The sequence below is a fragment of the Pedobacter immunditicola genome, assembly GCF_037482985.1.
Taxonomy (GTDB): Bacteria; Bacteroidota; Bacteroidia; order Sphingobacteriales; family Sphingobacteriaceae; genus Pedobacter; species Pedobacter immunditicola.
Map to the genome: position 1 here is coordinate 519,043 of NZ_JBBHKC010000001.1, position 57,671 is coordinate 576,713.

Here is a 57,671-nt window from a genome sequence, read left to right on the forward strand (position 1 = left end):
GTTGGTATCAAAAGACATTTGTCTGCGGTTGAAAGCCAAATCCCTGGATCTGTATGCTGAAGATTATGAAACCGGAAAGATCAAAAATGTGGAGGAGCTCTATACGGGTAAAACTACCCTGCGGAAATTGCCTGACGCGCTATTTGAAGAATTAAAAGCATCGGGCAGCGTTGAAGCAGGTAATTTTGATTTGCCTTTTAATGCCGGTAATCATTATTATACCCTCAAAGGGAAAAGAAAGTCAGCCATCACTTATTTTGACTTCCTGGCTAATAAGCTTTTTAAAATTCAGAGCCCTACCTTGTTTAAGATTTCGCCTAAAAATGAGGAACAGGCCATGGCCATGCATGCCTTGCTTAATCCGGATATTAAACTGGTGACCATTCAAGGGATGGCGGGTACAGGGAAAACGCTGATTGCCATTGCCAGCGCACTGGAGCAACGTAAAGCTTACCGGCAAATCTATGTCACCAGGCCTATTATCCCACTGAGTAATAAGGATATTGGTTTTTTACCCGGCGATGCAAAGTCGAAAATTGACCCCTATATGGCGCCCATCTGGGATAGCTTAAGGTATATCAAAGAGCAATATAATGATGATCCTAAGGTGCAAAGTCAGATAGATGCATTTGTAACCACAGAAAAAATTGTGATTACCCCATTGGCATTTATCAGGGGCAGAACGCTCACCAAGATATTCTTTATCATTGACGAGGCACAGAATTTAACCCCGCATGAGGTAAAGACCATCATTTCCCGTGCCGGAGAGGATACCAAAATCATATTTACAGGGGATATTTACCAGATCGATGCACCCTACCTCGATGCAGAGAGTAATGGATTGACTTATTTAATTGAAAGCGCGAAAAAACATCCTTTGTATGCACACATTACTTTGGATAAAGGCGAACGCAGTGCTTTGGCGAATTTAGCAAACGACTTGTTATAGCTAATGGCTTCATTCTTTCTTTGGTGCAAACCTGGGGAACTGTTGCAAAATTGGCTGAAGGCCTGAATTGGGCCCGGTTACACTGAGTACCATTTGCTCCAGGGCATAGTCTGAAATTTGCCAGCCCAATGGCAATACCGGCCATACATTATCGGTTTTAATTTTTAAAACCCGGGGGTTCACTGAATAGTAGTTCCAGTTATTTTCTTCTGCCCGTAAACGGATAATGGTTTCGGCCTTTATCGTGTTTCCATTCGTACTGTTCAAAATACCCAGGGCAGGGGCCAGGGGTTCATATAAATTTTTAACCCTTTCTAAGGAGTCCATCACCGGTACACTGTTTGGCAGGGAAAGAATGTTTATCCTAATCTTCAGGTCCCGGTAAGTGGCATCATGCAGCTGCAGGGAGTCCAAGACATACTTAAATACAGTTAATACCTGTAAGGAAGTCTCTGCACCCGAGTTTTCCAGCGTACCGCCATCTGTAAAATGATGCTGTTCATCAAATTTGGCCGTCGGACTCACATAAGGAAAGCGGGCACTTACAAAAGCTGCGGTGCTGAGGTACAGGTCTTGATTTTCGTCGATCAGCTCCTGGAGCAAAATTGAGCCGGGGAAATCGTCTTCGCTTAAGCGCACCGGTGCCAGTATTCCTTTGAAACCTGTCTTGATGTCATAGGTGTTGGAAAAGAATAAAGGGATATTCTTTTGTGGTGGCTGCCAGCCATTGCCAAGCAGGGTAGCATAGTGGAGCCCATATTTTAGGGTGTGAAATTCCCAATTCTTTTCCTGTAAACGAGCCCGGTCAGGATACCAGTGCTGGCCGATTAGGGCCATGAAAGCATCCCTGCCGAAGAGTGCTGCCAGGTTAGCAGTGAGGTAATCATGATGGTAGATTTGCAGCGAGTTGACAGGGTAAAAGAGGGTATCGATTGTAGGGTAGCTTTCATCTGAAATTCTTGCAGCAGCGAGAAGCGACAGGCCGACAGCCCCGCCGGAAACACCGGAATAAGAAAAAGCATAATGTTGGAAATTGTTTGGCAATGCGGGATGACCCTGATTTTCCTGCAGCAGCTGATCCAACCTGCCGATCACCATGGTTGTCCAGGCTGCAGCTTTAATTCCACCGCCGTAAGCATTGACGAAGAAAACAGGATAAGCAACAGTGTCGTGTGCTTTATTGAAAGCAGCGATTTCAGTCCTGCGGCTTTGTAACCATTGGTGTGTATAACTTTTCAGATCTAATTTTTTATACTGACCTGTTGGTTTGGGTACGAGTTGGACTTTGTGGAAATCATTGTTGCTGGTCGCTGATCTGTAGATCACCAGGAGGAGAAACAGGGTAATGAACTGGATTTTTGTTTTGTAGCCGATAATAAGCAGGAACGAAAAGAATAGCGTATAGGCAATCAATGCTGCAATAACGATGGGCAGCGTGTAAAAACGGTCATACCGGGTTAAATAGAATACAATATTCTCAAAATTAAAGGCCACAAAGACCAGTGCGACCAGGATACCTGCTGTAATGATAAATGGAGCAATAGGGATTTTTCTGACGACAGTGATGCAGGTACGGTAGCTGACGGTGACCACAAAAGCGAAAGATAGCAGGAAAAAACCCAGGGAGAGGTAGGCCAAATAATAGGGTTCACGGGTTTCCTGTGAGGTGCCCCAGTAAATGATGGCGCCAAAAACCAGTACCATGGTGATGATATACCTGCCAGCATTGAAATTTCCTTTTGGTTTATAAATCTGGTCCAGCCAATTGTATCGCAGGGCACTCAGGTATAGTATACAGGTAATGATCAATATGACCAGTGGAGAAATATCAGCAGCAAGGTAGCTGATATGGTACGCCTGCATAGTGATGAGCACACCGACTGCAGGGATAAGAAATGTTAATAAGCCTAAAAACCTGGCGAGATCTAATTTATCACGGTCGTTGTCAGCAAACTTCAGGCTTTTGCGCGGTACGGTGGTGAGGTCAATCTCACTGAGGTTATCATAAATTTTAGGTAGATACCAATTGAGCAGCGCCAAAACAGTAGTGGCCGTAAAAAACCAAAATATACCCCAGTCAGAGGTGTTAATGGTGACCAGCAAATCCTTTCCCTGTTCAGTAAAAGCCATTAAAAGAAACAAGGTCAGCAAGCCGGTGAGTACGATGCGGAATTTCCATCCGTAATAAACAAAGCCCTTTAATAGCAAGGATAATTTTTGTAGCCATACACTGATCAACCGGGTGGCTTTTATTTTAATTAAGAAATAAATCAGCGCCGATAGCAGCAATAGGAATTTCAGTAAAGCAGGTAAAAATATCCATATGGCCTTACCTCCAGTCGCCCCCTTATCTGTGTTATAGCGGTATAATACCTTTAAGATCTGGCCGTTTTCGAATAGGTCCAGGATGCCTGCCACAAATACGATAACAGACAACAAAAGCCAATAGTTACTGCTGACCAGCTGATGTGCTGCAGCCAGGTGTTTTCTGTACTTAAAAAACAATAGGGAGAGGAAAAGGACATAAAACAAAATAAAACTGTAATCAGCCTTAGTTTGTTTAATAGCTGTATCTAATCCAGTCAGCTTTTCTGTAATAACGGTATCACGGCTATATATTTGTTGATTGATATAAACACTGTCCCATTCTTTAAGAATCTTTTGTTGCCGGAGTGTCGAAGTACTTAATTCAAGGGAAACAATACCTAAAGGTGCATGACTGGTTTTGAGGAGGAAATTGTTTTTTGTGGTCATGCTCCCAGTTACGAGCAGCCCTATCAATACCAGGTAAAATATTGGTTTTAAGACATTCATAAGAAGATAAGCTTGAAAAGGAGAAATGACATTATGAATTTACTGAAAAATACACAGGTTTCTTTATACACTTTATAACTTATACCTATAATTTATTGTGGTATACAAAGGGATCTGCCAGATAACTAAGGAGTTGGTTAGATAAGTTTCCGAAATTAAATTGTTAGTGCGATTGCACACAATTAGTTTTTAGATTTATTATATATTTATTCAAGAAAAACTTTCATATAAAAATATAATCATATGATAGAGAGAAACCTTATTTTGAAGCATGTTAATATAGTGTTCCAGGACGTATTTGCTGATGAAGGCATCATTCTTAGTGATGAAACCACTGCGAATGAGGTGGAAGATTGGAATTCTTTAAATCATATTCAGCTGGTGGTGGCTATCGAGAAGTTGTTTAAAATCAGGTTTACGGCTAAAGAGATCCAGGGATGGAAGAATGTAGGAGAAATGGTTACCTGTATCCAGGGTAAAAAATCAAGATCTGCGATTTTTGATTAAACGACTTTTATGAGGATTCTTAGATTTTAACTTTCGCCTTATTTCTATAGTAAACTACTGCTTTGCCTAGGTAATAACCGATAACTAATATGAGATAAGAGAATTTGGAAACCTCCGCCAGGACACCAAAAAAATTGAGTATAACAAAAATCAGGCAACTGATCAAGATGAACAAAGCGTCAATATAATTTGGGTTTTTCATATCCTAAGTTTCCTATCCTAATTTGGTTGCTGTAAGATACTATTCTTATAGTTAATTATCCAAATTATGCTTTACCTTTGCGTCTATGCTTCGAAGACTTACAGCCCTTATGTTGGTATGTACAATCTTATCTGCTAATTTCAGCAGGTTCTTCGTTTATGCAGGATTCGAGTTCAACAGGAATTACATTGCTACAGTGCTTTGTGTAAACCGCGATAAGCCGGTGATGCAATGTGCAGGTAAATGTTATTTATCAAAAAAACTTAAGCAAGAAGCTGAAAAGGAAAAAAAGCAGGAAAGGCTAGCCAAGAAAACACAGCTGCAGGAAGCTTTTCTGACTGAGCGTACGGTGCTCCATTTCCCGCCGGTAATCGTCCAGCAAAAATTGTCCGTTGAACTTCCTTTTGCCCTTCCCAAGCATGCAGCAACCATCTTTCACCCACCCCAGGGATAAATATTCTATTCATGAATTTTATTGATTGATACCCCCTCGTTGTTTCTAATTAAGAATCAACAGACAGGGTAATAAGTTTTAGGGGCAGTTAATTCCTTGAATGGCTGCCTGCATCTACTAATTTCATAATGAGATACAAATACTTCGTATTAACGACAGTCTTTGCTTTGCTTTTTTTTCATGGTAAAGCACAGACTCCGCTCCTTAGGGGCCATATATATGACTCTCAAACCCGACAGCCCCTGGCAGAGGTTTTGATTAAAACGCTGGCTGACCTATTGCTGGCAAAATCTGATGCAAAAGGTTATTTCCAAATCCCCCATCCGCTGGCAGATCAACAAATAAAAGCGTTGATGCCAGGTTTTAAAACGCAGATCGTTACGCTTGATCCGGCGGTAACGGTGCTCAATATTCAGCTGGATGCAGATGGCCTGAGCCTGAATGAGGTTCGGGTAGCAGGATACAACGGCAATAAAACAAATAAGGAAACAGCCGGTGGGATTGCCCTGATTACTTCGAGAGATATTTCCAGAGGCACGGGCATTTCCCTGCAACCCGCATTGAATGCCATTCCGGGGGTAAGAATGGACCAGAGTACGCTTTCTGAAGCGCGGATATCCATTAGGGGTAACGGGGTGCGGGCCTCCTTCGGCATCCGGAACGTAAAGGTGTATGTCAATGAAATTCCGGTAACCGAGGCCGATGGGACCACGCGTATTGAAGCCCTCGATATCAACAGCATCGGTCGCGCGGAGGTGATCAAAGGTCCTGCGTCCAGCATTTATGGTGCAGGAACAGGAGGTGTCATTAATTTCCAGTTACAACGCTCGCCATACCAGGAACAGAGCATGGAAGTAGCCGCATTGGCGGGTGCTTATGGCTTACATCGTTTGGCGGCTACCTACCGCAATGGTGGTGATCAACTGAACAGCTATGTTTCCTATGGATGGCAGGAGTATGCAGGTTACCGGCAGCATAGCAGCGATATGCGCAGGTTTATGACCGGTAACTTTCAACTTTTCCCGAGCAATAAGCGCATCATCACGCTATTATTGAACCGCACCACTCAACATTCACAGATACCTGGATCGCTGACACAGGCCCAGGTAGATGCTGATCCCTTACAAGCCAATGCGACAAATTTGGACAAGGCTGCAGCGAGGTACCAGAACTGGACCCGCATTGGTTTAGGTCAGCAATATTTGTTCAATGACCAGTTTTCTAACCATACCAGTGTTTTCACCTATTTCTACGACCTTGATCATCCGCTGCCTTATGCTTACCTGCGCAATACCTATCAAAGTTATGGTGGAAGGACACGTTTTTCTTTCGACCCCGGCTTTAACGTGTTGCCAACACGTTTTATGGCGGGTGCCGAATTTAACCAAGGGCTAACCAAAGGTACGCAGTATGTGAATAACCAGGGGGTAGAAGGCGCAATCAACGCTAATATCGACTATCAGAATACACAATATTCCTTATTTTATCAATCAGAAACTGCGCTAGGCAAGCATACGTTGCTCACCCTGGGTATCAGTTATAACAATTTAAAATACGACGTTCATGATTACCTGAAACCGAATCAAAGCGGAATCAAAAAGTTCGATCCACAGGCTTCTCCCCGGATTGCCTTAAGTCATACTTTTGGTGAAGCGTTGAGCCTGCATGCCAGTGTGAGTTCGGGTTTTTCACCTCCCTCCAGCTCGGAAATTAAAAATGTAGATGGCTCTATCAATCCTGTTTTGCAGGCTGAAAAGGCATGGAATTATGAAATTAATGCGAAAGGAAACTTGTTTAAATCTCGCCTTGCTTATGATGTGGCGGTGTTTAAAATGGATATGGAAGGAGAATTAATTGCCCAGTCCATCCAGCAAGGGATCACGATCTATAACAACGCGGGTAGAACCAGTCACAATGGCCTTGAAATGGCTTTGTCTTATCACTTCGTCAAGTCCGACGACGGGAAGCCGGTGACATTGCTGCGTCCTTTTGCCACCTTGACTTATTCAGATTTCTCTTTTAAGGATTATAAGGTGATGAATGCCCAAAACGAGGTGACTGCCAATTATGATGGTCATGCGCTCACTGGAATAGCGCCATGGGTCTGGACAGCAGGAATTGATCTGGAGATGAGAAACGGCCTTTATTTTTATGGAAGCTATTTCTATAGCGATGACTTGCCAATGAATGATGCCAATTCGGCTTATCATCCTTCCTACGAGGTATTGAATGCCAAGATCGGTTATAAAAGAAAGATAGCTAAACAAATCGAAATTAACCTGTATGGTGGTATGGATAACCTATTGAATCAAAGCTATAGTTCTATTGTATCGTTAAATGCAGCGGGTTTTGGTGGCAATGCGCCAGCTTATTTTAATCCATCGCCAAAAAGAAATGGTTATGGCGGACTCAGTCTGAAATACTTGTTCTAAAATTTAATTAATTCTAAAAACGAAACCATCAGGAGTTGGGAGCTCACAAACAGTAATGAACAAGCTTTTGATGAGCTCCCTAACGAATGAAAATCATATTAACTCATGAAACACAGCTTTCTCCTCTTATACCTGTTTTTGACCTTGTTAATGGTTCAGTCATGTAAAGAAAAACAACATGAAATTGTGGCGCAGCCCCTAAGCCTGACCCCTCAAGAAACATCCGGTGTTTATTTTACACAGGATCATCACCGTAATGCCGTATTGTGCTGGACAGAGAAGGATCAGATCGATTCCCTTTACAGGTTGAAATATGCCATTTTTGATGTCGCGGCTGATTCTTTTGCTGCCGCTGTTACTGTACCCGGTTCGGCAGGGATGACTGCCGTAGCAGAAAGTGCCGGTAAAGTGGCTTTTAAAAGTGATGGAACTGTAATGGCCCTGTTTGGGAAACGCTTTTTGCAGGAAAAGAATCCTTATGCAGGGGCCATATATTATACGTTTTCCAGTGATGGCGGGAAGAACTGGACAGGTAATCAGTTTCTTCACAGCGATACTGCCCATCGTTACGGACGCAGTTTTTTCGACCTCAGCACATTGAAAGACGGTGAAATAGCCGCGGTATGGTTAGATGGCCGCTTTGGTAAAACGCAGAAAGGATCAGCGCTTTATTTAGCCCGTACGGAAAAAGGCAATGGTTTTACCGGGGAGCGTTGCCTGGAAAAAGGCACTTGTGAATGCTGCAGAACAAATCTGCTGCAGGATGCTCATGGAAATATCCACATTGCCTACCGGAGTATTATGTTCCCTTCAACCCTTGCAGGGAAACAAGTTCGCGATATGGCTTATATCTACTCGAATGATAACGGAGCAAGCTTTTCGTCACCTCAAACCCTGAGTGAAGACCACTGGCAAATTGAGGGTTGCCCGCATTCCGGTCCTTCGCTCGCTGTGACCGGGCAGACCGTGAATGGGGTATGGTTTACTGCTGGGGGAACGCCAGGGGTGTATTTTACCAAAGCGGCAATAGGATCGGACTTTGAAAAACGGACTTTACTCAGCAATACTGGCCGGCATCCGCAAATGTTGGCCTTGCCAGATGGTCGAATAGCTATTGTATTTGAGGAGAATGAGCATGGCCATGCAATGGCTGGAAGTCACCAACCTGCGGGGCTGTCGAAGATTGTACTGACTATATTGAAAGATGGTCGGGAACAAAAAAGAATCACCATCAGCGAGGGGCAGCATATCGATCATCATGCAGTGTTAAGCCTTGTTAAAGATGATATGATCATTGCATGGAGCAGGGAGGAGCATGGGAAGTCCAATATATTTTACACCAGACTGCGGGTGCCGGATTATAGATAGCTGGCAAACTTTTAAACAGGCTACATTGTTTATGTTAAAAACTTGAACCATGAGCCTGGAGAAATATGTTGCCAAGCGGGATTTCACAAAGACCGCGGAGCCTAAAGCTGGAAAAAGTAAAGACAAAGGTAAGCTGATGTTCGTGATACAGAAACACGATGCATCACGTCTTCATTATGATTTCCGGCTGGAAATGGAAGGTGTTTTGAAAAGCTGGGCAGTGCCAAAGGGACCATCACTGGATCCTAAAGTAAAACGGCTGGCCATGATGGTGGAAGACCATCCTTTTGACTACAGGAATTTTGAAGGAATTATCCCTAAAGGGGAATATGGTGGTGGTACGGTGATCGTCTGGGATGAAGGCACCTATGAGCCGATCGAAGAAATTAAGGGAAAGAAAGCACAGGAAAAGCATTTACTGGAGCAGCTAAAATCAGGTTCTTTAAAGATTAGATTATATGGCGAGAAGTTACAGGGTGAGTTTGCCCTGGTGAAAACACATGGCATGGGAGAGAATGGCTGGCTATTAATCAAGCATAAAGATGAATATGCTTCGGCAAAGGATATCACCAAAAAAGACAAATCTGTCCTTTCGGGTAAGACGATTGAAATGGTTGAAAAAACCAGCGAGAAGGTCTGGAAGGAGGGGGGAGAACAGACCATAAAAAAGACCAAAAAAGCGGCTCCTGTTAAAATTGCCGAACCGGCAGAAGAAGTCGAACAGGCAAAGGAACCTGAAAATGAGACGGCCGATGCGAAATCCTTATTGAAAAAAGCACCAAAATCAGCCTTTCCCAAAACTTTGAAACCCATGCTGGCCACCCTGGTTGATGCTCCTTTTGATGATCCTGACTGGCAATATGAGGTGAAATGGGATGGTTACCGTGCATTGGCCCTCCTCAATAAAGGAACTGTGGAACTGCTCTCCCGCAACAATAAGTCTTTCGATGAGAAATTCTACCCCATACACCAGGCAATGTCTGAGCTGAAAATGAATGCTGTTTTTGATGGTGAAATTTTAGTGCTTGATGAAAAAGGCAGGTCTAATTTTAGTGACCTTCAAAATTGGCGTAGTGAAGCAGACGGTGAACTGGTGTTTTATGTGTTTGACTTGCTGTGGTATGAGGGAAAGAACCTGATGGATTTATCGCTTAATGAAAGGCAGGCTATCCTGAAAGATATCCTGCCAACAGATGATGACCGCTTACGGCTAAGCAAAGTGTTCAAAGCCAATGGAATGGACTTCTTCCGTGCAGCAGAAAGAATGGGCCTTGAAGGGATCATAGCCAAGAAATGCAGCAGTACCTATTCGCCAAACAACCGTTCAAAAGAATGGTTGAAGATTAAAGTGAGTAAAAGACAGGAAGTAATCATCGGTGGTTTTACTAAAAATGAGGATACGGTGAAACAATTTAGTTCTCTGTTGTTAGGTGTGTATGATCAGGGTGCATTTACTTATGTGGGTAAAGTAGGAACAGGCTTTTCTGTTAAAGTACAGAAAGAGATGATGGCGCAATTTGAGCCTTTAATTACTGATAAAAGTCCTTTTGAAACGGAGCCTGATGTGAACAAAGCTTCCCGTTTCAGACCTAATCCGCCAAAGGCAAAAGCCACCTGGCTAAAGCCGGAGTTGGTTTGTGAGGTGGCATTCAGCGAAGTAACCAGCGATGGGGTATTCCGCCATCCTTCTTTCCAGGGAATGCGCGAGGATAAGAATGCGAAGGAAGTTACGCGGGAGACACCTGAACCTACTGCAGAAATAGTAGCGGAAGAACACCATGAAGAAGTCATTAAACCACCTAAAGCTGCCCAACGTAAAACGTTGCTGAATCCAAAAGATGAAACGCAGGTGCGCAAAGTGTGTGGCCATGAGCTGAAATTTACCAACCTTAGTAAGGTTTACTGGCCTGAAGATAAGGTGACTAAACGTGATATGTTTAATTTTTACTACCAGGTAGCAGATTTTATTTTGCCCTATCTCAAAGACAGGCCTATGTCTTTAAACCGCTTTCCGGGTGGTATCCATGGGTCAAGTTTTTACCAGAAGGATGTGAAGGATAAAGCGCCTGACTGGGCCAAAACTTTTCCTTATACCACCAGCGATGGTGAAGAAAAGGAATACCTGGTAGGTGATGATGAGGCGACTTTATTGTGGATGGCCTCGCTGGGCTGCATTGAAATGAACCCCTGGTTCAGCAGGGTGCAATCTCCTGATAACCCCGATTATTGTGTAATTGACCTGGATCCTGATAAAAACACTTTTGATCAGGTGATTGAAGCGGCACAGGAAGTGAAAAAGGTGCTGGATGCCATTGAAGTACCCTGTTACTGTAAAACTTCGGGATCTACGGGCATACACATTTACATTCCCCTTGCTGCAAAATACACTTACGACCAGTCGCAGCTGTTTGCAAGGATCATCGTAAATATCGTGCATAAAAACATTCCTGACTACACCAGCCTCGAAAGAATGATTGCCAACAGGAAGGGGAAAATGTACCTGGATTTTCTGCAAAACCGTCCTGGTGCCACCATTGCAGGCCCCTATTCTTTAAGGCCTAAAGTAGGCGCAACAGTTTCCATGCCCTTGCATTGGGAAGAGGTGAAGCCAGGTTTAAAGATGACAGATTTCACCATATTCAATGCGATGGACCGACTGAAGGTGGAGGGTGATCTTTTTAAGGGCGCTATAGGTCCGGGAATTGATTTGGAAGCGGCCATCAGTAAGGCCAAATCTATTTTTGGCTAGCTTTGAGAAATTAGTATTTTTATGGCTTTAAGGCTTTTGTAGGGGAATAGTGAAGTGGAAAGTACTGCCAAGACCGGGTGTACTTTCTACCCATAAATCACCACCATGTTTAAGGGCGAAGTCATGGCATAAATTAAAGCCTAAACCTGTACCTTTTTCTCCTGATGTACCATAGGTGGTGTAATTTTGGTTTCTATCGAACAGCTTGTTCATTTGTTCTTTTGACATGCCAACGCCATTGTCGGTTACAGAGAATTTAACCCCTTTTTCTTCATTTGAGGCTTTTATTAGCACACGACCGCCGTCTTTTGTAAATTTTATAGCATTGGTCAGCAGGTTCCTGATGATGGCATCCAGCATTCCCGCATCGGCATATAAGTTCAGTGCCTCGTCTATCTCCAGACTGACATCAATATTCTTTTTTTCTGCCAGGGGCTGGATGGTCAAAATCGCCTTTTGGACATGGCTAGCAACATCGGTAATGTCGACCGGATTCATGTTGATCGATTTAAACTGGATTTTTGCCCAGGCTAAAAGATCTTCAAGCAGGTTATTGGCATTTGACAGTTCAAGCTTCATTTGCAGAAGGTACATGTGCAGTTCTTCAGCAGTATTGGATTTAAAATCCATTAAGGTAAGGTTCAGCAGTTGCAGACTTCCCGAGATGGGATTTCTTAAATCATGGCCGATAATGGAAAGCAGTTCGTTTTTTAATTCATTGGAAACCGTTAATTCCAAGTTGAGTGCTTTTAAGGCGTCTTCCTGAAGTTTTCTGATGGTAATATCCCTCATGCTGCCCTCAATGCCTTTGAAAATCCCATCTTCCATCACTACCCGGGCATTTACAGAAACATAAACTACTTTCTCCTCTTTTGTTCTTAAGCGCACTTCAAAGTCGCTCACTACGCCATGTTCGTGTAATGAACTCAAAATCTTATCCCGGTCTTCCGGATACGCATAAAAGTCGCTCGCAGGCCTGTTGAGGAGCGAACTCCTGGAATAGCCGGAATATTTTTCTATTAAAGGACTGATTTCGGTGATCGAACCCTGTTCATCAAGTTGATAAAAAACTTCCTGAACATTTTCAAAGATGCTGCGGTATTTCTTCTCGCTGCGGATCAGTTTTTCCTGATCTTCCTTTCTTTGCGTAATATCTTCAATTTGAGAGATGAAATGCAGGGGATTGCCTTCACTATCATTGAGCATGGTAGCGGCAACAACTACCCATATTACAGAACCATTTTTATGGATATACCGCTTTTCTACTCTAATTTTGTCGACATTCCCTACAGCAAGTGCCTTCAGAGAGTTATTATTGTCGGCAATATCATCCGTGTGGGTAATCTCCTTTACATGACGCCCTATTAGTTCCTCTTCGGTATAGCCTAACATTTGAGTTAAACTTTGATTAATTCTTTTCCAGTGTCCTTCCGGGCTGATAATGGACATGCCAATCAGCGAGTGGTCAAAAGCCTGGTTAAACTGGGTTTCACTTTGAAAAAGGTGCTCTTTTAGTTGTTGGTCTTTACAACTACTGCTAATGTCTTCACAGTATAACAATAAGCCGCCAATACACCCGTCATCGGAAACCCAATTTCTGATTTCCCATTTTAGCCACAACACTAAACCGTCAGCTCTTGCATGTTTGCTTTTCTCAATGGTTTCATTTTTGCCCTTTAAACAATCTTCCAATAAAACCTTTTGGTGTGGTTGAAGATCAGGAAAAGCAGTTAAGTGCGAAAGACCTATAATTGCCTGATTTTTAAGCTGAAATAATGAAATCCATTGCTCTGATACAGCGATATAATTCATATTTGTATCAACAATTGCCAGAGGAATGGGAGTGACAGCAATTATATTATTTAAAGCAGTAGAGATATTCATTAAATACAGTTAAAAAATTGTTTTGTTTAATAACCAAAGATAAGAGAAATATAATAGCGTTTCAGGTTATTACAGGTCAGAATAACTGGTTGGCGTTAAAAATACGACATCCATTCTGGCCATGTTATTTTTATATTTTGGTAGTGCGGACATGCGTTTCCAGGCCGGGTCGCTGCCAAATGTTTTCCAATGGGCGTCTCTGGATGCCTTATCGCTATAACTAGTCATATACATCATATTGGGCATGCGACTGCCGGCCAACACTTCACCGAAAAATACTGGCTGACTACCAATCCGGAAGAAAATCTCCATCTCCTCATCATTAAACATGTTGATTTTGTTGAGGCTAATCTTTTCGGTAGCACTTTCGTAACTGCGGAGCTCATAAACACGTGTATTTTTTGGTGCATCAAAAACCGGCTTTTTCAGGACTGGCATAGCAGAGAAGGCTTGCATAATGATAGCTTCTTTGCGAACATAGGGAGCGTTGTCAAAACTGGCATTGATATACTCGGCACCCTTTGTGGCCAATTCTTTGTCTTTTTCCAGGCGTTGGTTCAGGTTTTGAAATCCTTGTAAAGACTGATGGGGAAGTAAAACGTAAACCCGTTTATCTACTGCGGTATCGATGTTGGTTGTTTTAAATACACCGACTGTTTTTATGCCAAGCCGGCGAACCGCAGGGATGTATGCATCAGCAAGGTATTTGTCAAGACGCTCTTCCTGGGCTTTATCTTTGATATGGTAAACTATCAACTGATAAAATTCCCGCGCAGGTGCATTGGCCTGCATGGCATTGGCGATAAAAGAGGTGAAGATGAGAATAAAGCCCACAAAGGCAATGGAAGTAATTTTAAGTTTCATTTTCTGTTTGTTGATTAGGAAATAAAAATAGTTATTTTAATAAGGAATCCCTTTACTTTTGAAAAGTAATATAAAAATATGCGCGTAAGGAAAAATGAACAATTAAGGAAAAGGATTTTCAGTATAGTATTCGGGTCAGACACCAAGGAGGGAAGGTTATTTGACCTTATTTTGCTTGTCACCATATTATTAAGTATCGCCTCCGTTTTTATAGAGAGCATCACAGCTTTACGAATCAAATACTTCCCCTATATATTGGTGGCGGAATGGATATTTACCATTCTATTTACCATAGAATATACACTCAGGGTTTACAGCAGTGAAAAGCCCATGCGCTATATATTAAGTTTTTATGGCTTAATAGACCTTATTGCTATTTTACCTACCTATATCGGCTTGTTATTTGGTGGTGCACATTACCTGGTGGTCGTTCGTGCTTTCCGTTTGTTGCGGGTGTTTCGTATTTTGAAATTGAGCCGCTATCTGTACGAAGGGAATATTCTCCGGAAAGCATTGCAATCAAGCATGTACAAAATCACGGTTTTCATTACCAGTGTAGTTGCCCTGGTAACAATAGTTGGCACCCTGATGTACATTATTGAAGGGGATAAAAGTGGCTTCACCAGCATACCGATTTCCATTTACTGGGCCATTGTGACCATCACTACTGTGGGTTATGGCGATATCTCCCCTCAAACTCCCTGGGGGCAATTCTTGGCGAGCATATTAATGGTAATTGGCTATGGCATTATTGCGGTACCTACTGGAATTGTGTCTGTCGAAATGGCCAGGGCTACAGATGAAGCGAGGAAAAAGTGCCCTTATTGCAAGGCTTCTGTTTATCCGGAGAGTGCCAGTTATTGTTCAAATTGTGGCAAGAATTTAACAAATGAGGCTGATACAGCTTAGGTTTTATTGTAATTAATATTTAAATTGGATCAGATAAATCCATTTATGAACGTCCGCTAAGAAAGCACACCATGTTTGATGAACTTGAAAAATATAACATGAAAGGCAATTTCTTTTTTCAGGCAACGGATAGTCTGGAGGAAGTCTGTACTGCACCTGCAGATCAATACGGCATTTTTTTAGCCTATGCCTTACAGAAGGGAAAGGTTGAGCTCATTTATATTGGTAAGACCGGCCTTGACGTGATGAAGAACAAGCAGCATGAAACCAAAATACAGGATGGTTTAAGGGAGAATTTATTGGACGGCTTACATTTCGATGAAACAAAACGTAAGCATTCATGGCCGGTACAGATGCTGATTGAAGACATCGAAGTATTACATATTCATTGGTATGTAACATGGGATGGCAAGAATAAAGACCGGCCAAGGACTGTAAAAATGAAATTGTTAAAAGTTTATAAAAATATTTTTGGTGTTTTTCCGAGGTGGAACCAGCACTCAGATTTATGCTGATCGGGTATATCTGACTAGTTATCAGATAGGTGAAAGTCAATGGCCGGTTGTCAACTAAACTTTAGCATTTCGGGAGGCTAAAATTATATCAAAATAATTTAAAAAGGATTTTGACTTTTAAAAACAATCTCTATATTTGCAGTCCTAAACAACAACAAAAAAAGCGGATGTGGCGTAATTGGTAGCCGCACCAGACTTAGGATCTGGCGCTTCACGGCGTGGGGGTTCGAGTCCCTTCATCCGCACAAGCATCAAAAGCAGCTCTTCAGAGCTGCTTTTTTTGTTTAACGTGAAACCCCGCAAGTCCGGGAGAATTTCGGAATCAAAGGATCAATGCCGAGTATTAGCAATCGCTACTTCATGATGATGATCGAAATAACTTCTATTTTTAGGGTGAAGTTTAAAGTAAGCCAAAAGCAAAATATCATATATTTTAATATTAAATTGCCTCTCGCTAATTTAGCTCTTCTTGACATTCATTAGATGTTATTACGCTCAACTATGAAAATTATTTATTGCTTTTTGCTCCTGTTGCTCTCTATTACCGGTTGTAAGGTGAGTGCTCCTTCTTCATCAACTCCACAGACTTCTTTCGCAGATGATGCTGTTAAGCAGATGATTGACAAACAGGCTATCTGGCTCCTGAGCCACCCAGAGTTACATGCTGCCTCTATTGGAGTATTCAATAACGGAAAAATTAACATGTACCATTACGGTGAACTGGATCCAGAAAAGGGCAACAAGCCCACAGACTCCACCATTTATGAGATAGCCTCCATTTCTAAAACGTTCACTGGCACCTTGGTAGCCAATGCCGTGCTGGAGGGAAGATTGAACTTGGAAGATGATATAAGAAAGTACTTAAAAGAAGAGTATCCAAATCTGGCATTTGAAGGCAAACCAATCCAAATCAAACACTTGCTTACTCATACCAGCGCCTTGCCCCGTGCATTACCTATAGACGATCATATCTGGGAAAACCCAGGAGACAGTTTGGCTTTTAAGTTGCATGACTTGGCCAAAGACTATTCCAAAGGGCAGTTTTTAAAAGATTTACACTTTGTTAAACTCAAGGAAGTGCCTGGTGGTGCTTATTCTTATTCCAATATTAGCCCCAATCTTTTGGCCCATATTCTGGAAAACATTTATGAGAAATCTTTTGATGAACTGTTAGAACAAACCATTTTCAAAAGGGCAGGGCTTAAGAACACAAAAATGCGTTTGAGGCAAGGGGAGCAGGATAGATTAGCCAACGGTTACAATGAGAAGGGTGTGCTTATGCCACATATGGAGAGTTCTCTTTGGGGGGCTGACGGGGGTTTGAAATCCACTTTGCCTGATTTGATGTTGTACATGGCATTCCAGTTAGACAAGAATAGTGCTTTGGCCCAGAAATCACAGGAAGCTGTGACAGCAACCTCGCAAGGATATTTCTGGACAGTGAAAGAAAACAATGGCTCTAAAACAGTTTCTGGCCACGGTGGTGCCTTTGGAACACAGACCTGGTTTTCTTTTTATCCGCAGCATAACAGAGGTATTGTAGTCGTTACTAATGAATCTGGCCCTAACACTGCTGGTATTATATCTGGCATGTTGCCTTGGAATTCTCTTTATATAGACCTGTTGCAACAATTAAATAAGGATGGCCGGGAGAAAGCAATTGCCTTTTACAAGGACATTAAAGCAATGAACGTTAAGGATTATCATTTTGAGACTGCAGAGAATCAGTTGAATGAGTTAGGCTATCATCTGCTGGGGGAAAAACGTATAGAAGATGCAATAGCCATCTTTAAATTGAATGCCCTAGAATTCGCGACCTCTGCTAATGCCTTTGATAGTTTAGGAGAGGCCTATTTGGTTAAGGGCAATAAAGAGTTAAGCTTAAAAAGTTACAAGCAAGCACTGGCGTTAGATGCCCGAAGTGAAAATGCTAAAAAGATGATCCGTAAACTAGAAGACACCACTCAGAAGTGATGCCTGCTTTTTCATGGCTATTCCTAAACGCTGCGCGGTTGATGTTTTAAAATGCATGAATATTTTTAAGATATTTGAGTTTTTATTTATCATTCTGATCCTTGATGAAGAATACGGATTGCTGAAAAAAATCTTCGGCGACCGCAACATTCAGTTTAAACTTCCCTGGTAATCGTTAGTGTATGATATCCTATTAAACAAAATATTGATACTATTAATAAAAACTTTGTGGCAAAACCAATAATTAATGATAGTTTTGCACCCTCAAATCCCTCTTTGAGGATGGAGAGGGGAATCCCTTCGCGAGATTTTTTGTTTATATAGAAATTAAATATTGATTCAGAAATATGAATATTACACAGGAAAAAATTAACGACTTAAACGCAGTTGTAAAGATTAAAATTACGCCTGAAGATTATACTGAAAAGGTTGATAAAGCCATTAAAGACCAGGCCAAAAAAGCTAATTTACCTGGTTTCCGTAAAGGAATGGTACCTGCAGCTCACATCAAAAGAATGCATGGTAAAAGTATCCTTGTTGAAGAAATAAATAATCTGTTAAGTGAATCCTTAAATAAATACCTTACCGATAACAAAGTTGAAATCCTTGGTCAACCGTTGCCTGCAATGGAAGACGGCAGAGATTTTAAATGGGATGGTACTGATGAGTTCGAATTTGATTATGAATTAGGCTTAGCACCGGCTATTGATGTAACCATTTCTGCGAAGGATACTTTCACACAATATGTGGTTAAAGCTGATGAAGAAACCCTGGCTTCAAGGATCAAAAACATTCGCCGTAGCTATGGCAAAATGACAAATCCTGAAGTTTCGGCAGAAGATGACGTGCTTTATGCCGATTTAGCACAACTTTCTTCGGATGGTTCAATTATTGAAGAAGGAATCACAGCTACTAATTCAATCCGTTTAGATGCAGTTCAGGATAAAGGAATTCTGAAATCTTTAATCGGTTTAAAAAAGGATGATGTAGTTGAATTAGATGTTCAAAAAGCATTTGGAAAAAATGAGGCGGTAATCGCCAAAATATTGAGCATTGATGAAGCGGATGTTAAAGATCTTGATTCTAAATTCCAAGTTACCATTAAAAACGTAAACAGGTTAGAAGAGTCAGATTTAAACCAGGAGTTCTTTGATAAAATATTTGGTGAAGGCGTGGTTACCGACGAGGCTGGATTTACTGCCAAAATTACCGAAGAAGTGGAAAGCATGTTCAAACAAGATGCAGATCGCAAATTGCAAAACGACATGTATACACAACTTGTTGAAGGCATAAATATTGAATTGCCTGACGAATTTTTGCGTAAATGGCTTAAAGCTACAAACGAAAAATTGACTGATGAGGAATTGGCTGAAGGATATGATGATTTCGCCAAGAACTTGAAATGGACTTTAATTGAGAACAAGTTAATTAAAGATAATAACATCGAGATTAAATATGAAGATGTTTTCCAGACTGCGAAACAACGTTTAGATGCCCAGTTCAGAATGTACAGCCCTAGCGCAATGCCTGAAGATCAGCTTGTGCAGTACACCACTACATTCCTGAAGGAAAAAGACAATGCAAACCGCATTTTTGAAGAAGTAAAAGCGATTAAAGTATTTGAATACATACAATCTGTTGCTACTTTAGATCAGAAAGAAATAGCTTATAATGAATTTGTAAAATTAGTGTAGTTTTTATATTACACTTTATGGTATAGATACAAGATAAGGCGGCTTTTTTAAAGCCGCCTTATCTATATCACAGCTAAATAAATTTTACAATACAATATTAAATTGCCAATTTAGTTTTACATACATAGAGACTTATTTAGATATACTTATGAAGATAAATAAAGACGAATTTAGAAAATACGCAGTTAAACATCACCGAATCAATGGTTTAAACGTTGATCGTTTTATAGGTCAGACTAATATGTCGCCAAAAAGCATGACTCCTTATATCATCGAGGAACGTCAACTTAATGTAGCGCAGATGGACGTTTTCTCCCGTTTAATGATGGATCGCATTATCTTCCTGGGTGACGCTATTCATGAAGGAAATGCCAATATCATACAAGCTCAATTGCTGTTTTTACAGTCTACAGATAGCAACAGAGATATCCAGATCTATATCAACTCACCTGGTGGTTCGGTATATGCTGGTTTAGGTATTTATGATACAATGCAATACATTACGCCTGATGTGGCTACCATTTGTACAGGTATGGCTGCTTCTATGGGTGCCGTATTGTTGGTTGCTGGTGCCAAAGGAAAACGGGCAGCTTTGCGCCATTCAAGGGTAATGATTCACCAACCATCAGGTGGTGCGCAAGGGGTAGCATCAGATATGGAAATAAATTTAAGAGAAATGCTTAAATTGAAGAAAGAGCTTTATGACATCATTGCTGACCATTCAGGCCAAACTTATGACTGGGTAGAGAAAGCTTCAGATCGTGATTATTGGATGACTTCCAATGAAGCCAAAGATTTTGGAATGATTGATGAGGTGTTAGGAGCAGTAAACAATAAAAAATAAAATGGCTAAACAAAATAAAGAATCTCGCTGTTCTTTTTGCGGTTCTGGTAAGCAGGATACTTTAATGCTTATTGAGGGCTTAGATGCATTTATCTGTGATAAATGTGTTGCCCAGGCCAACCAGTTGCTGGTACAGGAATTGGGAAGTAAAAGATCTAAAAGCCTGGATGCTTCGGTAACTTTGCTGAAGCCAATTGAAATTAAGCAACATATTGACAAGTATGTAATCGGTCAGGATTCAGCAAAAAAGGTGCTGTCTGTTGCTGTATATAATCATTACAAAAGATTAAGCCAGAAAATTAACCAGGAAGACGAAGTTGAGATTGAAAAATCCAACATCATGCTGGTTGGTGAAACTGGAACTGGTAAAACATTGCTTGCAAAAACTATAGCGAAAATATTGCATGTACCTTTTTGTATCTGTGATGCTACAGTATTAACAGAGGCAGGTTATGTGGGCGAAGATGTGGAGAGCATCCTCACACGTTTGCTGCAGGCTGCAGATTATGACGTGGCTTCGGCAGAACGTGGAATTGTATATATTGATGAGGTAGATAAGGTTGCCCGCAAAAGTGATAATCCTTCCATTACAAGGGATGTTTCCGGTGAAGGTGTTCAACAGGCGCTGTTGAAAATACTAGAAGGTACTATTGTGAATGTTCCCCCTCAGGGCGGACGTAAACATCCTGATCAAAAAATGATCCCGGTAAACACCAATAACATCCTGTTTATTTGTGGTGGTGCTTTTGATGGTATTGAACGTAAAATAGCCAATCGTTTGCGCACGCAGGCCGTAGGGTACAAAGTGAAGAAAGACGATGTGGATTTAGACCTTAAAAATCTGTATAAATACATTACGCCGCAGGATTTGAAATCATTTGGATTAATCCCTGAATTGATTGGTCGTGTGCCCGTATTAACCCACTTGGATCCCTTAGATAAAGAAGCTTTGCGTAACATATTAACCGAACCTAAGAATTCTTTGTTCCGTCAATATGTGAAGTTATTTGAATTTGAAGGTGTGAAGTTAACCTTTGATGAGGATGTATTAGATTTCATTGTCGACAAAGCGATGGAGTATAAATTAGGTGCCAGGGGATTGAGGTCTATCTGTGAAGCTATCATGCTGGATGCCATGTTCGATATTCCTTCTGAACCGGGTACTAAAGAATTAAATATCACATTGGATTATGCCTTAGAAAAATTTGAAAAGGCTGATTTTAAGAAGCTGAAAGCAGCATAGAAAAATCCCCGTTTTATCGGGGATTTTTTTTTATCTTGTTATTTGGTCAGCGATTCCTAAGTTGAATTTTGAAGACAAATAACCTAACTCGGAAGCCATGAATGAAGAAAAGGATATAAAAAAAGAATTAAAGGTAGCTAAGGTCAAGAAAGTAAAAGAAGTTGAATCTCCTGTTAAGCCTGGTTTAAAAACCAAGGCGGAAATTGTTAAAAACTGGCTTCCAAGGTATACAGGCAGACCACTGGAACAATTCAGTAAGTATATTCTGTTAACCAACTTCACTAAATATGTACAATTGTTTTCTGAATGGAATGACAATGCACCGATTATGGGCATTGATAAACCGATGCAGAGTGTAACTGCAAATGGCATAACCATTATCAATTTCGGAATGGGAAGTCCGCTGGCAGCAACCATGCTCGATCTATTGTCTGCTATTTCCCCTAAAGCAGTGCTGTTTTTGGGCAAATGCGGCGGTATAAAGAAGAAGAATCAAATCGGCGACCTTATCCTTCCGATTGCCGCGATAAGGGGAGAGGGGACTTCAAATGACTATCTTCCAGCTGAGGTACCGGCATTGCCTGCCTTCGCACTTCAGAAAGCGATATCGACCACCATCAGGGATCACTCCAGGGATTACTGGACCGGCACCTGTTACACCACCAACCGTAGGGTATGGGAACATGACAAGAAATTTAAAAAGTATATTAAAAGTTTAAGGGCCATGGCGGTTGATATGGAAACGGCTACCATATTCACCACGGGCTTCGCTAACAAAATTCCAACGGGTGCTTTATTATTGGTGTCTGACCAGCCGATGATTCCGGAAGGGGTAAAAACTACTGAAAGTGATAGTAATGTAACCAACACTTATGTTGAAACACATTTACGAATCGGTATAGATTCACTCAAGCAGTTAAGTAACAACGGCTTAACAGTGAAGCACCTGAAGTTTTAAACAGCCTAATGTGCTTCTTCCGTATTTTTGGGGAAGTCAAATAACAATAGGGTTCCTGTATGATGGCTTATTTCTGCCCAATCATTCACGTCAAAATTAATGGCAACTACGCCGGACGTGGGAATATTATAGATGTCGGCATCGCTGAGGTAGTTAGCGAAATCTGTAAATCCTGGATTGTGACCAAACATGGCGATGGTTGTATACTCATTTGAGAATTGATTCACCACTTTCAGCAAATCCGATGTATCTGCTTCGTAGATGGAAATGTCGGTTTGAATTTCTCCTGCCGGAATATTCCATATCCTTGCGAAATGTTTTGCTGTACTCCATGCACGGTTTGCGGGGCTGCTTACGAGGTGCGGGGGTGACCAACCCTTTTTAAGGACTTTTTCTGCCATAACTGCGGCATTTTTATTGCCCCGGTGATTAAGGGGCCTGTCGAAATCTTTTATCGTTGGATTATCTCTATCCGATTTTCCATGTCTTATCAGCAGCAGTTGTTTAGTCATTTATTTTTTCTAAAATCTTATCTATAACAACCAAAGTTGATAAATTGTTCATGCAGGCAAAGTCTCCTCTGTAACATGGGATGTTTCCATAGATGGAACAAGGCCTGCATTCCAGCTCAATTTGAACAGCATCATCCATGGATTGCCCATAACCCATGAAGCCTGCAAAAGGATGTGTAGCTCCCCATATTGAAACTACTGGAATTCCCATTAACGAGGCCAGGTGCATTCCTGAAGAATCCATGCTCACCATCAGATCTAAATGAGTAATGAGTTGCAGCTCTGTTTCCAGGTTGATCTTGTTGATAACTGAAATGATATTGTCATGCTGCGCTTCCCATTGAGCTGCAATTGCTGCTTCTTCTTTGCTGCCCCCGAAAATTAATATTTTGTAATTCAGTTCTGCCAGTTTCATCAGCACGAACTCCATTTTTTCAAGCGGATAAACTTTCTGCTGGTGTTGTGCAAAAGGACTCAAACCGATTAATTTGCCTGTTTTATTCGCTCCGATAAAAGGTAAAAGTTCCGGGCTAATTGGTGCTGCCTGCTTTCTGATCAGTTGGTGTGAGAGTGTAAAAGGGAAACCAAGTTTTCTAAATACATCTGCATAACGTTCTGTGTTCAATTGAAGCGGAACCAGCACTTTATTGAACTTGCGTGTCAGTTTTTTTTTGTCAGCACGGCCTTTATCTAACCTGCATATTGTTTTTCCACTCAAGAAAAACAGGATACATAAAATAGTGCTTCTGAGGTTAAGGTGTAAATCGGCAACTGCAGTGATGTCCTGTTTATTAAGTTCCCTGAAGTATTTCAACAAACCGAAGAAACCTTTGTGCTTCCCTTTAGGGTCAAAGGCATGGAAATCAAGGTGATCGACATCTTTGAAAAAAGGCTCAAAAAGGCCTCTGGTAGCCATGATTATAGCAGTTTCAGGATACTGTTGCCGGAATTCACGCAACACGGGGACCGTCATCGCTACGTCTCCCATGGCAGAAAACCGGATCACCAATATTTTAGATGCCCTGGTCATTGTTATTTTTTAGCGTAGAGTACAGGATTTAAATTTGGGTCATTATACATTTTCATTTGTTTATAAACTTTCATGTATTTTTCTCCACTTTTGATATCAGCAATTAATTCATCCAGACTGCTTGAGAGATCAGTCTGCTGCATCAAGAGTATATTCAATTTAATACCACAGGCTTCAATATGTTCGGCCAAAACATCTGTTCTTAATGTTTCTTCCTTCATGTGAAACACTTTGAGGGCAAGAATCGACAAGCGGTCTATCACCCAGGCCGGACTCTCTGAGTTAATTTTTGCATCCTTTTTAGGGGCTACATATTTGAATTCTTCAAGGAAGTAGCTATCGATAAATTCCACCACATCTGTACGTTCCTGGTTAGATTTGTCGATTCTTCTTTTCCATTGTAAACCTTCCACGGGGTCGATTTCAGGGTTGCGGACCACATCTTCCATATGCCATTGCACAGTATCAATCCAGCATTTCAGGTAGAGCAGGTGCTCGAGGGTATGGAGGTTGTATGGATTTTGTATAGGTTGATCAATGTTATTGTGTAGGTGATAATCATTGATCACCTCTTCAAATATCTTGTTGGCAATTGAACTAATCATTCGATAAAGGTAGCTATTATCTATTTTTATTGTTGAAATATTCTGTAATGTCTGTCAGCGTGAAGGCATTTAAACATTGTGTGGCTGCTAAACCACCCTTTCTTGCCACCAACGTTCCATAGTGCATGTCTTTGAAACCTTCCATCCGGTGTGCATCAGGATTAATGGATAATAATACACCTTTCTCAAGGGCATAATTATGCCAGCGCCAATCCAGGTCCAGGCGTAAGGGGTTTGCATTGATTTCAATAACGACATTATTGGCGGCACAAGCATCTATCACTTTTGCATAGTCAATAGGGTAGCCTTTTCTACTCAATAACAACCTGCCTGTCGGGTGACCTAAGATAGTGGTATAAGGATTTTCGATAGCCTTGATTAACCGTGCTGTTGCTTTTTCCTCATCCATTTTGATATTACTGTGGATGGACGCCACCACAAAATCGAAGGTCTTCAAAATCTCCTCCGGGTAATCAAGTGAACCATCAAATTGAATATCACTTTCAATGCCCTTGAAAATCTTAAAAGGTGCCAGCTTTATGTTCAGTGCATCAATTTCCTGCTGCTGGGCATAAACCCTTTGTTCATTAAGTCCGTTAGCATAAAACGCCGATTTGGAATGGTCGCAGATACCCAGATATTCCAGTTGCAGATCTTCCTTGCAAAATACAGCCATCTGTTCAAGGGTATGCACGCCATCGCTCCAGGTAGAATGGTTATGTAAGGTTCCTTTAAGATCTTTTTCTGTAATGAGTATGGGTAACTTGTTCTCTTTAGCGAGATGGATTTCCTTTCCACCTTCTCTTAATTCAGGTGCTATATAAGCAAGTTTTGCTTTCTCGTAAATTGCAGCCTCTGACAAATAATCGCCTGCACCAGCCATTGCCAATACTTCATTCACGTGTGCTGTATTACCGGTTGAGGTGAACAGCTGCAGGTAAAAATCAGCTTTATTAACCAGCTGCAGTTTCACATTCAAGCCAAAAGGAGTGGCGGCGAGATAGGATTCATCAGCCTGTTTTTCAAATTCGACCGAATCAAATAAGTATAATTTTGATGCTGTAGATTCCGCGTTATCGGTGCCAATGATAAAAACCAGGTCCTCGATGATCTCACAACGACGGCGGTAGTCGCCTGCAATTTCTATTAAGGGTGCAGATTCAAAGTTATTAAGCCATAAGGAAAGATCTGTATGTAACTCATTGACCAGGTGTTCTGCCTGGGCATAAAGAAACTTCCCGGCAGCAGCCATTTTAAATTCAATGACTTTTCTGATTTCCTCCTGTGTTTTCAGTCCGAAGCCTTTAGCTTCTATCAATCTGTTTTCGTTGCAGGCATAATACAATTCACCTATATTTTCGATACCGAGGTCTTTCCAGATCACGACAATCTTTTTCGGGCCTATGCCTTTAATGCCAAGCATTTCCACAATGCCTTCGGGGGTATCAGCAAGGATCTGCTCAAGATCAGCCATTGTTCCTACCGTTAAAAGCTCCCATACTTTTGAGGACATGCTTTTACCCAGGCCATCTATTTTTTCTATTTCTTCCAGGCTTTTGCTCTTGATAGCGAAAGGAAGTTTATCAATTTTAAAGGCCGCATTGGCCACAGATTTAATTTTAAAAGCGTTACCCTGGTTGAGCTCCATTAATTGGGACAGCAAACGAAGGGAACGGGCAATGGTTTTGTTTTCCATGAATAAATTTACTGTACTTTAATTTCAAAAGGCATACGAGCCTGAATTCCTGAATTGAGAATGGCGTTTTTTGCTTGTTGGAACAGCATGAAATTATCACCAAGCTCCTGTTTTGTATAGTACAGTTTAATTTTATCTGTAGAACTTTCCATTAAAGATTTTAATGGATCTATCTTTTCAGGATACTCTACAACTCTGTATTCTGATAATTTAGCTTTTTTAGCTGCAGCAACAATGGCATCATCGAAACTACCTATACGATCAGCAAGACCATTTCTAACGGCGTCAGTACCCACCCAAACATGTCCGCCACCAATGGAATCAACATATGTTTTCGAACGTTTACGGCCATCTGCCACCCTGGTGATAAAAGTGTCATAAATAAGGTTGACCTCATTTTGAATGATAAATCTTTCGCCGGGAGTCATCGGACGATTAACACTCATGATATCAGCATACTTCGCTGTTTTTACGCCATCAAAAGTAATCCCCAATTTGTTGTTTAGTAAGTTTTGAAGATTTGGGATGATACCAAATACACCAATAGAACCGGTAATGGTGTTCGGCTGCACAAAGATGGAGTCTGCAGCACAGGCGATGTAATAGCCACCCGAAGCAGCGATATCACCAAAGGAAGCAATCACAGGTTTTGCTTTTTTGCTGAGCAACACCTCTCTCCAAATCACATCTGATGCCAGCGCACTGCCACCACCAGAATTCACCCGTAAAACAATAGCCTTCACATTGGTGTCCAACCTGGCTTTCCTGATGGCACGTGATACCCGTTCTGAACCAATTGTTTCATCACTTCCCTCGCCGCTGATGATGTTACCATTGGCATAAATGATGGCGATTTTCTTTTTGCCTGTCTTCTTTTCGTGAGCTACATTATCTGCATAATCATTGATGGATACCGTGCTGATGGTTCCTGTTTTTTTAGTGCGGCTCAGCTTTTTCAGTTCATCAATAACTTCATCTTTGTAACGCAGGCCATCCACCATTTTATAAGACAAAGCGTCTTTTGGTTGTTGGATACTATAATTATTGGCCCATGTATGTAAGCTATCTCTTGATATTTTCCTGGTTTGCGCTATTCCATCCAAAAAGGTATGGTATAAGCCCGTTACATATGCAGTTACCTGCTGACGGTTATAGTCACTCATTTTCTCGTTGGTAAAAGGCTCAACAGCACTTTTATAGTTTCCCACCCGGATGATCTGGGCTTCGACACCCATTTTCTCCAGTGCACCTTTAAAGAACATTAATTCCGATCTAAAGCCTTTAAATTCCAAAGCACCTTGTGGGTTCAGATAAACTTTATCCGCTGCAGAAGCTATATAGTAAGCATCCTGAGAATATACTTCACTATAAGCAATGATTGGCTTTTTGCTGGTTTTGAAATCAATTAACGCATCCCTGATCTCTTTAAGGGTAGCTTTACCCGCAGAAGGAGAGGTGGTGGTGAGATAAACAGCTTTGATATTGTCATCTGTTTTTGCTTTCCGCAGCGCCTGGATCAAGTCCCGGATGCCAATAGTTTTTTCATCAGAGCCGATAAGCGGTATATTCTCAAATCGCTTGTTCGGTGTGCGCTCCTCAATTTTTTGATCAAGATTTAAGTGCAGGACACTGTTGGCGGCCACATCGACCTTTTTATCTTCACTAATGGAAGATACAATTCCAACAATTATGATGATGAAAAATATGCTAATGACGAATATGGATATAATAAATCCTACGACTGTAGCAAAGACATACTTGAAAAAATCTCTCATAAAAAGTTTAAATATTATTATTCTGTAAATATAGTTATCCTATTTGAGCTTCGGTTTAAAAAAACAAAAGCTCACAAATGTTTCCTAACTTTAGGCCGGTTAAAAATTAACCTGTTTATATGGTATTGGACACTAAAGTAGTTTATTTGTTACTGGGAAGTAATTTAGGTGATCGCTATCGATTGATTGAAGAAGCCATTGTTTTAATCATTAACCATATAGGGCCCCTACAAACGAGATCATCATTTTATGAAACAGCGGCCTGGGGCAAAGAAGACCAACCGCGGTTTTTAAACCTCGCGCTGGCCGTAAAAACTACCCTGTCGCCACTGGAAGTATTGGAAAGTGCCTTAGCCATTGAAAAAGAACTGGGTAGAATACGCCTGGAGAAATGGGGCGCCAGACTGATCGATATTGACCTTATGTTTTATGGTGATGAAATCATTGATATTCCCGAAAAACTTCAGGTTCCCCATCCGGAAATGCATAAGCGGAAGTTCGTCATGGTGCCCATGGCTGAAATTGCCGGTAATGTTGAACATCCGGTATTCAAAAAAACTGTAGCAGAACTACTGCAATGTATGCAAGATAATTTAACTGTATTGAAGGTATAATTTCCTTAATTTTGTCAAATGCTCAACGAAGAAAAAAACAACATCCCGCTTGATCTCTCTTACTTAAGAGAAATGTCTGGAGACAGTGCTGAATTTATGGTGGAAATGATTGATATGTTCAAACAGCAAACACCGATCTATATGGCGGATCTTCAACAGGCAATTGCAGCTCAGGATTGGCCGCGGGTATCAAGTTGTGCACATAAAATAAAACCCACTTTTTCTTACATCGGCAGGGAAGATGCAAAGAAACACATGCAAGTAATGGAGGATGATGCACGTGATCAGAACAATATAGATCAATTACCGCTGAAATTTACAGAGATAAATGAGTTCATTCAGGTGTTGAATAAACAACTTGATGATGCAAAAGCTGATCTGGAGAAAAGTATTAAGCTTTAATGAGCTTATAACTATAACTTTCCATAATCAGGTTAGCCAGGAGGTTTCTACATGCTGCATCTATTTTCTCCTTAGCGATATCCTCCGTAGCAGCCGCCACTTCTAAAGTAATGTGTTTGCCTATCCGCACATTCGTAATGTCGGAAAGACCCAGGTTTTTCATGCTTCCTGTTACTGCTTTACCTTGAGGATCCAGGATCTCTTTTTTAGGCATGACGTCGATTTCTGCAATATACTTCATCATAACTTTATTTTAAATGATATTGAAGGACCGCATGAGTAGTAACATTTACTATTCATGCGGTTGTTTTATTATAATAGGTCGTCTTTAAAATGCAAAAAGGAGGAACTGATATATAAAATTAATACAATCGGAATAGCGGCAAATTTAAGAAAAGCAATCAACACTGCAGATATCATCAGGAAAATGTATTTCACTTTATTGTCTTTCCAATTTAAGGTTCCAAATTTCAGTGAATAGATCTTGATTTCTGAGACCAACAGCCAACTCACCAGAATGGTAATTCCAATCAGCAAAAGGGTAGAGTCCAATATTCCTGGGTATTGTTGATTGATAAAAGGGAGTGAGACAATAAACAAAGAGTTCATAGGCGTATTTAAACCTATGAAATCTTCTGATTGTCTGGTGTCGATGTTAAATTTTGCAAGTCTGACTGCCGAAAAGATCGTAATCAGGAAAGCAACATAGGGCAGGTAAGGGGTAGATTGGTTACTTTGGGTAATGAGCTGGAACATGACTACTCCGGGTAAAAAACCAAAGCTGATCACGTCTGCAAGTGAGTCCAATTCTTTCCCCATTTCTGATTTTACATGCAACAACCGGGCAGAAAATCCATCAAAAAAATCAAAGATTCCCGAAATAAGGACAGCGTAAGCTGCAATGTTTAAATCCCCTTTAAAGGCAAATACAATACCAATACATCCCGACAGGAGGTTTGCGCACGTTAATGCATTAGGGATATGTTTCTTCATGGACTAGCTATTCATCGATATTAAAAATTCTTCGTTAGATTTTGTGTTTTTTATTTGTGCCTGAACAAATTCCATTGCTTCCTGAGCATTCATATCAGCCAAGTGGTTACGCAATATCCATACACGTTGCAAGGTGTCCCTGTCGTGCAGTAAATCATCTCTTCTGGTACTTGAAGCCGTGATGTCGATGGCAGGGAATATTCTTTTGTTGGATAATTTACGATCCAGCTGAAGCTCCATGTTACCGGTACCTTTAAACTCTTCGAAAATAACCTCATCCATTTTAGAACCTGTATCCGTTAATGCCGTAGCAAGGATAGTTAATGAACCACCTCTTTCAATATTTCTGGCTGCACCAAAGAAACGTTTAGGTTTATGCAAAGCATTGGCGTCCACACCACCAGATAAGATTTTTCCAGAGGCCGGTGCTGTTGTATTGTAAGCCCTTGCCAAGCGGGTAATAGAATCTAAGAGGATAACCACATCGTGTCCGCATTCTACCAGTCGCTTTGCTTTTTCCAAAACAATATTGGCAATTTTAACATGACGTTCAGCAGGCTCATCAAATGTAGAAGCAATAACTTCAGCTCTCACACTTCTGGCCATGTCTGTTACCTCCTCAGGTCTTTCATCAATCAGGAGAATAATCAGGTAAACCTCAGGGTGGTTATTTGCAATCGCATTGGCCACTTCTTTTAAAAGGTTCGTTTTACCCGTTTTTGGTTGTGCAACAATTAAACCACGCTGACCTTTACCGATCGGGGTAAATAAATCAATGATACGAGTTGAATAGTTGTTAGAGTCGTTAGAAAGGTTAAATTTTTCAGTTGGGAACAATGGTGTCAGGTAATCAAAAGGAACGCGGTCACGCACCTCTGCAGGCAAACGGCCGTTTATTGTTTCAACCCTTACCAGTGGAAAATATTTTTCTCCCTCTTTTGGAGGTCTTATACTTCCTTTCACTGTATCACCAGTTTTTAGGCCAAATAATTTGATTTGAGATTGCGATACATAAATGTCATCCGGAGAAGACAAATAATTATAGTCTGCTGATCTTAAAAAGCCATAACCGTCAGGCATGATTTCCAATACCCCTTCATTGGTAATGGTATTATCAAAGTCAAGGTTTGAATAACTATTTTCGTTAGATTTACTTACAGGACTTTTAGGTCTGTTGTCATCTCTTGCAGGTTTGTTTTTACGTTGCTCAGGCAGGTTGTTAATAGCAGGGGCAGCCTCTGTTATTTCGTCAGCAGGCTTCTTTATTTCCTGAACTTCAGGGGTTACTGTTCTGTCTTCTGCCAATACTTCCGGAAGATTTTCAAAAGGTTTGATTAATGGTTCATCAAATAAAGTACTCTTATTTGATGGCGTATCCATTTCATCTTTTGAAGCAATGCGGGAACGCTTTCTTGCCGGTTTTTCGCCGGTGCTTGCCTTTGCTAATCTTGGTTTTGTAATTTTTTGTGGAGCAGGATCGGCTTCTGTTAATTCAGGAACTGCAGCTTGCTCTTTAATTTGAGCAATGATTTCCACAAGTTCAGCCTTCCGCAACTCGTCAGCATTTAAAATACCCTGAGCTTTTGCCAGCTCACGCAATTCTGCAGTGAGTTTTTCATTTAATTCTGTTTTATTAAACATTATATAGTTGTAGAGAATTTTTATTAAAAGAAATTATTGATTGAGAAGCGTAAAAAACGCAATTATGACTAAGATTTTGAAACAAATGTTGAGATTTTCTGGAAATGATCAGATAACTTTTAGAGAATTATGATGCAATTGTATGTATTTGTAAATTAATCTCCAAGAAAAAATGAAAATAATTAAAAACTATTTTCAGATAATGTACAAAGATACTGATTATTTCCTTGTTTAAATTGGCATATTTGCAGCAAAATTCGAGAAATGAACAAAGCCCAATTATTTGAAGAAATAAAAAAGAAGCGATCATTTTTATGTGTAGGTCTTGATCCTGTCATAGAGAAAGTACCCCCGCATCTGTTAAAATATAAAGATCCGATATTAGAATTCAATAAACAACTGATCGATGCAACCCAGGATATTTGTGTAGCTTATAAGCCAAATACTGCTTTTTACGAAGCCCGGGGCATAAAAGGCTGGCAAAGTCTGTTAGATACCTGGAAATACATACCTAAAGATATCTTTACTATTGCCGATGCGAAAAGAGGCGATATAGGGAATACATCAGCCATGTATGCAGATGCTTTTTTCAACGAAGAAAAATCAGAAATGAGTTTTGATGCCGTTACAGTGGCTCCCTATATGGGGAACGATTCTGTTGTGCCATTTTTAAATTACCCCGATAAATGGGTAATCCTGCTGGCACTGACCTCCAATTCAGGTCACAGTGATTTCCAGTTACAGTCTTGTCCTGAAGGAAAGTTGTATGAGGAAGTGATCAGAATTTCTTCGACCTGGGCTAACAGCGAACAACTCATGTATGTTGTTGGCGCTACCAGGGGCGCGGAGTTTAAGAACATCCGTCGCCTTGCACCAGACAATTTCTTATTGGTTCCGGGTGTTGGGGCACAAGGTGGCAGTCTTAAGGATGTCTGTGAATATGGCCTTAATGATCAATGCGGTTTATTGGTCAACTCCTCAAGGGGAATTATTTATGCAGGTAATGGTTTAGATTTCGCTGAGAAGGCAAGGGAAGAAGCTTTAAAGCTGCAAAAAGAAATGGAGATCATCCTTTCTGAAAAAGGATTATGCTAAATGCAAAGTTAGATTTTAAACTGCTCTTTGCATTGATGGGGGTCGCGATCATCTGGGGTACCACCTATTTAGGAATCAGGATTGCAGTAGAAACCATTCCTCCCTGGTTTGTGACAGCCATCAGGCAGAGCATTGCGTCATTGATTTTATTAGCGGTCCTGGTTTCCAGAGGAGAGTTGAAATATTTAGGATGGCCGCATTTGCGCAGGCAAATCATCCTGTCTTTTTTAATGATCGTTATTTCCAATGGTTTGACTACAGTTGCTGAACAAACTATTCCGAGCGGGTTAACCTCCTTGCTCATTTCACTGGTGCCATTGGTCGTGTTTTTGGGCAGCGTCGTGTTTAAACTCCAAAAACCGTCCTTTAAAGGTTTTGCCGGGGTGTTGTTGGGGTTTTTAGGCGTTGCTTTTCTATTCAGACAAGGACTGGGTGATTTATTGGACCCCGACTACAAAACAGGAATCATGTTTCTTTCGCTGGCCATTCTTGGTTGGGCAACAGGTACAATTTACATTAAAAAGAATGTGCAACAAACGGAGAACATCTTTCTCGATTTGTTCTATCAATTCGTCTTCTCAGCTGTTATTCAATGGTTGTTCGCCTTTCTGTTCTCCAGTGATACGGCTGTTGATTCCTGGAGTTTGAACAGCTTCCTGGCCATTGTGTACCTGGGTGTTTTTGGTTCAGTGGTGGGTTTCTTTTGCTTCCATTATGCACTTAAAAAAGTGTCGGCAGTTAAAACTTCTATTTTATCATACTTTAACACCATCATCGCCATTTTCCTCGGATGGCTTATTTTAGATGAAGTGATTACCAAGGATATAATTATTGCAACGGTGTTGATTATTTCGGGAATTGTCATTACTAATTACACTAAAAAAGAAAAAATAAGTTAAACGTAGATAAAACCGTTTTGATAGCTTTAGGAGATGCAGTTCAAAGAAGACTTTTTGCATTTCATCTGGAAATTCAGGCTGTATAACAGCCCCTCGCTTCAATGTCATCCTCGTGGTCAACTTCAAGTTATGAATCCCGGCTTGTTAAATAAAAATGCGGGCCCGGACTTCCTTGAAGCTAAATTAAGAATTGATGAAACCCTATGGGCGGGGCATGTAGAGATACATTTGAAATCTTCAGACTGGCTCCTGCATCACCACGATCATGATGCAGCTTATGACAATATCATCCTACATGTGGTTTATGAAAATGATCAGCCCATTTACAGGAAGAACGGCTGCGAGATTCCAGTATTGGTATTAAAAGGAATGTTTGATGAGGCCTTATGGTACAACTACCATGCTTTAATTACCAATGCCAACCATTTCCCCTGTGAGAAACACTTATCTGGCGTGAACAGCATGATCATCAATGGATTTTTAAACCGGCAACTGGTGGAACGGTTGGAGGTAAAGACGCTCGCAATCCAACAGCAGCTTGACTATTATAAAGGAGACTGGGAGCGGACTTTCTACAATTTCCTTGCGAGAAGTTTCGGTTTTAAAGTGAATGCCAGCCCTTTTGAGCTCCTGGCATCTTCTCTCGATCCATTGATTTTAAAGAAGTACCAACAGAGTCCACTGCAGTTTGAGGCCTTGTTATTTGGACAAGCGGGGTTTTTGAATGGTCATTTCGAGGAACCTTATCCAGAAAGTTTAAGGAAAGAATATGCCCATTTAAAACGTAAGCACCGGCTCGAGCCAATAGATACTTCATTGTGGAAGTTTCTGAGAATGAGGCCACAAAATTTCCCAACCATCAGAATAGCGCAATATTCGGCACTTTTATTGCAGCATCCAAACTTGTTTACCAAGCTATTAGAAATAAGGGATTTTTCAGCTTATTATACGTTGTTCCAGAATTTGCCAATGCATTTGTATTGGGAGGATCATTATCATTTCAACAAGGTCACCAACAAAGTAAGTGTACAAATCGGTAAATCTTCCATAGAAAATATTTTGATCAATACCATTTGTCTTTTTTTATACGTTTATGGAAAGTATACCGATCAGGAAAAATATGTTGACAAAGCTTTTGACCTGCTGAATTTTTTACCCGCTGAAAAGAATTCCATCACAGAAAAATATAAATTTGCGGGAGTTAACGTAGACAGTGCTTTTTCATCGCAGGCAGTTTTACAATTGAATAAAAGCTATTGCAGTCAAAAAAAATGCTTAAATTGTAATATCGGAATCAAAATACTAAACAAATAACAATGTTTCAACAACTGGTTACCTTTTTCGAAAAACAGAGTTTTGGGGTGTGTACCTATCTTGCAGAAAAGCTGGGTATGTCTATCAGTAAAATACGGCTTTTTTTTATTTACTCCTCTTTCCTTGCAGTAGGCTTTCCGATCATATTTTACGTGCTTGCAGCATTAGTATTGGATGTCCGTCGTTACATAAAAAAAATCAGGCTAAGAATCTGGGATGTTTAAATATTTCAGGAATTCAACAATCTATAAATATTGATGTGTTCTGTTTAGAATACTGAATACATACAACTATATATTTATATTTGTTGATTATCTATACGAATAAAAAAAATGGCGCTAAAGGGAAACCAATTTAAATCTAACTCATTCAAAAACGAATCCGGTGGTAAGTCAGGTGCCAGATCATCCTCAAACTCGCCAAGGGACAGATTTGAATACCTTCCCCATTTTGACTTCCAGCACGGAAGGTTCATTAAAATACTCGGGCTGTTTTTTATCATCCTCTCACTGTATTTTCTCATTGCATTCACTTCCTACTTGTTTACCTGGCAAGATGATTACAGTTATGTAATTGATGCTAATGGCGGCTGGGGAAATTTGTTCAAAACCTTTGATGAGCTGAAGGCCGCAAACCTTACACCTGTGGTTCAAAACTGGCTTGGAAAATTCGGTGCCTTATTGTCGCATCAATTCATTTACGAATGGTTCGGACTGGCTTCCTTTTTATTCATCTTCGTTTTTTTTGTGATCGGCTATCGTCTGCTTTTCAAGGTGAAGATTTTTACTTTGGAAAAGACACTTGGCTACAGCTTGTTTTTCCTGCTGTTCCTGTCCTTAACTTTCGGCTTTTTTCATTCTTTTTTTAGTGATGCACCACATTTCCTGGAGGGTGAATTCGGATACTGGTCCAATAAATTACTTGCAGCTCAATTGGGTGCTGCTGGTGTAGGCGGCCTGCTTGCCTTTTTAGCATTAACCATTCTGATCATTGCCTATAACATAGATTTCAAACTTCCGGCACGCAAGCATCATTTACCTGATGTCGATGATGCTCCTGAAGATCAGGATATGCCTGATTTCACCGGAAAAGCAGAGCTGGAAAATGAAATTAAGACAGAGCCTATAGAGTTTTCAGTAAACGACAGGTATGCCAACCAGAAAAAGAAACCGCAAAACGTAGTTTTAACGCCGAGCCGTTATGAAGAGCCTGTGGTGGAAAAAGTACCTGTTCCGCCGGTTCAGGAACCTGTTAAAAATGTAATGCATGTGCCGCTGGTTGTCGAAGCTGAAGTAGAAAAGGAAGTGCCTGAGTTAACCATTGAAAAGACCGAAGAGGAAAAAAAATCTGAGGAATTGGTAGAGCAGTTTGGCACTTACGATCCTACGCTAGACCTGGCCAGTTATAAATACCCTCATTTGGACTTGCTGGAAAATTATGGCTCCAATAAAATATCTGTAGATGCAGAAGAGTTAGAGATCAACAAAAATAAAATTGTTGAAACCCTTAATCATTATAATATTGAAATCGATAAAATAAAAGCCACTATTGGTCCCACGGTAACTTTGTATGAGATTATTCCTGCACCAGGCGTTAGAATCTCGAAGATCAAGAACCTTGAGGATGATATTGCGCTAAGCTTGGCCGCTTTAGGGATTCGGATCATCGCACCGATGCCTGGTAAGGGTACCATTGGAATTGAGGTGCCTAACCTGAAGCCAGAGATGGTCTCCATGCGCAGTATTTTAGCGACCGAAAAATTTCAGCAATCTACCATGGAGTTACCTATTGCTTTGGGGAAAACCATTTCCAACGAGGTCTACATTGGTGATTTGGCTAAAATGCCACACTTATTGGTTGCCGGAGCTACAGGTCAGGGTAAATCGGTGGGGATTAATGCGATCCTCGTGTCCCTGCTTTATAAAAAGCATCCTTCCCAACTTAAATTTGTACTTGTTGACCCGAAAAAAGTAGAGTTAACCTTATTTAATAAAATTGAGCGTCACTTTTTAGCCAAATTACCTGGTGAGGCCGATGCCATTATCACCGATACCAAGAAAGTGATCACCACCTTAAATTCTTTATGCATTGAAATGGATCAGCGTTATGATTTGTTGAAAGATGCACAGGTAAGGAATATCAAGGAGTATAATGAGAAGTTTGTAAAACGGAAGTTGAACCCGAATAATTCACATCGCTTTTTGCCTTATATCGTATTGGTGGTGGATGAGTTTGCAGACTTAATGATGACTGCCGGAAAAGAAGTAGAAACCCCGATTGCGCGGCTGGCACAACTTGCAAGGGCTGTCGGTATTCATCTGGTGCTCGCCACCCAAAGGCCTTCTGTGAATATCATTACTGGTACCATTAAGGCGAATTTCCCGGCAAGGCTTGCCTTCAGGGTTTTGTCGAAAATAGATTCCCGGACTATCCTTGATAGTGGAGGTGCCGATCAGCTGATCGGTAGGGGTGATATGCTTTTATCAACCGGAAATGACCTGATTCGACTACAATGTGCTTTTGTGGACACCCCCGAGGTTGACCGCATCTCAGAGTTTATTGGCAACCAGCGAGGTTATCCTGAGGCTTACCAATTACCTGAGTATGTTGATGAGGCAGCAGAAAATGCTAAAATGGACTTTGATGCTTCAGACCGCGATGCCATGTTTGAGGATGCAGCAAGACTGATTGTAATGCACCAGCAGGGCTCAACCTCATTGATACAGCGTAAAATGAAATTGGGTTATAACAGGGCAGGTCGGATTATTGACCAGCTGGAAGCTGCAGGTATAGTTGGGCCATTTGAAGGCAGTAAGGCCAGGGAGGTTTTAATTCCCGATGATTATGCTTTGGAACAGTTCTTGGATAACTTAAAAAGTAAATAGCCTACGAAGTGTTCAGGAGATGCTTATGATAGCTTCATCACCAATTAAAAAAATATTAATGAGAAAAATGATAATCATGCTTTTGTTGCTAACCGGAGTAACCTTCAACGGTTATTCACAGCATGCAGCTAAAGCAAAAACAATCCTCGCTGAAGTGAGTAAAAAATATAAATCATACCAGGTGGTAAAAGCCACCTTCAGTTTTACCATTGATAATCCTAAAGCTAAAATTAAGAACACAGAGAATGGAACTTTGTATGTAAAGGCGAATGCCAATAAGTACAAAATGATCATGGACGAAAGGGAACTGATTAGTGATGGTAAAAACCAGTGGACACACCTGGTTGCTGATCAGGAAGTGCAGTTAACTACCGTAGATAACAGTTCAGATGCACTGAATCCTGCTCAAATCTTCACCCTTTATGAAAAAGGTTTCAGCCCGCTTTACACCGGTGAAAAGAAAACTGGCACCAAAGTTTACCAGACCATAGAACTGACTCCGCTAGATAAGCGTAAAAGCTATTCAAAGGTGATTTTAAGCATCGATAAAACCGCAAAGCAGATTGCTAAAGTATTGGTCCTGGAAAAAGATGGAAGCAAATATACTTACCTGGTTAAATCATTTGTGCCTAATGTAAAGGTACCTGAATCAACATTTACTTTTAATGCTAATAAATATCCTGGAGTTGAAGTCGTAGATTTAAGATAACTTTCGATAATTTTAAGCCTTGACTTTAACAGATAAATTTTGAAGATTACATTTTTAGGTACAGGAACATCTCAGGGGATTCCAGTCATCAGTTGTGGTTGCAAGATTTGTGCTTCCACCGATCCGAGGAATAACAGGCTCAGGACTTCCGTACTGGTGGAAACAGGGGATAAGACTATTGTAATAGACAGCGGACCGGATTTCCGTTTTCAAATGCTCAGGGCAGGGGTTAAAGATCTTGATGCCATTGTTTTTACACATGAACATAAAGATCATATCGCTGGATTAGATGACATCAGACCTTTTAATTACCTGCTAAAAAAGAACATTGATATCTATGCAGACCCACTGGTGGAGAAAGCTTTAAAAAGAGAGTTTTCGTATATCTTTTCCGAGGTCCAATATCCGGGTCTTCCTCAAATTAATCTTTTTGAAATTACCGGTGAGCCATTTGCAATAGGAGAGAACTTATGGATTCCTATTGATATCATGCATTATAAGTTGCCTATTTATGGTTACAGGGTAAACGATTTTACTTATATCACCGATGCAAAAACCATATCAAAAATATCTATTGATAAAATAAAGGGTACTAAGGTTTTGGTGGTGAACGCTTTACAGCGGTCCACTCATATTTCTCATTTTAACCTGGAGCAGGCCGTTGCTTTTGCACAGGAAATTAATGCCGAAATGACTTACCTCACGCATATCAGCCATAATTTAGGTTTGCATGAAGAAGTTGAACGTGAATTACCCCCAAATATCAGGCTTGCTTATGATGGTTTGACTTTTGAGGTTTAAAATTTTAAAATACTTGATAAACTTTGTTGAATAAATCTATATTTGCACAAATAAACCCGGGTGGCGGAATTGGTAGACGCACCACCTTGAGGGGGTGGCGCTTGTAAGAGTGTGGCAGTTCGAATCTGCTTCCGGGTACGGGTCGGAGTTATGTCCGTTTTTTAAAAGGGTTGCTCGAAAAAGAGTAACCCTTTTTTGTTGATTCCTGACACTCCAGTGATTTGGACTGGTCTTTAGGAATCAAGGTACTAGCTATAAATACAAGTAATTTCTAATATTTTTTTGACTTTGTCTTATCCGAGAGGAGGCATACTTTGATCCTTCACTTGGCATGCTTAACATGTGTAGTGCCGACCTAGTCGTTTGCACTATTTTTTATAACTGGTGTTGATACGGTAACACGCCGGCTAATCGGTTACCCCTGAGGAAGCACCAGCTCCTGTCCTTCGGTATGCTTTTTTTTGGTTAATTCTCATCGAAAGCCTCATCCCTGTTCCAAAGGGTAAAGGATTGTCAACAGCTTTTCCTGCACGGTCATCTCTCAAAGTTTGTATGGGATTACCCGTTTGTGCATATATCCCTAAGTATTATTCAGGCTCAAATTATATGCGGTAATAACCATTTTTTAGAGTATATAAGCTTTCTAAATAGCAAACGTGATGCTAATAATGTTTAAACAACCTAAATCTATTTCGTAATAGGGATTTTAATAAAACAAGGTTTCAAAAGAAGCTTCGTAATTTTTTGAAATTAGATATTTAAAAATAAATTTGTTTCGTAACTATATGAAAGTTTATCTTTAGAAATGTGTAGTTGTTAATAATCTGCTGGTAATTGATGTAGAAAAATTTTATCGAGTTAATAATGGATAAATTATGAATATGAAAAAAAACAAGAGTTGGCTGATTTTCGTTGCGGTGCATGTCATTTTTATGGGGGTGTGGGGTGGCTTAATTGAGATACCTGAGAAAAATGGTTTTCCTGCCAGCTTGGGTTACGTTGTGTGGGCTTTGACTATGATTCCTGCTGCAATTATTGCCTTGGCGATTAATAAGTGGAGATTAGATATTAACAAGCGTGCAATTGTTTTGGGGGTTTTGGCTGGATTGCTTGGTGCCTTTGGGCAATTGGTTCTTTTTTTTACTTTGAAAATAGCTCCTGCTTATCTCGTTTTCCCATTACTATCTTTAACTCCGGTAGTAACGATTTTACTTTCTGTAGTATTCTTAAAAGAAAAAACCGGTAGGTTAGGCTGGGTTGGAATCGTTGTTGCAATTATTGCGATTTTATTCCTTTCTTTTCAGCCTCCGGGTGACCATACTGTCGAGGGTCATTCATGGATGTTTCTTGCTGCAATACCTTTATTAGCGTGGGGTATTCAGGGCTTTGTAATGAGGTTTGCTAACGAAACAATGAAAGCAGAAAGTATTTTTTTTTACATGATGATTGGGTCTGTAATACTTATTCCCTTTGCGCTGAATATGACTGATTTTACGAAACCCATTAATTCCGGCTTTAAAGGACCCTATTTGGCTGCGATCATACAAATCTTAAATGCTTTTGGTGCACTTTGTCTAGTGTATGCCTTTAGAAATGGTAAGGCAATTATAGTTGCTCCAATGACAACTGCTCTTTCACCTGTTTTAACTGTAATTCTTTCCCTGATTATATATGCTGTTTTGCCACATGCGATAATTACAGTAGGGATGCTGTTTGCTGTTATTTCAGCATTTTTTATGGGATATGAAGAAACAAAAAACTAGAGCGGAACTAATTTAAACGGGTTGAGATATAAATTTTTTAAAATAAACTCATTTATGGAAAAAGACTCTCATGATCATGCAGATACGTTAAGCGAAATTTTGGGGCAACCCCATCTTTGGCAAGAAGTGTTTGAAGCTATTCTTGAGCATAAGCAAGGGCTCGAAGCTTTTCTAGTTCCGATTTTACACCTGGAAGATTTAAGAATTATCCTTACAGGTGCCGGGTCATCCGCTTTTATCGGTGAAGCTGTCCAAGGAATATTGCAAGATGAAACCCAAAGGATGACAGAAGCTATTGCGACAACTAACCTGGTGACGCATCCAAAATTATTTTTTCTGAAACAGGTACCAACACTTATGATCTCATTTGCAAGATCAGGGAATAGCCCTGAAAGCCTAGAAGCAATTCATCTTGCAAATTTTTATTGTGAACATATTTTTCATTTAATTATCACCTGTAACAAAAGTGGGGAGATTGTAAAGAATAGGGACGGAAAACGTAATTATATTTTTCTTTTACCGGAAAAATCCAATGATAAAGGTTTAGCAATGACAGGAAGTTTTACGTCTATGCTTTTATCAATCACTTTAATAGCAAAGCTTTATAAAATAGATACTTTAGAACCATCCTTGGTATGCTTAAAAGAAATTGCGTATTCTTTTATGAATAAACAGCTTTCTTCTATCAAAAATATTGCGCGGAGGCCTTTTAAAAGGATGATTTTCTTGGGCTCCGGGCCACTATTAGGTATTGCAAGAGAATGTCACTTGAAATTGCAAGAATTGACTGATGGTCAGGTTATCTGTAAATATGATTCTTTTCTTGGTTTTAGGCATGGGCCAAGGGTAGTCGCAAATGAGGAGGCTATCATAGTTTATTTGTTTTCAAATGATGATTTTGTGTTTCAATACGAAAAAGATTTAGTAGAATCTATTGCAGCTGATTTGGTTGTTGTACCAACAATCAGCTTTGGAAGAAAAGTCAGTGCGCCAAAAAGCAGCCTTTTGGATATTGAATTTTCCAACCAGGATATACAGTCAAATGAATTTTATTTTATAGCGGCTACATTATTAGGGCAGTCATTAGGTTTTTATAAATCGCTTGATTTAGGCTTGAATCCCGATAATCCATCAGTCTCTGGCCGAATTAACAGGGTTGTGCAAGGTGTGTCGATTTACTCTATTGAAAATAATGAGAAATGATTTTTGCGTTTTTGGCGATACAAAGTGGATGTAAACGAGTTATTAGACAAAGTTGGTTTAAAAAGGTATAGCGATGAATGATAAAGGTATTTTGGTAATTGGAGAATTGAATATTGATCTTATCTTGAACAGCATTCAGGGCTTTCCTGCAATTGGTGAAGAGATACTGGCCAATGAATTCAATGTAACAATGGGTAGTTCTTCGGCGATTTTTGCTTCTAATATCTCTATTCTTGGAGTTGACACCACTTTTTGCGGTATGGTAGGCCGGGATTCCTTTGGACAGTTTATCTGTGAGGAGTTAAGGCGTAAAAATGTAAATACGACACATATTGTTGAATCTGAAAGATACAAAACGGGGATTACTGTTGTTTTGAATTATGATCAAAATCGCGCCAACGTTACCTACTGCGGGGCAATGGAAATGTTCAATAAGACTAATGTCCCTGTACATCGGTTTGCTGATTTTAAGCACCTTCACATTTCATCTTACTTTCTTCAGAAAGGTATTCAGAAGGAGATTCCTAATTTATTTAAGTTGGCTAAGGATAATGGATTATCAACCTCTTTAGATATACAGTGGGATCCTGAAAATAAATGGAAGTTCCCTTATCAAGATTGCCTCCCTTATGTAGATGTTTTCTTGCCTAACGAAAATGAATTATTAATGCTTTCCGGAAAGCCAACAATCGGGGAAGCACTAATGTTGGTGGGTGAATTTGGAAATAAGATTGTTGTTAAGCAAGGTGTAAAAGGGTCAACCTGTTATGAAAGTGGGAGGCGGGAATTTTGCCCTGCTTTTGTAAATGATCATTTTGTAGATGCTATTGGAGCAGGAGATAGTTTTAATGCAGGGTTTATTTTGAAATATCTTTCAGGAGAGTCAGTTAAAGAAAGCTTACGGTACGGGAATTTAATTGGTGCAATCAGCACTACGGCCTCAGGTGGGACAACAGCGTTTGAAAGCTTGGCCTCCTTTCAACAAGCTAGACAATTATTTGATTTAACAATACTACAATCATGAATTTAAAAGAAAAGCTAAAGGTATTTACTGCCCAAAAAAGAGGTGTACTGGCAACAAATTTTTACAACCTGGAAACGTTGCGCGGAGTTCTTGAGGCTGCTAGGGCACTAAATCAACCTCTGATTCTTCAACTAACAAGAAGCTCGATTGAATATATGGGACTGGCGACGGCTGTCAGTCTCGGACGTGAGGGTTTGAAACAGTTTGGTGTAGAAGGTTGGATTCATTTGGATCACGGTGACACTGTTGATCTGGCACAATCCTGCCTTGATGCTGGATTTGATTCTGTAATGATAGATGGGAGTGAACTATCTTATGAGGAGAATATTAAACTAACCAAGGAGGTGGTGAAACGGGCCAAGGGTTATAATGCTCATGTAGAAGCGGAACTTGGTTATGTTGCAAAATTAGGGCAATCTTCTGCAGTTCAGTTTTTCACAGACCCAGATCAAGCCAGTGAATTTGTTAGAATCACTGGGGTTGATTCGCTTGCTGTCGCTATTGGTACTGCCCATGGTTTTTATAAAAATGAGCCTAGATTACAGTTTGATCTCCTTTCAGAAATTTCTGCCAAAACGGATGCTACTTTGGTTTTGCATGGTGGATCTGGTATTCCTGAGGAGCAGCTCAAAGAGGCAATTTTAAGAGGGATTTGTAAGGTGAATCTCGCAACAGAAATAAAAAACATATTTATGAAAACTCTTCAGTCTTCTCTAGCCAATTCATCTGAAATTGACTTAAGAAAGGTTTTTCCTATTGCTACACGAAATATTACAAATTTGGTGAAAGAGAAGTTGTTAATGATGAAAAGTCATAAGGAGTAATTTTTTTACTCTTTTGTTCTAAACGAAAGGTTGTGAAGGTTAAAATTTTATAAATAAATGTTTCAAAAAAATATAGATTGAGTTTTGAAACGAAATAAAAAAGTATTATATTTATATAGTAAGGTTTCGAAAGCATTATGCGTGGGTTTAGGAGATTTATTAATAAAATTACCAAATCATCATGTGTCAATTTTCAGAAGCCTGCTTGAGAAAATTCCGATGTTAATCTAATCTATTTCTTTATTTTTTAATCTTAAACTGATTTCATGAAAAGAGTTGTACTGTTGTTTTTCGTTCTATTCACCGGAGTCTACTTCTGTGATGCTCAGGAGATTAAGGTTACCGGTCAAATTACAAATCAGGCCGATGGCAAGCCCTTACCAGGTGTAACCGTTACCGTAAAAGGTACCACTGCTGTAGCCACAACAAATTCAGAAGGTAAATTTTCAATTGCAGCCCCTGAGTCAGGAACGTTGATTTTTTCTTCTGTTGGCTTTAATACGCTGGAGGTTCCTGTTGGTAACCGGTCCGTGATCAATATGGCATTGGCTGATCGTGATGAATCTTTGGATGAAGTGGTTGTTATTGGTTATGGAAAACAAAAAAGAGTTAATCTGATTGGATCCGTAGTTACCGTGTCAAACAAAGAACTTTCGGCGGCACCGGTTGCTAATATTTCCAATGCCTTAGCTGGGCGTTTGCCTGGAGCCGTTGTTCAGCAGAGATCTGGTGAACCAGGGGGTGATGCGGCATCTATTTTGATCAGGGGAAGCGGAACTTTAGGCAATACTTCGCCATTAATCGTAATAGACGGTATTGCTGGACGTGATCTGAATGCTGTTAACGCCAATGATGTTGAAAGTATTAGTGTGTTAAAAGATGCATCAGCTGCAATTTATGGCGCTAGGGCCGCAAATGGCGTAATTTTGGTGACCACCAAACGTGGTAAAGAAGGCACTGCGCCCACATTAAATTATTCATTTTATCAAGGGCTTTTGTCGCCAACTCAATTGCCGGAAATGGCCGATGCACCTACCTATGCGCAAATGCTTCGTGAAATGGAATCTTATAAAGGTGTTGACGAATCAAATATGACCTTTTCACAGGAGGATGTGGATAAGTTTAGGTCAGGCGAATATCCATGGACTCATCCAAATACAAATTGGTGGGATGAAACATTAAAAAATAATAGTGTTACCCGTCATCATGATTTATCAGTTAGAGGTGGATCTAAAGCAGTTAATTATTTTGTGTCTTTCGGTTCGCAATATGATGATGGTTTATTTAAAAATTCTGCCAAATCATTTAACCGGTATAACCTAAGGGCAAATGTGGATGTGCAGTTAAATAAATACCTGGCTTTTGGGGTAGATCTTGATGGTTCGCAGGAAAACAGAATGGGATCATCAATGGATACCGAGACGATATTTAATGTGACCAATCAAAATAAACCAACTACTTTTGCCACTTATCCAAATGGCGTGTACGGTACAGGAGCATTTGGAGCATCTTATCAACCTCAGTTGGTATCTACTTTTGAGTCTGGCTTTAATGATGGTAAACGTTACAGAAGTAACAATAAGTTCAATGCTACACTTAAAATTCCTGGTGTAGAAGGTTTGTCTTTATCCAGTTATTATGCATACGATGTTTATTTTGGTAATCGAAAATTATTTGATAAACCAGTCTCTGCTTACATTCTGGATGATGACGCTTACCTGGCTGCAGGAAATACCGGAAAAGAAGATGGAAGTGCTTTTCTAATTAAAAGCTCCGATAATTACGATCCGAGATTAACCAATTTTTCTGAAAACTCCAATATGAAGACTTTCAATGCGAAGTTGAACTATGAGAAAACTTTTAAGGAAAATCATAATGTTAGTGCCTTTGTTTCTTATGAAAGTTCTGAGTTTAATGCGCAGGGTATCAGTGCTTTCAGAAGGTATTTTATTAGTGATCAATTGCCGTATTTATTTGCAGGAGGAAACAATGAAAAAGACAATACGGAAACTGTTGGTATCGACTCCCGCATTAATTATTTCGGAAGATTGAGCTATGACTATAAAGAAACCTATTTATTTCAATTTGCTTTTAGAAGAGATGGCTCATTAAGATTTTCTAACGAAAGTGGCAGATGGGGTAATTTTCCAAGTGTGCTGGCTGGCTGGAGAATCTCGAATGAAAATTTCTGGAAAAACAATGTGAAGTTTATCGACTTTTTCAAACTTAAAGCTTCGTGGGGACAAATGGGTAATGATTTAGTTGAACCTTTCCAATATTTGGCATCTTATGCTTTCGGCACAGGAGGTATATATGGATCATCTGGTTCCTATTCTTCCAGCTTATACCAATCTAACTCACCAAATCCATTTATTACCTGGGAAGTTGCTAATGTGTATAATACTGGATTTGAATCCCTGTGGTTTAACAATAAAATGACCTTTAATGCTGACTTTTTCTATCAACGCCGTAATAATATTCTCGTGAAGAGAAATGCGTCAGTACCTGGTTTTACAGGAATTACCCTTCCGGATGAAAATTTTGGAATCGTTGACAACAAAGGATTTGAACTTGAATTGGGGTACAGCAGCACCTATAAAAATGATTTTTCTTATGCTATTAATGGAAATTTTGCATTTGCACGCAATAACGTAGTTGAATTTGATGAGCCGGCAAAAAGTGTAACCTGGCAGGTACAAACAGGACATCCTTTAGGCGCTGAGTTGCTTTATAAATCTACCGGTATCTTCAGAGATTGGGATCAGGTAAATTCATTACCTCATGTTCCTGAAGCACGTCCCGGAGATGTAATTATTCAAGATACAAATGGTGACGGAACCATTGATAATGATGACAGGATTTTGTTTGACCAAACCACTAATCCTGAAATTACCTTTGGTTTATCTATTAATTTAAAATACAAGAATTTTGAATTAAATGCACTTGTTAATGGTACTGGTACTGCTTGGGTAAGAAGATTAGGATCACAACAAGGCTCTGCAGGTGACTATTATCAGTTCTCTGCTGATGGAAGGTGGACACCAGATAATATTGATGCAGTTAAACCACGTGCATATGATGGTGCAAGTACTTATTGGAGAGGTGCATATACTACAGATATGGAATACCAGAACCAGGCTTATGCCCGCATGAAAAACATCCAGTTCTCTTACACCATACCAAAGGATTTATTGAAAGGTATATTTATTAATGATGCACAGATTTATGTATCAGGTCAAAATCTCTTTCTGATTTATGCAGCTAAAAATCGGATATGGGATCCGGAATTTAGTGGAAACAGGGATAATTACCCTTTAATGAAGGTGGTTTCATTTGGTGCGAAGGTATCTTTTTAAAATTGAAGGTTTATTCTTAATTAAAATTCTAGAACAGGTAATATGAAAAATTATAAATTAAGTATTAATGTGTTTTTGTTGTTGCTTTTATTTACATCCTGTAAAAAAACCTCAATATTAGATAGCTCCCCTCAGGATAAATATTCCGATGCTTTACTCTGGGCAGATATTAATCTAGTAGATGCATATTTGTTAGATACCTATCATGGCATCAGAATGGGATTTACACAAACTTTACTTTCTTCAGTTAGTGATGAAACACATGAGTCATTTACTCACGGACCGGAGATTTATGTGGCAGGAAGTACAACAGCTGATAATACTTCTCCATGGGATGGAGGTGAGTATAACTTTACGGCTTGGTCAGACTATTTTCTTAATATTCAAAAATTAAACACATTTATTTCAAAAATAGATCAGGTGGCCGATGCGTATCCTGCAACGGATCAAGCAGCGATAAAAAGTAAATCTGATGTGATGAAAGGAGAGGCCTTATTTCTTAGGGCTTACTGTTATGGACAACTGGTTAGAATTTATGGAGGTGTTCCGCTGATGAAGGAACCTGCTAAGTTGGGGGACGATTTTAATTCCATATTACGTGGTACATTTGAAGAAACTATAAATTTTATAGTTGGTGATTGCGATGCAGCAAATTCGTTGCTCTTGGATAAGGATGAAACGGTATTAGGAAGAGCAACAAAAGGCGCGGCCCTTGCACTTAAATCCAGAACATTATTATTTGCCGCCAGCGACCTTACCGCTGATGGAAGTGCTAAAAGTAAATATGTGGGTTATGTAAGTCCAAATAGAAATGCCTTATGGCTTGCAGCCAAAAATGCAGCCAAAGCAGTGATTGACCTGCAGGATTATCAACTCGCCAATTTTGGAGCGCCTGATAAAGCTGAAGTCTCTAAAAACTACTATATTTTTTTTAAAACAAAGGATCTTTCCAATAGTGAAATTATCTGGGGTAAAATGTACTCAAAATCTTCCGGGGATGTAAATCAAATGAATCAATGGAATGGAGGCAATGGCTGGGACCAATGGGCCAGTAACGCACCTCTTCAGAATTTGGTTGACAGTTACCAGATGGAAGATGGAACTGATTTTTCAAGCCATTTCAAAGTAGACGCACAAGGATTATATCAGAATATTTCTGATAAGTATACGTCGGCAGATCCTTACCAATCGAGGGATCCAAGATTTTATGGGTCTATATTGTATGATGGTGCGCCTTGGAGGCCGCGTCCTGCAAGTTTACAGCCTAGAGATCCTATTGGTAATTACGACAGACGTACACGTATTGTAATCAATAATGGAACCACTGTTTCAACGACTTTTGGTCTTGATACCCGGCAAGGGCCTGTCTCTCCCTGGAATGGAAGTTTTACTGGTTATGTGATGAAAAAAATGGTTGATGATGGAGTCAATTTTAATTTACAGAACAATGAAAATGCCTGGATAGAGTTCAGGTATGCTGAAGTACTGTTAAACTATGCTGAAGCTAGTCTGGAGCTTGGTGAAAATGGAGAAGCAACGAACACCATAAATCAAATCAGGAACAGGGCAGGTATGGCCAATTTTGTAGGGGATGCTAAAATGGCTTTGCGCTATGAGCGGAAAATTGAATTGGTATTTGAGAACAGCCGGTGGTATGACATCAGACGGTGGAAAATACTCGAACAAACACTAACGGATGCGCTAGGTGTAGATATTACTGAAACTAATACTAACGGCGTTGTCAAAACGGCATGGAAACAAATTTCGGTTGAAAAACGTCAGGCTAAAGCTAAAATGTATTGGATTCCAATTCCTAATGAAGAAAGAAGAAAAGCTCCGCAATTAGAACAGAATCCAGAATATTAATTTAAAAAGAAGATGATATTTGCGCCATTACTGGAATCCTGATATCATATTCGCTGCCACAAAGGGACATAGTAAGCGCTTGGGGCCTGTGCCGATGTAGGTCATTTTATGCGTTCTGGACTGAATTCAGTCGAATGTTTGAAGAAATTGAATGGCCATGTTTTGCATCTGCATATGAAAGATCTAAATGATAAAGATGGTGATGAAGACCGGGGTGTCCATCGGTGACAGGAAAATACGCCTGATGTTGCTGCTCCTGCCGTTTATTTTTGAAACGCGTTGAAATGATGATCATTTTATTTTATAAGTAAACTGGATGGAAAGAAGGAGCTTTATAAGGAATATTTCGGTAGCTGTAGGAACAACGATGTTGTTTCCGGGATGTTTAAACCATAGTCCAAAGTCAGCATTGTCACTTGATAAAATTGACGTTGATCAGGAGGAACTGCTTGCAGAAATAGCAGCCACTATAATTCCCAAAACCGATACGCCGGGTGCACGTGAAGTTGGCGCACATTTGTTTGTGGTGAGGATGCTGAATGACTGTTACGAAAAAGAAAAACAAGATAACTTTATTCAGGGCTTGGAAGAGTTGAAAATGTATACCAGGCAACAGTATGGACAATCTTTTGAAAAATGTTCTAACATCCAGAGAGAGAAAATTCTACAAAGTATAGAAAATAAAGAGATAGATAATCCACCGCTTGTGGAGTTTTATTCTATTATGAAAGCAAAAACTATCCAGGCTTACATGACATCTAAGTATGTAATACATGAAATAAAACACTATGAAATCATACCATCAGTTAAGTATAATGGTTACTATCCCTTAAAAAATACCTAAGCAAATGAATAACCTCAATACAGGAACAATAAAAGAACGTACGTTTGATGCGATAGTCATTGGTTCGGGAATGAGCGGCGGCTGGGCTGCAAAAGAATTTACAGAAAAAGGACTCAAAACGTTGGTTTTGGAACGGGGGAGAGATGTAAAACATATCAAAGATTATCCAACCGCGAATAAGTTTCCCTATGAGTTTGAGCACCGTGGCGAAATGCCCCTAAATGTAAGGCTGGCTAATCCACTTATGAACCGTTTTTATGGATTTAAAGAAGATGCAGCACATTTTTTTGTCAAGGATGCGGAACATCCCTATGTACAAGAAAAGCCATTTGACTGGATTCGTGGCTATCAGGTAGGTGGAAAATCTTTGATGTGGGCAAAAGCTACACAAAGATGGAGTAATTTTGATTTTGAGGGCCCGGCACGTGACGGCTTTGCTGTAGATTGGCCCATTCGTTATGCAGACCTTGCTCCGTGGTATAGTTATGTAGAGAAATTTGCTGGTATTGCCGGTAACAGAGATGGCTTAAAACAATTGCCAGATGGTGAATTCTTACCTGCCTTTCCACTTAACGCAGTTGAAGATTATTTCAGAATACAATTGAATGAAAGATATGAGCATAGACATGTAATCAGTGAGCGCGTTGCACATTTAACGAAACCAAATCCTATACATCTGGAGCAAGGAAGAGGACAATGTTTAACTCGCAATTTGTGTCATAGGGGTTGTCCGGTAGGTGGGTATTTTAGCAGCAACTCGAGTACACTCCCTTGGGCAGAAAGGACCGGAAATTTAACTTTACGTCCCTTTTCAGTAGCACATTCTATAATATACGATGAGCAAAAAAATAAAGCAACAGGGGTGAGGGTTATTGATACCAATACCAAAGATGTCATAGAATATTATGCCAGCGTTATTTTTGTAAATGCAGGAGCGTTAAATTCCAATCTTTTGCTGTTGAATTCTACATCTTCGAAATTCCCTGAAGGATTGGGGAATGAAAATGGCCTGATGGGCAAGTTTGTAGCTTTCCATAATTATAGTGCTCGTATTAGTGCGGAGTTTGAAGGGTTAAAAAAGTTCACCACTGTTGGTCGAAACCCGGCTGGTGGGGGCTATATGCCTAGATTTAGAAATCTCTTCAGACAGGAAACGAACTTCCTGCGTGGCTATGCCGCAGGATTTTCTGCATACAGAAGTTCAGAAGTGGATTCTTCAGGAACCGGAGCCGGTTTAAAAGAAAGACTTTTGTATCCAAAAGTTGGACCCTGGAAAATAGGTTCACACATGATGGGAGAAACAATTCCTAAGGAAACGAATATGGTTACGCTAGATCCTGATCAAAAAGACAACTGGGGTATTCCATTATTAAAAATATCTGTTGTCTATGATAATAATGATGAGAAAATGAAACAGGACTATTTTGATCAGTTTTCAGAGATGTTAACGGCAACCGGTTTCAAAAATATCGAGACGCATAACTCAACACAAAACCCTGGGATGGATATCCATGAGATGGGGGGCATAAGAATGGGGAAAGACCCTAAAACTTCCTTGTTGAACAAATGGAACCAATTGCATGCCTGCAAAAATGTTTATGTAACCGATGGCGCATGTATGACCTCTACGTCTACTCAAAATCCTTCGCTTACGTTTATGGCATTAACAGCAAGAGCAGTAGATCATGCGGTTACACAGTTAAAAAGAGGCGATATATAAAATATAAATTAACAAGATGTATTATGAGCAAATTTCTTTTTTCAGTATTATTTCTAGTCAGCAGCCTTATTATTTCATTAGCAGGGAATGCTCAGGATAATATGGCCAGTACTTCCAGTTCTAATAAACCTCAGGCTGCTGCAGGATTATTACCGATTCCACAACAAGTTGAACTTTCGGGACAAAGTTATGTTTTAGATGAAAGCTGGAGTATAAAGGCCATAGCAGATAATCCTGCAGTAAAAAGTCTGGAATCAGAGCTGCAAGAACGCTTTCATTTAATACTTAAAGATAAAGGCAGTCCTAATGGTTCAATAAAGTTATTGGTTAAACCTGGTTCGATTAAGATAGAAAATGCAACAGATACCAATAGAACTGCATTAGCAAATCAGGCCTATCAGCTCACTTTGAACAAGAATGAAATTTCAATTTTAGCAAATGCTGATCAAGGTTTATTTTATGGAGTGCAGACACTCCTGCAATTGCTGCAGTCCGATAATGGAAAAGTATTCTTTGCTACTGGTAAAATTGTAGACTGGCCCAATTTGGATTTAAGAATGATTTATTGGGATAATGCCCATCATTTGGAACGGATTGATGCCATGAAGCGCGCCATAAAACAAGCTAGTTATTATAAAATAAATGCAATAACGATAAAACTGGAAGGACATTTTCAGTTTCCTTCAGCAAAACCCATTGTTGAACCTTATGCCTATACGCCTGCAGAATTTCAGGACCTTACAGATTATGCTAAGTCGCATTATGTGGAGCTGGTTCCTTACATAGATGCCCCAGCGCACGTTGCTTTTATTTTAAAACATCCAGAGTATGCCGGGCTAAGAGCCTTTAGTAATTCTAATTATCAATTTAGTGTAGTTAATCCAAAGACCGATGAATTGTTACTGAATATGTTTAATGATCTTTTTGATGCAAATAAAGGAGGTAATTATGTAATGCTTTCGACAGATGAAGCATATTACCTGGGAAAGGCTGCTGATGATAAAAAACTTGCTAAAAAATTAGGTGGAAACGGAAAGCTATTTGCAGACTTTGTTACCCGGATTGGAAATAAATTACATGAAAAAGATAGGAAAGTAATGGTCTGGGCAGAATACCCACTCAGACCTCAAGATATCAATACATTACCATCCCACATTATTAATGGTGTATATAATAAACAATGGGCGCCGAAATTTAAAGCAAATGGGATGAGACAGCTGGTTTATACTTCTACACAAGGTGAGGAACCACTTTTCCCGAACTATCATAAACATCTTTTTAAGAAATCTTTAAATGGGGATGGTACCTTAGCGCTTACTGATGATGAAAAACAACAAGGCAATAGGAATATCGGTAGAGTGGAAGAAGTAAGCGAGGGAATAACCTCTGCGATTTCAGATGGTAGCGCTGATCTTATGGGAGTAGTTGTTGCAGCCTGGGCAGATGCTGGGTTGCATCCAGAGACATTTTGGTTAGGATATGCTACAGGTACTGCAGTAGCTTGGAACCATCATACCGTGAATCACCAGGATTTGTCAAACCGGTTTTATACTTCATTTTATGGCAGTAAAGCTGTAAATATGGATAAAGTATACCAGTTATTGAGTACACAAGCAGAATTCTGGGATAAAAGCTGGGATTGGGTTACTTCTACCCATCGTTCACCAATTTTTGGTGATTCAGAGAAAGTATTTGAAACTCCACAACCAGTTAAAGATCAGGTACTCCCGGCATTACCTTTGCCTTCTGGAACAGATCTTTCTTTAAATGAAGATTGGGCTTTGAAGAATAAAGTAAGGTTAACTCATGCAGAGAATTTCCTTAAGGCAAACAATGAGTTGATGAACTTGTTGAATGATAACCTTTCCTTAGTAGGTCGACAAAATTATAACTTGCAGGTTTTATTCTCTGTTGCTCAGATTTGCCGTCAAAATTTAAATCTGATGTTAGACCTGCAAAATGCTACGGCACTTATTAAAAATGCTTCTGACGTTGCAAAACAGAATCCGACACTTGCAGTGTCTCTTATCGATCAGGCACTAAGGCAGGTAAAAAAGATTCATGAAGAAAGAAACTTATTGCTGCAGTCCGTGTCATCTGTATGGTTTCAGGATTGGTATCCCTTGGTGGCGGAGGCAAATGGTCGTAAATATTTACATCAGGTAGATGATGTGAAAGATCACGAACCGGTTAGGACAATTGATTTAAGTTATTTAATATACCGTCAGTTAAAATACCCTGTTGGCAAATGGGTAACAGAGCTCTCGAATGCACGAAATCAATTTGCAAAAGCAAATAATTTACCGGTTAGTAACGAATCATTGAATTGGGAAAATACTAAATTGTAAGCATGGTTTTAACATTGAAAGGAAAACCTTTCCAGATCGAAGACATTTCCTTGTGTACCGAGGTTAGCTCGGTAAGCTTATCGCCTGATGACAGTAAGATCCTCTGTGTAATTTCTACTATAGATATTGCAAACAACTGTGTTAAAGATGTAATTACACTGATCGATGTGGAAACTCGGAAGCAGGAGACATTAACAGCAGGAAGAAGTCCTTCCTGGTCTCCCAATGGATTGCAGATTGCCTATGAAGGGGAGGATGGCGCACTGTGGATTTATGATTTAAAGCAACAGTTGAAGAGATTTCTAACACAAATATATCAGTCTGATTATTTTATGGGTCATATGGCAGAAAAGAACTTTTGCTGGTCACCAGATGGGTTGTTCATCGCTTACCTAAGTGCTTTCTCTTATGAAGATGTCAAGAATGAGACGGAAAAAACAGTATATGTAACAGATCGACTATTGTACAAAACGAAAGGTGGCAGAGGGCGAGTTGCCTTTACTGATGACCAATTAACACATATCTGGATCGTTTCTCTTTTAGATGAAAAGTCTGTCTTGCTTACTGATGGTAGCTACAATGAACATTCTATATCCTGGGCAAGTGATAGTCAGCATATAAGCTTTGTGAGTAACCGTTCCGGTGATCCAGATAACAATCAGTTTCATGATTTGTGGACTGTAAACATCAAGATTAAAGAAGTGCTGCGGTATACCCATAATTTTGGTACTGTATTTCAGCCCAGTTGCTCACCTGATGGAAAAATGATTGCCTTTATTGCAACTACTAATAAAATTAGCACAAATGATAGCCCCTCAGAGGACAGCCATTTATATGTTTTATATTTGGAAAATGGTGCTGTCGATCAGCTGGCTACAGCGTTAGACCGAAGGATTGAAAATATTCGCTGGCATCCGGCTGGTGAGTTTATATACTTTACGGCCGGTAGCGAAGGAAAAACTTCTATTTACCGTGTTTCACACCAGACCGATGCTTTAGAAATAGTCATTACAGGTGAACAACACATTTTGGAATATGCTTTAAGTACAGCTGGCAATGATATTGTATATGTAAGTACCAGCATCAATCAACCTTCAGAAATCTTTCTGTCACAGCAAAACAAGCACGGTGTTCAAATAAGTAATTTAAACAGTAAAATAATTGATAATTGTTCACTTAAAGAGGCAGACACATTTTGGTTTAAAAGTTTTGATGGAACAGCTATTCAGGGCTGGTTAATGAAGCCAACACATTTTGAAAATAAAAAGAAGTATCCTGTAGTTCTTATCATTCATGGCGGCCCACATAATATGTACGGTTATGAGTTTGATGAAAAAATGCAGCTCTTGTCTGGAAATGGATATGGCATTCTTTTTATTAATCCAAGGGGAAGTAGCGGATATGGACAGGCATTTTCGAATGGATGTGTAATGAGCTGGGGCGATGGAGACTATAAAGACCTGATGCATGGTCTGGATTATGTTTTAGCAACAACTAGTTGGATAGATCACGACAAACTTGGCGTAACGGGTCAAAGTTATGGTGGATATATGACCAATTGGATCATCACACAGACAAACCGTTTTAAAGCTGCAGTTGTAGATGGAGGCATCAGTAACCTTGTTAGTTTTGCGGGTACTTCATTGTATCATTCCTTAATTGAGTCTGAATTTAATGGAAGTACATATGACAATTTCCCACGACTTTGGCAATGCTCACCGTTGAGAAATGTAAAAAATGTGATTACGCCTACACTGTTTCTTCATGGAGAAACAGATAACGAAGTTCCTATAGGTCAGGCAGAGGAAATGTATATAGCCCTTAAAAAGCTAAATGTAAGATCTAGCTTTGTTAGATATATCGGAGAAGGCCATGGATGGCGGCCCAATTTAACACCCCGAAATAAAATTGATTTGTATAAAAGAATGATAGACTGGTTTAACCAAATGGAATAAACTTATGCTATGACCACTATTGTACCCGAATCTTCAAGATCCTTTTGGTCCTGGGCCTTTATTCCTGAGTCTGTAACTACGATATCTACCTTTGAAATTGGAGCAATAACCGCAAAACTCCTTTTCGAGAATTTACTGGAATCGGTTACTACAATTACTTTTCTTGCTATTTCGATCATCACGCGGTTTAAATGTGCTTCTTCCACATTCGGGGTAGAAAGGCCATGTGTCGTGTTAAATCCATCAACTGCTAAAAACAATTTATCGCAAAAATAATTCTGAAAATTTTCTTCTGCAGTGGAACCGACAAGCGACAAAGAATTCTTTCTCAAAATTCCTCCTGGTATGATTACGTTAACATTTTTCATTTCTGCTAATTCATTTGCAATATTTATTGCATTGGTAATGATAGTCAGACTGGCAAACGAGTCCAGATGTTTAATTATTTCCTTGGTCGTACTACCAGAATCCAGAATGATGGTATCTCCTTCCTCTATTAATTTAGCGGCAGCCTCCCCAATTTTTTTTTTTTCTTCGAAATAAAGTGCTTTTTTTTCTGATATATTAAAATCAAGACCAACCCTGCTGATGTTAATAGCACCACCCCTGGTTCTTACGAGCATCTTTTTCTTTTCCAGCTTATTTAAGTCATTCCGAATCGTAACCTCACTAACTTCTAATTCTTCGCTTAAATTAGTTACATTAACCTGTCCGTTTAAATTTAATTTCTGAAGGATAAGTACTCTGCGCTCCGTGGTAGTTGTTTTCTTCTCTAAAGACATACTAAAATAGTTCTCTTACAATATGGACTGTTATATATATCTGGCAACAATCAATTTTAGAATTATCAAAGTTACTAATATATAAGCGAAAATGCTATTCTATTTCTAGGGATTGGTTGGCCACTATTCGTTTCTATTATGAATTGCAGATTCCATAGCAATATCTTCCATGAGCAGGTGAATAGTATTGTAAACATTCAAACGAGGATTAGGGTGAAAAGTGTTTTTTATAAGAAAATAGATTTTTAAAATATAGGGACATTGTGCCTATATTTGTTAATCAAAGTATATCATGACATTAAATGAACCGAAAAAAACAAGAGAATTATATGAACTCACTCTCAGTATTGACCCATTCGATTCGGAAACCCATTTCAATTTGGCTACTTTAATCTATACTCATTTCAAAGATTTCAATAATGCAATTGTAAATTTTGAACAGTCTATTGAACTTAATCCAAGTGCTATAGCATTTCAAAATTATGGTTTGTTGCTTAAGGATAAACTAGCTCAACCAGATAATGCTAAGATTCAATTTGAAAAAGGATTAATACTTGAGCCTACAAACAAAATTTTGCTGAAACAGCTTGGACTCCTTTATCAGGACGATTATAAAGATTTTTTAAGAGCAAAGGTGTATTTTGACAAATTTATA

General features: G+C 39.8%; 45 protein-coding genes and 2 tRNA genes (2 of these 47 only partly in view). 35 read left to right on the forward strand and 12 right to left on the reverse strand.

Annotated elements, in window-relative coordinates; genetic code table 11:
* Positions 1–949 carry the 3' portion of a PhoH family protein gene (locus tag WG905_RS02145; RefSeq protein WP_339590045.1) on the forward strand. The gene continues 401 nt to the left of window position 1, outside the view, so 949 of the gene's 1,350 nt are visible here — the last part of the coding sequence; its start codon lies beyond the left edge, outside the window; its stop codon occupies positions 947–949.
* 9 nt (positions 950–958) lie between these two features.
* Here the strand turns inward: WG905_RS02145 and WG905_RS02150 are convergent, their stop codons facing one another.
* A complete protein-coding gene (locus WG905_RS02150; protein WP_339590046.1) occupies positions 959–3,763 on the reverse strand; it encodes a patatin-like phospholipase domain-containing protein in 2,805 nt (934 codons plus the stop codon).
* A gap of 243 nt (positions 3,764–4,006) precedes the next feature.
* Between WG905_RS02150 and WG905_RS02155 the strand changes: the two genes are divergently transcribed.
* From WG905_RS02155 to ligD, 5 genes are all read left to right on the forward strand, one after another.
* Positions 4,007–4,270, forward strand: a complete 264-nt coding sequence (locus WG905_RS02155; RefSeq protein WP_339590047.1) for an acyl carrier protein — start codon at positions 4,007–4,009, stop codon at positions 4,268–4,270.
* Positions 4,271–4,557: 287 nt separating this feature from the next.
* The gene (locus tag WG905_RS02160; protein WP_339590048.1) at positions 4,558–4,926 is read left to right on the forward strand and encodes a hypothetical protein; all 369 of its coding nucleotides are present in this window, start codon (positions 4,558–4,560) and stop codon (positions 4,924–4,926) included.
* Positions 4,927–5,054: 128 nt separating this feature from the next.
* Complete coding sequence (locus tag WG905_RS02165) at positions 5,055–7,358, forward strand: TonB-dependent receptor domain-containing protein (RefSeq protein ID WP_339590049.1); 2,304 nt, start codon at positions 5,055–5,057, stop codon at positions 7,356–7,358.
* A gap of 105 nt (positions 7,359–7,463) precedes the next feature.
* On the forward strand, positions 7,464–8,726 hold the full coding sequence (locus tag WG905_RS02170) for a sialidase family protein (RefSeq protein ID WP_339590050.1): 1,263 nt from the start codon (positions 7,464–7,466) through the stop codon (positions 8,724–8,726).
* A gap of 49 nt (positions 8,727–8,775) precedes the next feature.
* On the forward strand, positions 8,776–11,475 hold the full coding sequence (gene ligD, locus WG905_RS02175; protein ID WP_339590051.1) for a DNA ligase D: 2,700 nt from the start codon (positions 8,776–8,778) through the stop codon (positions 11,473–11,475).
* 27 nt (positions 11,476–11,502) lie between these two features.
* Here ligD and WG905_RS02180 read toward each other — a convergent pair whose 3' ends face one another.
* Complete coding sequence (locus WG905_RS02180) at positions 11,503–13,359, reverse strand: PAS domain S-box protein (protein WP_339590052.1); 1,857 nt, start codon at positions 13,357–13,359, stop codon at positions 11,503–11,505.
* A 69-nt stretch (positions 13,360–13,428) separates the two neighbouring features.
* On the reverse strand, positions 13,429–14,223 hold the full coding sequence (locus WG905_RS02185; RefSeq protein ID WP_339590053.1) for an NIPSNAP family protein: 795 nt from the start codon (positions 14,221–14,223) through the stop codon (positions 13,429–13,431).
* Between the two features lie 78 nt (positions 14,224–14,301).
* Between WG905_RS02185 and WG905_RS02190 the strand changes: the two genes are divergently transcribed.
* From WG905_RS02190 to WG905_RS02225, 8 genes are all read left to right on the forward strand, one after another.
* A complete protein-coding gene (locus WG905_RS02190; RefSeq protein WP_339590054.1) occupies positions 14,302–15,132 on the forward strand; it encodes an ion transporter in 831 nt (276 codons plus the stop codon).
* Between the two features lie 71 nt (positions 15,133–15,203).
* The gene (locus tag WG905_RS02195) at positions 15,204–15,647 is read left to right on the forward strand and encodes a hypothetical protein (RefSeq protein ID WP_339590055.1); all 444 of its coding nucleotides are present in this window, start codon (positions 15,204–15,206) and stop codon (positions 15,645–15,647) included.
* A 163-nt stretch (positions 15,648–15,810) separates the two neighbouring features.
* A tRNA-Leu gene (locus WG905_RS02200) sits at positions 15,811–15,892 on the forward strand.
* Between the two features lie 256 nt (positions 15,893–16,148).
* Positions 16,149–17,621: a serine hydrolase gene (locus WG905_RS02205; RefSeq protein ID WP_339590056.1), complete on the forward strand. Its 1,473-nt coding sequence runs from the start codon at positions 16,149–16,151 to the stop codon at positions 17,619–17,621.
* Positions 17,622–17,968: 347 nt separating this feature from the next.
* Positions 17,969–19,315 carry a trigger factor gene (tig, locus tag WG905_RS02210; protein ID WP_339590057.1) on the forward strand — a complete coding sequence of 449 codons (1,347 nt, stop codon included), beginning with the start codon at positions 17,969–17,971 and terminating at the stop codon, positions 19,313–19,315.
* A gap of 148 nt (positions 19,316–19,463) precedes the next feature.
* Positions 19,464–20,159 carry an ATP-dependent Clp endopeptidase proteolytic subunit ClpP gene (clpP, locus tag WG905_RS02215; RefSeq protein WP_339590058.1) on the forward strand — a complete coding sequence of 232 codons (696 nt, stop codon included), beginning with the start codon at positions 19,464–19,466 and terminating at the stop codon, positions 20,157–20,159.
* Position 20,160: 1 nt separating this feature from the next.
* The gene (clpX, locus tag WG905_RS02220; protein ID WP_339590059.1) at positions 20,161–21,402 is read left to right on the forward strand and encodes an ATP-dependent Clp protease ATP-binding subunit ClpX; all 1,242 of its coding nucleotides are present in this window, start codon (positions 20,161–20,163) and stop codon (positions 21,400–21,402) included.
* A gap of 97 nt (positions 21,403–21,499) precedes the next feature.
* Entirely contained in the window at positions 21,500–22,360 is an 861-nt protein-coding gene (locus WG905_RS02225) for an AMP nucleosidase (RefSeq protein WP_339590060.1), read from the forward strand.
* Positions 22,361–22,365: 5 nt separating this feature from the next.
* Here the strand turns inward: WG905_RS02225 and WG905_RS02230 are convergent, their stop codons facing one another.
* The 5 genes from WG905_RS02230 to sppA are packed head-to-tail and all read right to left on the reverse strand — an operon-like array spanning position 22,366 to position 27,978.
* Positions 22,366–22,872, reverse strand: coding sequence for a SixA phosphatase family protein (locus tag WG905_RS02230; protein WP_339590061.1), 507 nt, complete (start codon positions 22,870–22,872; stop codon positions 22,366–22,368).
* Entirely contained in the window at positions 22,865–23,902 is a 1,038-nt protein-coding gene (locus tag WG905_RS02235) for a glycosyltransferase family 9 protein (protein WP_339590062.1), read from the reverse strand. The genes WG905_RS02230 and WG905_RS02235 overlap by 8 nt, the downstream gene beginning before the upstream one ends.
* 2 nt (positions 23,903–23,904) lie before the next feature.
* Complete coding sequence (locus WG905_RS02240) at positions 23,905–24,507, reverse strand: DUF4254 domain-containing protein (protein WP_339590063.1); 603 nt, start codon at positions 24,505–24,507, stop codon at positions 23,905–23,907.
* A 16-nt stretch (positions 24,508–24,523) separates the two neighbouring features.
* Positions 24,524–26,203: a helix-hairpin-helix domain-containing protein gene (locus WG905_RS02245; protein ID WP_339590064.1), complete on the reverse strand. Its 1,680-nt coding sequence runs from the start codon at positions 26,201–26,203 to the stop codon at positions 24,524–24,526.
* 8 nt (positions 26,204–26,211) lie between these two features.
* Complete coding sequence (gene sppA / locus WG905_RS02250) at positions 26,212–27,978, reverse strand: signal peptide peptidase SppA (protein ID WP_339590065.1); 1,767 nt, start codon at positions 27,976–27,978, stop codon at positions 26,212–26,214.
* 119 nt (positions 27,979–28,097) lie between these two features.
* Here sppA and folK point away from each other — a divergent pair, with 119 nt between their 5' ends.
* Together folK and WG905_RS02260 are read left to right on the forward strand one after the other, a co-directional pair.
* Complete coding sequence (gene folK / locus WG905_RS02255; protein ID WP_339590066.1) at positions 28,098–28,592, forward strand: 2-amino-4-hydroxy-6-hydroxymethyldihydropteridine diphosphokinase; 495 nt, start codon at positions 28,098–28,100, stop codon at positions 28,590–28,592.
* Between the two features lie 18 nt (positions 28,593–28,610).
* Entirely contained in the window at positions 28,611–28,994 is a 384-nt protein-coding gene (locus WG905_RS02260) for an Hpt domain-containing protein (protein ID WP_339590067.1), read from the forward strand.
* On the opposite strand, the gene purS is transcribed toward WG905_RS02260, so the two are convergent.
* The 3 genes from purS to rho all read right to left on the reverse strand — a co-directional run bounded on the left by purS (position 28,984) and on the right by rho (position 31,628).
* Positions 28,984–29,238, reverse strand: a complete 255-nt coding sequence (gene purS, locus WG905_RS02265) for a phosphoribosylformylglycinamidine synthase subunit PurS (protein WP_339590068.1) — start codon at positions 29,236–29,238, stop codon at positions 28,984–28,986. The genes WG905_RS02260 and purS overlap by 11 nt on opposite strands.
* 68 nt (positions 29,239–29,306) lie before the next feature.
* Complete coding sequence (gene pssA / locus WG905_RS02270) at positions 29,307–29,987, reverse strand: CDP-diacylglycerol--serine O-phosphatidyltransferase (RefSeq protein ID WP_339590069.1); 681 nt, start codon at positions 29,985–29,987, stop codon at positions 29,307–29,309.
* A gap of 3 nt (positions 29,988–29,990) precedes the next feature.
* On the reverse strand, positions 29,991–31,628 hold the full coding sequence (rho, locus tag WG905_RS02275) for a transcription termination factor Rho (protein WP_339590070.1): 1,638 nt from the start codon (positions 31,626–31,628) through the stop codon (positions 29,991–29,993).
* A 264-nt stretch (positions 31,629–31,892) separates the two neighbouring features.
* On the opposite strand from rho, the gene pyrF reads away from it, so the two are divergent.
* The 18 genes from pyrF (at position 31,893) to WG905_RS02365 (ending at position 56,234) form a co-directional block, all read left to right on the forward strand.
* The gene (pyrF, locus tag WG905_RS02280) at positions 31,893–32,723 is read left to right on the forward strand and encodes an orotidine-5'-phosphate decarboxylase (protein ID WP_339590071.1); all 831 of its coding nucleotides are present in this window, start codon (positions 31,893–31,895) and stop codon (positions 32,721–32,723) included.
* The gene (locus WG905_RS02285) at positions 32,717–33,622 is read left to right on the forward strand and encodes a DMT family transporter (protein ID WP_339590072.1); all 906 of its coding nucleotides are present in this window, start codon (positions 32,717–32,719) and stop codon (positions 33,620–33,622) included. Before pyrF ends, WG905_RS02285 begins: the two co-directional genes overlap by 7 nt.
* A gap of 33 nt (positions 33,623–33,655) precedes the next feature.
* Positions 33,656–34,936 carry a DUF2851 family protein gene (locus WG905_RS02290; RefSeq protein WP_339590073.1) on the forward strand — a complete coding sequence of 427 codons (1,281 nt, stop codon included), beginning with the start codon at positions 33,656–33,658 and terminating at the stop codon, positions 34,934–34,936.
* Positions 34,937–34,938: 2 nt separating this feature from the next.
* On the forward strand, positions 34,939–35,160 hold the full coding sequence (locus WG905_RS02295) for a PspC domain-containing protein (RefSeq protein WP_339590074.1): 222 nt from the start codon (positions 34,939–34,941) through the stop codon (positions 35,158–35,160).
* 108 nt (positions 35,161–35,268) lie between these two features.
* Positions 35,269–37,821, forward strand: a complete 2,553-nt coding sequence (locus tag WG905_RS02300; RefSeq protein WP_339590075.1) for a DNA translocase FtsK — start codon at positions 35,269–35,271, stop codon at positions 37,819–37,821.
* Between the two features lie 58 nt (positions 37,822–37,879).
* Entirely contained in the window at positions 37,880–38,530 is a 651-nt protein-coding gene (gene lolA1, locus WG905_RS02305) for an outer membrane lipoprotein periplasmic chaperone LolA1 (RefSeq protein ID WP_339590076.1), read from the forward strand.
* A 39-nt stretch (positions 38,531–38,569) separates the two neighbouring features.
* A complete protein-coding gene (locus tag WG905_RS02310; protein WP_339590077.1) occupies positions 38,570–39,331 on the forward strand; it encodes an MBL fold metallo-hydrolase in 762 nt (253 codons plus the stop codon).
* A gap of 54 nt (positions 39,332–39,385) precedes the next feature.
* A tRNA-Leu gene (locus WG905_RS02315) sits at positions 39,386–39,469 on the forward strand.
* Between the two features lie 743 nt (positions 39,470–40,212).
* The gene (locus tag WG905_RS02320) at positions 40,213–41,094 is read left to right on the forward strand and encodes a DMT family transporter (RefSeq protein ID WP_339590078.1); all 882 of its coding nucleotides are present in this window, start codon (positions 40,213–40,215) and stop codon (positions 41,092–41,094) included.
* A gap of 54 nt (positions 41,095–41,148) precedes the next feature.
* Complete coding sequence (locus WG905_RS02325; RefSeq protein ID WP_339590079.1) at positions 41,149–42,297, forward strand: SIS domain-containing protein; 1,149 nt, start codon at positions 41,149–41,151, stop codon at positions 42,295–42,297.
* A gap of 73 nt (positions 42,298–42,370) precedes the next feature.
* Positions 42,371–43,321: a carbohydrate kinase family protein gene (locus tag WG905_RS02330; RefSeq protein WP_339590080.1), complete on the forward strand. Its 951-nt coding sequence runs from the start codon at positions 42,371–42,373 to the stop codon at positions 43,319–43,321.
* Positions 43,318–44,145, forward strand: coding sequence for a class II fructose-bisphosphate aldolase (locus WG905_RS02335; protein ID WP_339590081.1), 828 nt, complete (start codon positions 43,318–43,320; stop codon positions 44,143–44,145). Before WG905_RS02330 ends, WG905_RS02335 begins: the two co-directional genes overlap by 4 nt.
* A gap of 266 nt (positions 44,146–44,411) precedes the next feature.
* A complete protein-coding gene (locus WG905_RS02340) occupies positions 44,412–47,501 on the forward strand; it encodes a SusC/RagA family TonB-linked outer membrane protein (RefSeq protein ID WP_339590082.1) in 3,090 nt (1,029 codons plus the stop codon).
* Positions 47,502–47,543: 42 nt separating this feature from the next.
* Positions 47,544–49,367, forward strand: a complete 1,824-nt coding sequence (locus tag WG905_RS02345; RefSeq protein WP_339590083.1) for a RagB/SusD family nutrient uptake outer membrane protein — start codon at positions 47,544–47,546, stop codon at positions 49,365–49,367.
* 316 nt (positions 49,368–49,683) lie between these two features.
* Positions 49,684–50,211: a gluconate 2-dehydrogenase subunit 3 family protein gene (locus WG905_RS02350; protein ID WP_339590084.1), complete on the forward strand. Its 528-nt coding sequence runs from the start codon at positions 49,684–49,686 to the stop codon at positions 50,209–50,211.
* A 4-nt stretch (positions 50,212–50,215) separates the two neighbouring features.
* Positions 50,216–51,931 carry a GMC oxidoreductase gene (locus WG905_RS02355; protein ID WP_339590085.1) on the forward strand — a complete coding sequence of 572 codons (1,716 nt, stop codon included), beginning with the start codon at positions 50,216–50,218 and terminating at the stop codon, positions 51,929–51,931.
* Between the two features lie 23 nt (positions 51,932–51,954).
* The gene (locus WG905_RS02360) at positions 51,955–54,279 is read left to right on the forward strand and encodes a glycoside hydrolase family 20 zincin-like fold domain-containing protein (protein ID WP_339590086.1); all 2,325 of its coding nucleotides are present in this window, start codon (positions 51,955–51,957) and stop codon (positions 54,277–54,279) included.
* 2 nt (positions 54,280–54,281) lie between these two features.
* Positions 54,282–56,234 carry a S9 family peptidase gene (locus tag WG905_RS02365; protein ID WP_339590087.1) on the forward strand — a complete coding sequence of 651 codons (1,953 nt, stop codon included), beginning with the start codon at positions 54,282–54,284 and terminating at the stop codon, positions 56,232–56,234.
* Between the two features lie 2 nt (positions 56,235–56,236).
* On the opposite strand, the gene agaR is transcribed toward WG905_RS02365, so the two are convergent.
* Positions 56,237–57,016 carry a transcriptional repressor AgaR gene (gene agaR / locus WG905_RS02370; RefSeq protein ID WP_339590088.1) on the reverse strand — a complete coding sequence of 260 codons (780 nt, stop codon included), beginning with the start codon at positions 57,014–57,016 and terminating at the stop codon, positions 56,237–56,239.
* A 292-nt stretch (positions 57,017–57,308) separates the two neighbouring features.
* Between agaR and WG905_RS02375 the strand changes: the two genes are divergently transcribed.
* Positions 57,309–57,671 carry the 5' portion of a tetratricopeptide repeat protein gene (locus tag WG905_RS02375; RefSeq protein ID WP_339590089.1) on the forward strand. The gene runs 159 nt beyond the window's last position, so 363 of the gene's 522 nt are visible here — the first part of the coding sequence; it begins with the start codon at positions 57,309–57,311; its stop codon lies beyond the right edge, outside the window.

What these genes read in the sequence shown, in the direction of transcription:
- WG905_RS02150 (WP_339590046.1), bottom strand. Translation starts at nt 3,763, where the DNA reads ATGAATGTCTTAAAACCAATATTTTACCTGGTATTGATAGGGCTGCTC.
- WG905_RS02155 (WP_339590047.1), top strand. Translation starts at nt 4,007, where the DNA reads ATGATAGAGAGAAACCTTATTTTGAAGCATGTTAATATAGTGTTCCAG.
- WG905_RS02160 (WP_339590048.1), top strand. Translation starts at nt 4,558, where the DNA reads ATGCTTCGAAGACTTACAGCCCTTATGTTGGTATGTACAATCTTATCT.
- WG905_RS02165 (WP_339590049.1), top strand. Translation starts at nt 5,055, where the DNA reads ATGAGATACAAATACTTCGTATTAACGACAGTCTTTGCTTTGCTTTTT.
- WG905_RS02170 (WP_339590050.1), top strand. Translation starts at nt 7,464, where the DNA reads ATGAAACACAGCTTTCTCCTCTTATACCTGTTTTTGACCTTGTTAATG.
- ligD (WP_339590051.1), top strand. Translation starts at nt 8,776, where the DNA reads ATGAGCCTGGAGAAATATGTTGCCAAGCGGGATTTCACAAAGACCGCG.
- WG905_RS02180 (WP_339590052.1), bottom strand. Translation starts at nt 13,359, where the DNA reads ATGAATATCTCTACTGCTTTAAATAATATAATTGCTGTCACTCCCATT.
- WG905_RS02185 (WP_339590053.1), bottom strand. Translation starts at nt 14,223, where the DNA reads ATGAAACTTAAAATTACTTCCATTGCCTTTGTGGGCTTTATTCTCATC.
- WG905_RS02190 (WP_339590054.1), top strand. Translation starts at nt 14,302, where the DNA reads ATGCGCGTAAGGAAAAATGAACAATTAAGGAAAAGGATTTTCAGTATA.
- WG905_RS02195 (WP_339590055.1), top strand. Translation starts at nt 15,204, where the DNA reads ATGTTTGATGAACTTGAAAAATATAACATGAAAGGCAATTTCTTTTTT.
- WG905_RS02205 (WP_339590056.1), top strand. Translation starts at nt 16,149, where the DNA reads ATGAAAATTATTTATTGCTTTTTGCTCCTGTTGCTCTCTATTACCGGT.
- tig (WP_339590057.1), top strand. Translation starts at nt 17,969, where the DNA reads ATGAATATTACACAGGAAAAAATTAACGACTTAAACGCAGTTGTAAAG.
- clpP (WP_339590058.1), top strand. Translation starts at nt 19,464, where the DNA reads ATGAAGATAAATAAAGACGAATTTAGAAAATACGCAGTTAAACATCAC.
- clpX (WP_339590059.1), top strand. Translation starts at nt 20,161, where the DNA reads ATGGCTAAACAAAATAAAGAATCTCGCTGTTCTTTTTGCGGTTCTGGT.
- WG905_RS02225 (WP_339590060.1), top strand. Translation starts at nt 21,500, where the DNA reads ATGAATGAAGAAAAGGATATAAAAAAAGAATTAAAGGTAGCTAAGGTC.
- WG905_RS02230 (WP_339590061.1), bottom strand. Translation starts at nt 22,872, where the DNA reads ATGACTAAACAACTGCTGCTGATAAGACATGGAAAATCGGATAGAGAT.
- WG905_RS02235 (WP_339590062.1), bottom strand. Translation starts at nt 23,902, where the DNA reads ATGACCAGGGCATCTAAAATATTGGTGATCCGGTTTTCTGCCATGGGA.
- WG905_RS02240 (WP_339590063.1), bottom strand. Translation starts at nt 24,507, where the DNA reads ATGATTAGTTCAATTGCCAACAAGATATTTGAAGAGGTGATCAATGAT.
- WG905_RS02245 (WP_339590064.1), bottom strand. Translation starts at nt 26,203, where the DNA reads ATGGAAAACAAAACCATTGCCCGTTCCCTTCGTTTGCTGTCCCAATTA.
- sppA (WP_339590065.1), bottom strand. Translation starts at nt 27,978, where the DNA reads ATGAGAGATTTTTTCAAGTATGTCTTTGCTACAGTCGTAGGATTTATT.
- folK (WP_339590066.1), top strand. Translation starts at nt 28,098, where the DNA reads ATGGTATTGGACACTAAAGTAGTTTATTTGTTACTGGGAAGTAATTTA.
- WG905_RS02260 (WP_339590067.1), top strand. Translation starts at nt 28,611, where the DNA reads ATGCTCAACGAAGAAAAAAACAACATCCCGCTTGATCTCTCTTACTTA.
- purS (WP_339590068.1), bottom strand. Translation starts at nt 29,238, where the DNA reads ATGATGAAGTATATTGCAGAAATCGACGTCATGCCTAAAAAAGAGATC.
- pssA (WP_339590069.1), bottom strand. Translation starts at nt 29,987, where the DNA reads ATGAAGAAACATATCCCTAATGCATTAACGTGCGCAAACCTCCTGTCG.
- rho (WP_339590070.1), bottom strand. Translation starts at nt 31,628, where the DNA reads ATGTTTAATAAAACAGAATTAAATGAAAAACTCACTGCAGAATTGCGT.
- pyrF (WP_339590071.1), top strand. Translation starts at nt 31,893, where the DNA reads ATGAACAAAGCCCAATTATTTGAAGAAATAAAAAAGAAGCGATCATTT.
- WG905_RS02285 (WP_339590072.1), top strand. Translation starts at nt 32,717, where the DNA reads ATGCTAAATGCAAAGTTAGATTTTAAACTGCTCTTTGCATTGATGGGG.
- WG905_RS02290 (WP_339590073.1), top strand. Translation starts at nt 33,656, where the DNA reads ATGCAGTTCAAAGAAGACTTTTTGCATTTCATCTGGAAATTCAGGCTG.
- WG905_RS02295 (WP_339590074.1), top strand. Translation starts at nt 34,939, where the DNA reads ATGTTTCAACAACTGGTTACCTTTTTCGAAAAACAGAGTTTTGGGGTG.
- WG905_RS02300 (WP_339590075.1), top strand. Translation starts at nt 35,269, where the DNA reads ATGGCGCTAAAGGGAAACCAATTTAAATCTAACTCATTCAAAAACGAA.
- lolA1 (WP_339590076.1), top strand. Translation starts at nt 37,880, where the DNA reads ATGAGAAAAATGATAATCATGCTTTTGTTGCTAACCGGAGTAACCTTC.
- WG905_RS02320 (WP_339590078.1), top strand. Translation starts at nt 40,213, where the DNA reads ATGAAAAAAAACAAGAGTTGGCTGATTTTCGTTGCGGTGCATGTCATT.
- WG905_RS02325 (WP_339590079.1), top strand. Translation starts at nt 41,149, where the DNA reads ATGGAAAAAGACTCTCATGATCATGCAGATACGTTAAGCGAAATTTTG.
- WG905_RS02330 (WP_339590080.1), top strand. Translation starts at nt 42,371, where the DNA reads ATGAATGATAAAGGTATTTTGGTAATTGGAGAATTGAATATTGATCTT.
- WG905_RS02335 (WP_339590081.1), top strand. Translation starts at nt 43,318, where the DNA reads ATGAATTTAAAAGAAAAGCTAAAGGTATTTACTGCCCAAAAAAGAGGT.
- WG905_RS02340 (WP_339590082.1), top strand. Translation starts at nt 44,412, where the DNA reads ATGAAAAGAGTTGTACTGTTGTTTTTCGTTCTATTCACCGGAGTCTAC.
- WG905_RS02345 (WP_339590083.1), top strand. Translation starts at nt 47,544, where the DNA reads ATGAAAAATTATAAATTAAGTATTAATGTGTTTTTGTTGTTGCTTTTA.
- WG905_RS02350 (WP_339590084.1), top strand. Translation starts at nt 49,684, where the DNA reads ATGGAAAGAAGGAGCTTTATAAGGAATATTTCGGTAGCTGTAGGAACA.
- WG905_RS02355 (WP_339590085.1), top strand. Translation starts at nt 50,216, where the DNA reads ATGAATAACCTCAATACAGGAACAATAAAAGAACGTACGTTTGATGCG.
- WG905_RS02360 (WP_339590086.1), top strand. Translation starts at nt 51,955, where the DNA reads ATGAGCAAATTTCTTTTTTCAGTATTATTTCTAGTCAGCAGCCTTATT.
- WG905_RS02365 (WP_339590087.1), top strand. Translation starts at nt 54,282, where the DNA reads ATGGTTTTAACATTGAAAGGAAAACCTTTCCAGATCGAAGACATTTCC.
- agaR (WP_339590088.1), bottom strand. Translation starts at nt 57,016, where the DNA reads ATGTCTTTAGAGAAGAAAACAACTACCACGGAGCGCAGAGTACTTATC.